Here is a 57,671-nt window from a genome sequence, read left to right as displayed (position 1 = left end):
TTTCAGTGATGGTCGTTTTACCCGCATCGGGGTGAGAAATAATCGCGAAGGTTCGACGTTTATCGACCTCTACAGAAATACCTGACATGTTAACCTTTACGTGAGATAAGCTAGATAATAAAAAAGGCGCAAATTATAGCGCCTTAGTGTCAAATTAGCTAGTGAACTACTGTTGTTTGCCTTTAGCGATCAAGTTCTTCATTCTAGCCAACTCAATGCGCGCATAACGGTGTTCGACAAAGTCATAAATATTGGTTGCCAGCACTAAACGATATAAGTTTGCCGCCTCTTGATAATCACCTTTTCTATCCGCTTGTTTTGCAATATAGAAATACGCTTCACATAATCGCTCAGCATATTCACGCGGGTTAGATAAGTTAACTTTTGCGGCAGCAAAGATTTGTTCCTTGGTTACTTTACCTAAATAGAAATCAACTAACTTAGTAGACCAAGCGTTATCGTTTAATTTGCTGCGTTGTGCATTTAACCGACTCGTTGCTTTTACCTCATCACTACCAACAGAGGTTAGATATAACCATAAGGCGCGATAACCGTCTGATGGATCTAAGTCGTAGAATGTTTGCATATCTTGAATGGCAAGTTCGTAGCGCTCACCATAAAACAAGGCAATACCACGATTTAAATAAGCATAATCGTAATTAGGCGATAACTCTAAGACCCCATCAAACGACTCATAAGCACTGTCAAAGTCACCTTCTTGGGTGTAATAAATACCAATAAAGTTATAAGCATCAGCCAAATTGGGTTGCAATTTAATAGCCTGTAAAAAATCAATCCGACCTAATAAACGCAGTCCAACACTGTCATAAATAACACCACGGTCATAATGGAATCTGGCACGCTGCTCGTCAGTCAATTCCATGGTGGCTAAAATTTCGTTGAGTTTGGCGAGTGTCACTTCTAATTTGTAATCAGGCATAACAGGTGAAACTTCAATATGTCCTGCACTTGTTCCTGATGATTGTGTTGCTGCACAACCTGACATCAAAATACTCGCGCCAAAGACTGCGACAGCTAACTTGGTGCTTATGCGGCTACCCAGTTTTAATTTCATTAATGAGACCTTATCAGGATGGGATACTTGTAAGCATCATAGCAATCTCATAGACCGAGGGCTATGATTGCAAGCGAAATATTTACCCAAAGAAACAAATAAAAAAGGAGAGCATATGCTCTCCTTTATCAACCTAAATTAGCGGCTAAAAATTATTCAGCAGCTTCTGGCTTGGTTTGTGCTTCTTTAATTGAAAGACGTACACGTCCTTGACGATCCACTTCCATCACTTTAACAGCAACTTCTTGGTTCATTTCAAGATGATCAGATACGTTAGCAACACGCTCTTCACTGATTTGTGAAATATGTACTAGCCCATCTTTACCAGGCAAGATGTTAACAAATGCACCGAAATCAACGATACGAATAACTTTACCATTGTAGATACGACCCACTTCAACTTCTGCAGTGATTTCTTCAATACGACGAATGGCTTCTTTCGTCGCCGCACCATCAGAAGAGGCAATTTTTACAGTACCATCATCATCAAGTTCAATCGTCGTGCCTGTTTCTTCGGTTAGAGCACGGATTGTCGCGCCACCTTTACCAATCACATCACGGATTTTTTCAGGGTTAATTTTAATAGAAGTAATACGTGGTGCATGGTCAGAAATGTCTTCACGAGCACCAGAGATTGCTTGGTCCATCACATTTAGAATATGAACACGTGCGCCATAAGCTTGTTGCAACGCAATATCCATAATCTCTTTAGTAATACCTTCAATCTTGATGTCCATTTGAAGTGCAGTAATACCATCACGAGTTCCTGCCACTTTAAAGTCCATATCACCTAAGTGATCTTCATCGCCTAAAATGTCAGACAGAACAACGAAATCATCGCCTTCTTTAACCAAGCCCATTGCGATACCCGCAACTGAAGACTTAATCGGTACACCCGCATCCATTAAGGCTAATGAGGTACCACAAACAGACGCCATTGAGCTTGAACCGTTTGATTCAGTGATTTCAGAAACCACACGAACACTGTACGGGAATTCTTCAGCCGTTGGCATAACGGCATTCATACCGCGCCAAGCTAACTTACCATGACCAATTTCACGACGTTTAGGTGAACCAACCATGCCAGTTTCACCAACAGAGTATGGCGGGAAGTTATAGTGAAGCATGAAACGATTTGTACGTTCGCCCATGATGCTGTCAATTTTTTGAGCATCACGTTCAGTACCTAAAGTACACGTCACTAATGCTTGAGTTTCACCACGAGTGAACAATGAACTACCGTGAGTACGTGGAAGTACACCCGCAAGGACATTAAGAGCGCGGATCATATCTGGTTCGCGACCATCGATACGTGGCTTGCCACTAATAATACGACCACGAACAACGTTTTTCTCAAGGCTACCAAGTAAGTTGTCTACTTCACGCGTATCAACTTCAGGGTTTTTCTCAATCAATGCTGCTTTTGCAGCCGCTTTTACTACGCCAACTTGTGCATAACGGTCTTGTTTAACTTCAATTTGGTATGCTTCTGTTAAGCCTGCTTCTGCAAGATCTTTAATTTGAGCAACCAAGTCTTGGTCTTGAACTGGTGCAGACCAATCCCAAGTAGGTTTCCCCGCTTCGGCTTTAAATTCAGCAATCGCGTTTACAACAACTTGTTGTTGATCATGACCATAAGTCACCGCACCTAACATCACTTCTTCCGGTAATGCTTTTGCTTCAGATTCAACCATAAGCACAGCACTTTCAGTACCGGCTACAACAAGGTTTAAATCACTTTCAGCAACTTGCTCAACTGAAGGGTTTAATAAGTACTCACCATTTAGGTAACCAACACGTGCAGCACCTAGTGGACCATTAAATGGAATACCAGAAATAGCAAGTGCAGCTGAAGTACCAATCATTGCAACGATGTCTGGTTCAATTTGTGGATCAACAGAAACCACAGTAATGATTACTTGAACTTCGTTTTTAAAACCGTTAGGGAATAAAGGACGAATTGGACGGTCGATTAAACGAGCAATTAGTGTTTCATCTTCAGAAGGACGGCCTTCACGTTTGAAGAAACCACCAGGGATTTTACCCGCAGCATAGGTTTTTTCTTGGTAGTTAACCGTTAATGGAAAAAAGTCACGGCTTAAATCAGCCACTTTTTTACCAACAACAGTGACTAGGACGGTTGTATCGCCCATGCTCGTTAGTACTGCAGCATCAGCTTGACGCGCGATGACACCTGTTTCTAAGGTGACAGTATGTTGACCATACTCAAAACTCTTTACAATAGGATTCACGTGACCCATTCCTTAATTTATTTACCTTTAAATTTCGCGCATAAGTATACTTCAAATGACCGCGATAGTTAACACAGTATTAAAATGACCTATAAAAATAATCATTTATTTAAATACTCACCTTTAGCTAATCAATAAAAGCCCTATTTTAACGCCCCGTCAGTCATCTTTGTGTTCAACCATACACAGAACAACACAGGGTAAATGTGAATTGTTGATGACAATTGTGATGGTTTTTACTAGAGTGGAGACTGTAAAATTAGTCATACTCAGCCCAATAACGTTTATTAAAATCAATTATTCTATAAGACTGATATAAAAAGAATTTATAATAAAACAACCAGTCTTAAAGACATGGATACTACGCATGAAATCAGGCTTTAAATCTCTTACTTGGAAACAAACTAAACTCGTCGTTTTTACTGCGCTTTTCTTTGCTATTGCCATTTTTTTAATCGAGATTGCACTGGTTGCAATCAATACCAAACAACAACTGACATCCTCTCAACAAGAACTACTTGATTCCGTTGAACAAACAACAACTAACGCGGTGTGGTCTTTAGACGATAAATTAGCCAAACAAACGCTACAAGGGATTATCAAAGTCGATAATATCGGCTCAGCGTTAATCACACTTGATGATGGGAGCTTATTTGTATCAGCCAGCAATAGACCCGTTATAAGTACTGACAGTTATCAGGCATTCAGCCAACGATTATTTGGAACATTAAAGCAAATTGAACGTCCATTATATCGTCCATTTTACTTCGAAGGCAGCCAAAAGCAGCAACTTATTGGTACCTTAACCGTTAATTACGACACGAAAAGACTCACTGCCCACTTAATAGACCAATTACAATTAGGTTTTATCGCCACTTTAGCGCGGGCGTTTTTATTAACGTTAGTATTAACCGTCGTTTTTCATCGTTTTCTTACTCAACCTATTGCCCACATTAGCGAAGCGATTGATAACATTGATACTGATTACCCTGACGAAAATTTACTTCCTATAGACAAAGGCCATCAAGATGATGAATTAGGTTTGGTTACCACTAAGTTTAACCAAATATTATGTCAATTTAGCCAAACCCAAACAAAGCTACGAAAGATGGCCACCCGTGACTCACTCACAGGCTTACCAAATAGAACGCTGCTACTGGAAACCTTAAATGTCACGATTCAACGTTCTCGGGTTCATCAACGTCATTTTACAATGTTATTTATTGATTTAGACCGATTTAAAAATGTAAATGATTCGCTTGGGCACGCTTTAGGTGATCAATTTCTTCGTAGAGTCGCCCACATTCTGGAACGTGTGGTTGCTGATAACGGCAGTGTATCGCGCTTAGGCGGTGATGAATTTGTTATTTTAGCTGATGATATTCACACGCCAGATCAGGCAGCAGAATTTGTTGAAACGTTGCTAAAGCAACTTAATGCACCAATGCACCTTAACGAACATACTATTCATCCAGCGGCCTCTATTGGTATTTCCATTTATCCTGAAGATGGAGAAAGTCCAGAAGATTTAATTCGTCATGCTGACATTGCCATGTACAACGCTAAAGCTGCGGGTTCAAACCAATGGGCATTTTTCAAACAACAAATGACGAAGTGGGCAAGTGAGCGTTTACAAATGGAAGCATCATTACATGACGCACTTAAAAAAGAACAATTTTTATTATATTTTCAACCTAAACTCGACTTAAAATCGGGTCATGTGATTGGCTGTGAAGCCCTAATTCGTTGGAAAAAAGATGGTCAATTAATTAGTCCTATCGCCTTTATTCCTGTCGCTGAGGACACCGGGATCATTATTCCTATAGGTCGTTGGGTCATAGAGCAAAGCTGTAAAGTGATTCGAGAATGGCAAAAGAAGTATAGTTTTGCATTACCGATTGCAGTAAATGTAGCCTCACAGCAATTTGCTGATGCCAGCTTGGTTCCGGATATCAAACAACTGGCATTACGTCATCAAGTGGCGCCTGAATTATTAGAAATTGAAATAACCGAAACCTCTTTAATGAATAACATCAATGACGCCATTATCAAGCTACAACACTTGAAAAATGCAGGCTTTGGTATCGCTGTTGACGATTTCGGAACCGGCTACTCGTCATTATCATATTTACGCCACTTACCCATTTCAACGGTCAAGATTGATCGTGCTTTTGTAAATGACTTACCTGAAGACGGAGCTATTGCATCTACTATTCTTATGCTAGGTCAGCAGTTAGATTTAGATATTGTGGCCGAAGGGATTGAAACGAAAGAACAACTTGAGTGGTTAAAACAACATAACTGCGCGATAGGCCAAGGTTTTTATTACAGTAAACCATTACCGCAGGCTGAATTTGAAGCTAAATATATGCAACCATTACCCCATATTGATCAACACATAATAAATGTGTAAAACGTACAGTCTAATAATAAAGTAAGGTGTTAGATAACCGACCTTTAGAGGGCGATAGGGACGCGGTAATAACGATAAAGTAAGGCGACAACTCGCAAGCAATGCTATTTGGCATAGTATGAATACCCACAATATATTATCACTGGCGGTTTCAGTTCATAAAACAGAGTAGTCGCTCAAAAAATCCAATAAAAAAGGAGGCGCAAGCCTCCTTTTTTACGGTTTTCCTACTCACCGTCGTGAGTAAGAAGTCGAATTAACGGCGTAAACCTAACTTTTGGATAAGAGCAGTATAACGTGCTACATCCGTACGCTTAAGGTAAGCAGTAAGCTTACGACGCGCACTAACCATACGTAATAGACCACGACGTGAGTGGTGATCATGGATGTGCTCTTTGAAGTGACCTTGAAGGTGGTTGATTTGAGCAGTTAACAAAGCAACTTGTACTTCAGTTGAACCAGTATCGTTCTCACCACGACCAAATTCAGCAACGATTTTAGCTTTTTGTTCATTACTTAGTGACATGAAAATCTCCAAAATATATAAATTAACCTTAGCCGATCACTAACTCAGCCAAAGCGGGCGCGCTATTCTAACCATAATGGCACGTAATCGCAATAAAAAGTCAGCCTAATATTCGATCAATGCCATGTCAATGTCGATTAATTAACTTCTTAATACAACCAGTCGCTTAGGGGCTAATAAACCAGCGTCATTCATTGAGCCTATACCAACAAATTGTTTGCGTTCACCGATGGTAATCCGCACTAATTCATCAGGTTTTAACCCAGGAGCTTGAATAAATTGACCTTGCATAACATATTCAAGCATCGCGTCAGGTAGATTAATCTCACCTAGATGACTTACTGCAGTATCCATAGGCAATAATAACGGGTCTAATAATTCACCAGCATCCATTTCTTGTTGATTAGCTTGTTCAACTAGCGCTTCAAGCTGAGCCAACGACACCATTTTTTCATAAGGATATTTAGCAACTTGGGTACGGCGTAACATACACACATGTGCGCCGCAGCCTAACATCTCACCTAAATCATCAACGATAGTGCGAATATAAGTCCCTTTAGAGCAGTGGATATCAAGTGTTAACTCATTACCTTCTAGACTTAAAAAATTAAGTTCATAAACGCTAATAGACCGCGCTTCACGAGGCACTTCAATGCCTTCACGAGCATACTTATACAAAGGTTGCCCTTGATACTTAAGCGCTGAAAACATAGACGGTACTTGCATGGTATCACCGCGAAAATGCTCAAGTGACTGCAATAATAATGCGTGACTAAACTCAACGGCGCGTGTTTGTACAACTTCACCGTCCGAATCGCTTGTGTCAGTACGTTCACCTAACTTAGCAATGACGGTATAGCGCTTATCTGAATCAAGAAGATGTTGTGAAAACTTTGTCGCTTCACCAAGGCACACTGGTAACATGCCTGTGGCTAATGGATCAAGCGCACCAGTATGGCCCGCTTTATTCGCGTTAAACATGCGCTTAACACGTTGTAGCGCATGATTAGAGCTCATGCCGGTATCTTTATCAAGCAACACGATACCATCGATAAAACGACCTTTTTGACGACGTGCCATTAATCTTGCTCCTTCGCGTCGTCTTGGTCTATTTCATCAGTGCGGCCACTGTCTTGTTGCTTTTGTTTATCATTGCTTATCACTTGGCTGACCAAGTTTGACATTTTCATACCTTCAACCAATGATGCATCGTACACAAAACGCAATTCAGGCATCACACGTAACTTCATGCGTCCTGCAATTAACGTGCGCACGTAAGGTGCAGCAACCGTTAATGCGTCAATTTTTTCCTGTACTAATGCTTCGTCTTCTTCAAAGAAAGTAACGAATACTTTGGCGTAGCTTAAGTCACGTGACACTTCAACATCATTTACTGTCACAAAACCCACGCGAGGATCTTTAATATCTCTTTGCAACACCATTGCAAGTTCTTGCTGAAGTTGCTGGGCGATTCGACGAGTTCGACTAAATTCTTTTGCCATAATTGTGCCCCACTTATATAGGTGATTATTAATCAAAAAGGGCGGCAAAAGCCGCCCTTTGGTATTGTTTCAGTATTAAAGTGTTCTTGCTACTTCAACCGTTTCAAAGACCTCAATTTGGTCTCCTACACGTACATCGTTATAGTTTTTAACACCGATACCACATTCCATGCCATTACGAACTTCGTTAGCATCATCTTTAAAGCGGCGTAATGACTCAAGCTCGCCTTCATAGATAACGACGTTATCACGTAATACACGAATTGGCGCGCTGCGTTTAACCACACCTTCAGTAACCATACAACCGGCAATTGCACCAATCTTAGGCGATTTAAATACATCACGAACTTCAGCAAGACCAATAATTTCTTGCTTGAATTCAGGAGCCAGCATACCGCCCATAGCAGACTTAACTTCATCAATTAAGTGGTAGATTACGCTGTAGTAGCGTAAATCAACACTTTCTGATTCAATTGTCTTACGTGCTTGAGCATCTGCACGTACGTTGAAACCAACCATGATGGCGTTAGATGCTGCAGCAAGTGTTGCATCAGTTTCAGTTAATCCACCTACACCGCTAGCAATGATGTTAACTTTAACTTCATCGGTAGACAGTTTATTCAATGAATCTGAAATAGCTTCAAGTGAACCTTGAACATCCGCTTTTAGTACAATATTCAACTCTTGTACTTCGCCTTCCGTCATATTAGCGAACATGTTCTCTAACTTAGACTTCTGCTGACGTGCAAGTTTCACATCACGGAATTTACCTTGGCGGTAAAGTGCGACTTCCCGAGCTTTACGTTCATCACGTACAACAGTCGCTTCATCACCTGCTGATGGCACACCAGAAAGACCTAAAATCTCAACTGGGATAGATGGGCCTGCTTCAGTAATTGATTTACCGTTCTCATCTTTCATCGCACGGACTTTACCGTACTCAAGACCACATAGAACAATATCGCCTTGCTTAAGTGTGCCTTCTTGAACAAGTACTGTAGCCACTGGGCCACGACCTTTGTCCAATTTAGATTCAACAACCACACCCGCAGCCATACCTTCACGAACCGCTTTAAGCTCAAGTACTTCAGACTCTAGAAGGATACCTTCTAGTAACTCATCAATACCCTCACCGCTTTTAGCTGAAACATGAACGAACATGTTATTTCCGCCCCAATCTTCTGACATGACACCATGTTGAGACAGTTCAGATTTAACGCGATCAGGATCGGCTTCTGGCTTATCGATTTTGTTAACTGCAACTATCAGTGGTACACCACCGGCTTTAGCATGTTGAATAGCTTCGATTGTTTGTGGCATAACACCATCGTCAGCAGCGACAACTAAAATAACAATATCGGTAGCTTGAGCACCACGAGCACGCATAGCGGTAAACGCGGCGTGACCTGGAGTATCTAAGAAAGTGATCATGCCATTGTCGGTTTGTACGTGGTATGCACCAATGTGCTGAGTAATACCGCCGGCCTCACCAGAAGCAACTTTAGCAGCACGGATGTAGTCAAGTAATGACGTTTTACCGTGGTCAACGTGACCCATAATAGTTACCACTGGCGCACGTGGCTCAACAGTTACGTCACCGTCACGGTCAGCAAGTACTTCATGCTCTAATTCATTTTCACGAGTAAGAACAACTTTGTGACCCATTTCTTCTGCGACAAGTTGTGCCGTTTCTTGATCTAGCACTTGGTTAATGGTGACCATCGTACCCATTTTCATCATTTGTTTGATGATTTCGGTCGCTTTAACAGCCATTAAATGTGCTAGTTCAGAAACTGTAACGGTTTCACCAATGCGAACATCACGAGTCACTGCTGCTGCAGGTTTGTTGAACCCGTGAGCCATAGATTCTGGTGCTGTGCTGCGATTACGTGAGTTTCTGTCACGATTGTCACGTCCACCTTTACCACCACGTTTCTTATTAGTGTTTTTGTTACGTGCACGACGTCCACGTTTTTCTTCAGCCATATCCGACTTATCTTCTGCAGCTCGCGCTTCTTTAGATGTCGTAATGTGGTGATCACCATTTTTTTCATTTTCAATACGCTGGCGTTCTTCTTCAGCCCAACGTTTTGAATTTTCTTCAGCAAGTTTACGCGCAGTTTCTGCGGCAAGCTCAGCTTCTTCTTGCTGTTTTTTCTTCAATGCTTCTTCTTGTGCTGCTTTGATGCGTTCTGCTTCAGCTTTTGCCGCTACAGATTCTTCATCTAACTCTTTAGGCTTAGCTTCAGTCACTTTAGCCGCTTTGGCTTTGGTATCAGCTTCTTTCTTTGCTTTAGCCTGTGCATCAGCTTTAGCTTTTTCTTCAGCTTTTACTTTTGCGTTAGCTGCATCAGCTTCTGCTTTCGCTTTTGCTGCAGCTTCTGATTCCGCTTTTTGCTTCGCTTCAGCTTCTGCTTGTTGTGCAAGCTCTGCTGGGTCACGTTTTACAAAAGTGCGCTTTTTACGTACTTCAACTTTAACGTCTTTCGATTGACCACCAGTACTTGCAACACTAAGTGTCGAAACTGTTTTGCGTTGTAAAGTCATCTTCGTTGGCACTGCGTCACCGCCGTGTTGCTTTTTAAGATGCTCAAGTAATTGCTGTTTTTCTTTTTCAGAAACAGAATCATTCTTTTTCTTGCTCACGCCTGCATCAGAAAATTGTTCAATAAGTCTTTCAACACTTTTGCCAACTTCTGCAGCTAATTTTTCTACGCTTGTATCTGCCATTCAATAAATCCCCCTGTTGATCGACTTATGCTTCTTCGCCAAACCAACAGATATTGCGGGCAGCCATGATTAGCTCACCAGCTTTTTCTTCTGTCAATTCTTCAATTTCAATTAAATCGTCGATACCTTGCTCAGCTAAGTCTTCTAAAGTCACAACACCTTTACTTGCAAAAACAAAGGCTAAATGTCTTTCTAATCCTTCTAATGCTAACAAATCATCACTCGGCGTAGCACCATCTAGCGCTTCTTCAGTTGCTAGTGCACGAGTTGAAATAGCTGCTTTAGCTCGCTCTCTTAAAGCTTCAACAATTCCTTCGTCGAAACCATCAATTTCTAATAACTCTGACTCTGGTACGTAAGCCACTTCTTCTAAAGAAGTAAATCCTTCGTCAACCAAGATTGAGGCAAAGTCTTCATCTACATCAAGTGAAGTGACAAACAGTTCAACTGTTTTAGCGCTTTCTGCTTGATGTTTTTTGTTCATATCTTCAACGGTCATTACGTTAAGTTCCCAACCAGAAAGTTGAGTCGCTAAACGTACATTTTGACCGTTACGCCCAATGGCTTGAGCAAGGCTGTCTGCTTCAACAGCAATATCCATTGAATGATGGTCTTCATCAACAATAATAGATGCAACATCTGCTGGTGCCATTGCGTTGATAACAAATTGCGCAGGATTATCGTCCCACATAATAATATCAACACGCTCACCGCCAAGCTCATTTGATACCGCTTGAACACGTGCACCACGCATACCAACACAAGCCCCCACAGGGTCAATGCGTCTGTCGTTAGATTTAACCGCAATTTTAGCACGCGCCCCTGGGTCACGAGCCGCCGAAACGATTTCAATCATTTCGTCTAAAATTTCAGGTACTTCAACACGGAATAACTCAACCAACATTTCAGGCTTACTACGAGTAAGGAAAAGTTGAGCGCCACGTGCTTCTGGACGAACAGAGTAAAGCAATGCTCGAACTCGATCGCCAGGACGGAACGATTCACGACTGATTAAGTCTTCTTTATAAAGAACACCGTCAGCATTGTTACCAAGATCGACTACAACACTGTCGCGAGTACTCTTTTTCACGACACCAGTAACAATCTCACCTTCTCGTTCAATAAATTGTTCAACAATTTGTGCACGTTCTGCTTCGCGCACTTTTTGTACGATAACTTGTTTTGCTGTTTGCGTAGTAATACGATCAAAGACAACTGATTCAATTTCATCTTCAATATATTCACCAAGTTGGATGCCTGGCGTGTCATATTCCGCAGCTTCTAACGTTATTTCAGCAAATGGATTTTCAAGTGGTTCACCGGTATCTTCCACTACCATCCAACGGCGGTATGTATCGTAATGACCAGATTTACGGTCGATAGAAACACGAACTTCAATGTCGCCTTCATATTTTTTCTTGGTCGCAGTTGCAAGTGCAATCTCTAACGCTTCAAAAATTTTCTCACGCGGTACAGCTTTTTCGTTAGAAACAGCTTCCGCGACTAACAGGATCTCTTTATTCATTTGGTCTTGCCTCGTTCTTCACCTGAACCATCAAAACTTAGCGATAATGTTGCCTTTGCGGACATTATCCAGCGCAACAATTAACTCTTTTCCATCAACCATAAATGACAACATTTGCCCATCTACAGCAGTTATTTTGCCTTTCAAATTGCGACTACCAGCAACTGGCATCGTCAACTGAACTTTGGCATCTTCTCCGATATAAGCTGCGTACTGCTTAGCAGTAAACAAAGGACGGTCAACCCCTGGAGAAGAAACTTCTAACGTATATTCTGTCGAGATAGGGTCTTCAACATCAAGAATGGCACTGACCTGGCGACTCGCCTCGGCACAATCCTCAATATTAATGCCATTCTCAGCATCAATGAAAACACGAATAACTGAATGCTTACCAGCTTGTACATATTCAATTCCCCAAAGGTCAAAACCAATGGCCTGAACAGGACCTGATAACATATCAACCAATTTAGATTCTAAAGTTGCCAAAAATGACCCCCAAAAAAACGAAAAAAGGGCTAAAAGCCCCTAAAACGATCCATTTCATGGATATTTAAAAGTCCAAATAACAAAAAACCCCGTAATCACGAGGCTATTTATTATAGAACCTGTATGTAATTAGTCATGTTATGACTAATTACAGGAGCTGGTTGCGGGAGCCGGATTTGAACCGACGACCTTCGGGTTATGAGCCCGACGAGCTACCAAACTGCTCCATCCCGCGTCAACTGGTGTAAGTATATTAACTTACGACTTACCTTGCAATGAATAAGTGTTTAATTCCTTAAAAACCTATTCAAGATTTGGTGCGGATGGTGGGACTTGAACCCACACGAGCATAGCTCACCACCCCCTCAAGATGGCGCGTCTACCAATTCCGCCACATCCGCATAAATCTTTTATGTAATAAATAAGGGCTTATTTATTACTTAACCATATACATGGTAACTATCTAGTCAGGAATCTCAGATTCTGACTTTGGTTGAGTCACTGGAGCTTGGTCAACGACCTGCTCAGCAGCAGAACCTAAATCATTCCATTGGTTATCTTGTTTAGCGTGGTTAGCACTGAGGTTACCAATAACCAAACTAAGCGTGAAGAAACCAATTGCAAGCACCGCGGTGCTACGGGTTAGGAAATTACCTGAACCACTTGAGCCAAACAATGTGCCAGAAGCACCAGCTCCGAAAGATGCGCCCATATCTGCGCCCTTTCCTTGTTGGATTAAAATCAAGCCGACTAAGCCGATTGCAACCAATAAATAAATTACTATTAGAACTTCGTACATATTTACGCGCTCATTGCTATGGTACATAAACTTAAAAACTCAGATGAGTTTAAGCTTGCACCGCCTATCAGTCCACCATCAACATCGGGTTGGGCAAAAATATCTGCCGCATTACTCGGTGTAACACTCCCACCGTATAAAATCCTAATGTTCTCTCCAATAAATGGAGACACTTCAGAGAGGCGATTACGAATAAACGCATGTACTTCTTGAGCCTGCTCTGGTGTAGCGCTTTTACCTGTCCCTACAGCCCATAAAGGTTCGTAAGCGATAATTGCGTTATCAAAAGCCATGGTACCGTTTTTTTCAATTACAATGTCTAACTCTTCAGCAATCACTTCAAAAGTGCGTCTTGCTTCACGAGCTGGACCAGATTCACCAACACATAAAATTGGTGTTAAACCATTTTTTTGGGCTGCAGCAAATTTCTCTGCCACTATGGTACTGGTTTCGCCGTACATCCGACGACGTTCTGAATGGCCGATAATAACATAACGACAACCAGAGTCTTTTAACATCTGACCTGATATTTCACCAGTATACGCGCCAAAATCATGTTGACTTAGGTTTTGCGCACCCATTCTAACAAGAGAACCATCTAAGGTTTTCTTATTATTCTCAAGTAGTTGTCTCACGCTTTCAAGATAAATTGAAGGCGGACATAAAACTACTTCAGCGGAATCATTTTGGAGTTTTGCAGCAAACTTCTTAAATAGTTCTTGCGCAAGTGGCGCATTACCATTCATTTTCCAGTTTCCTGCGACCATTGGACGTCTAAGTGCCATCACTGTCTCCTTTGAAAGCGGCGTGAATAATAGCGAACCGCTTGATAAGTTACAATAGATAAAGCACGAATAATTGATATAAGTTGTCGAAATGGCTATTTTTTACGCGTGATTGAGTCGTTATTAATTTAATTGTTAACTCACTGTTTTAATCCCCAATATAAACCCATTTAATTTGCTTAAGAATCAATCAAAGCATTTTGCTATTCCTTAATCTTAACACTTGAAAACTAGAATATAAAAGTGAGGCATAAGAGCGTTAACGCTAAGTATTTACGATATGATCCTGCCCATCTGAAGTTAAACTCGATTGATAAGTCACTTGTGGTAAGCGAGTGTATGGCCTTAGCAATTCACATAATGTGCACTGTTGACGACACATTGCCGCTAGCACAAGTAAACCTGTGACAATCCCATCGCCAGTTGTACCATGTTCCAAATGAACAATATGCCCAGATCGATCCCCACCTATTTGCCAATTGACACGTTTTAACTGTTCGATAATATGCTTACTCCCCGGTTGCGCCACCATAAAGGGAATATTTAATTGTTTTAATGCCAGAGCTAAACTCAGATTAGTGACTTGCGTGCTTACCACACCACCTTTCAAATCACCGCGTTTTAATGCATCTGCGGCTAGAATATAAAGAATTTCGTCCCCATTAATGACCTTACCATCAGCATTGACCAATAATATTCGATCGCCGTCTCCATCTAAGGCAATACCTAAGTCTGCATGTTCGGTTAACACCGTTTGACAGACTTTTTCCATAGCTAGAGTACCGACACCGTCATTAATATTGACACCATTTGGGCTTACTCCGACACAAATAACTTGAGCACCAAGTTGTTTAAATACATTAGGCGCTATGTGATAAGCCGCACCATGGGCACAGTCAACAACTATTTTTAATCCTTCTAAGGTATATTTTGCTGGGAAATGTCCTTTACAGTATTCAATATAACGACCTGCAGCATCGCTTATTCGATGTGCTTTACCAAGCTGTTTAGAGGAAACGCAGTGAAGTGGGGATGATAATAATTGTTCAATGTCATGCGCTAGTTCATCACTAAAATGCAGTCCATTGCCACAAAAAAAACGAATACCATTGTGATTAAAAGGTTGGTGAGATGCACTAATCACGATGCCTGCTTGAACGTTAAAAGTGCGAGTTAAATATACCACACCTGGCATAGGCATAGGCCCTACTAAATAGATATCTACACCTGCTGCTGATAAACCGGCCTCAAGTGCGGATTCGAATAGGTATCCAGATATGCGGGTATCTTTTCCAATTAATACCTTTTTTGCGCCTTGTTTAGCTAAAGCTATTCCGGTTGCCCAACCTAGGTTTAACGCAAGTTCAGGAGTCATTATTTGCCCCCCGACCTTGCCACGAATTCCATTTTGCTTAAAAAGTGATAGTCCTTTCACGTTTTAACACTCTCAATGATAGCCGATTAAATAATATTATAATGATGATTTATATACTTGCCATCGTTGCAGACATGACTCTTAATACATCACAGGTTTCTGCTACATCATGTACGCGTAAAATTTGCGCGCCTTGTTGAGCTGCAATTAATGCCCCAGCTAAACTGCCCGCTAAACGCTGTTCAACATCGCGCTCTAATAAATCGCCAATCATACTTTTACGTGATAGACCAATTAGTATTGGCAAGTGCAATTCATGAAAACGTGGCAGGCAAGCTAGTAATCGATAGTTATGCTCAATGGTTTTACCAAAACCAAAACCTGGATCTAAAATTATATTCTCTCTTTTAATTCCAGCGGCTTCACAAGCGACAATTCGCTGTTCAAAAAAATGAATAACATCATCAATAACATCAAGATATTGCGGTTCATCCTGCATGGTTTCAGGTGTACCTTGCATATGCATTAAGCATACAGGTACAGCTAGTTCTGCCAGTGTCTCTAATGCCCCATCAGTGCGTAATGCATTAACATCGTTAACCATGTGCGCACCTGCTTCTATCGCTTCACGCATCACTTCTGGTTTACTGGTATCAATAGAGATCCAAACCGCATGTTTTTTTGCAATATAGTGAACCATCGGGATCACGCGAGCTAGTTCATCTACAACTGAAACACTTGCCGCTCCGGGTCTTGTTGACTCTCCGCCAACATCAATAATAACAGCACCTTGCTCAACCATGTAATCAACATGCTGACAGGCTTTTTCAAACTCAGTAAATTGACCACCATCTGAAAAAGAATCAGGCGTGACATTGACAATTCCCATGATCTGCGGCGAGCTTAAGTCAAGCGTTTTATCTGAGCTGGTAATTTCAAACACAATAGTATTTCCAAATAATTAATAAGTATAATCCGTAGAAAAAATAAAACCCCTTACGGGGTTTTCAAAACGTTACTTAACAGGCGATTCATCAGGTTCATCTGCGGTTGGTTCCGCCTTCACCTCTTCTTCCTTATCGGCAGCTTTAGGTTTATTGCCGCTGCTATTGTCATCTGAAGAATCGTCAACTTGCCAATCAGCCGGTTGTCGTACTTCACGACGATTCATTAAGTCGTCAATTTGTTCTGAATCAATCGTTTCATACTTCATTAGCGCATCCTTCATTGAATGAAGAATGTCCATGTTGTCAGTCAAGAATTGATTGGCTCGGGCATAGTTACTATCGATTAAGTGTTTCACTTCTTGATCAATCATGCCTGCTGTTTCATCAGACATATTTTTAGATTTCGCCATACTGCGACCTAAAAACACTTCCCCCTCATCTTCTGCATAAAGAACAGGACCTAGTTTTTCTGAGAAGCCCCATTGCGTTACCATGTTACGCGCAATAGATGTTGCATACTTGATGTCTTGAGATGCCCCAGTAGAGACTTTCTCACCACCATAAATTAACTCTTCAGCTAAACGGCCGCCATAAGCCACTGAGATTTGGCTTTCAAGCTTACGTCGACTTTGGCTAATTGCATCAGCTTCAGGTAGGAAGAAAGTCACACCTAAAGCACGGCCGCGAGGAATAATTGTCACTTTATGAACAGGATCATGTTCTGGCACTAAACAACCCACAATAGCATGGCCAGCTTCATGATAAGCCGTCATTTCTTTTTCTTCCTCAGACATCACCATGGTACGGCGCTCTGCACCCATCATGATTTTATCTTTAGCACTTTCAAACTCTTCCATTCCCACTACGCGGCGATTACCACGAGCTGCGAATAAAGCCGCTTCGTTAACTAAGTTAGCCAAATCAGCACCAGAGAAGCCGGGAGTACCACGCGCGATAACACTGGCTTTTACACCGTCGCCTAATGGCACTTTTCGCATATGCACTTTCAGAATTTGTTCACGACCACGTACATCTGGTAGTCCAACAACCACTTGGCGATCAAAGCGACCTGGACGAAGCAATGCCGCATCTAATACGTCAGGTCTGTTGGTAGCAGCAATGACGATAACACCTTCATTACCTTCAAAACCGTCCATTTCAACGAGCATTTGGTTTAGTGTTTGTTCACGTTCATCATGACCCCCACCGACACCAGCACCACGTTGACGACCGACAGCATCGATTTCATCGATAAAGATGATACAAGGTGCTGATTTTTTAGCTTGCTCGAACATGTCACGCACGCGAGATGCACCCACACCAACAAACATTTCAACAAAATCGGAACCTGAAATGGTAAAGAACGGAACTTTTGCCTCGCCGGCAATCGCTTTTGCGATTAGGGTTTTACCCGTACCTGGTGGGCCCACAAGTAAAACACCTGTAGGAATACGACCACCGAGTTTTTGGAATCGGGTCGGTTCTTTTAAGTAATCGACTAATTCTTTAACGTCTTCTTTTGCTTCATCACAACCAGCAACGTCAACAAAAGTGGTTTTAATTTGATCTTCGCTCATTAACTTAGCTTTGCTTTTGCCAAAGGACATTGCACCTTTGCCACCGCCACCTTGCATTTGACGCATGAAGAATATCCACACACCAATAAGCAATAACATCGGGAACCAAGAAATAAAGATTTGAGTGAGAAAGCTTGATTCTTCAGCTTCCTGTCCTTTCATCGTAATCCCTTTACGGTCAAGATCATTGATTAAATCGCCGTCATACATTGGCATAATGGTGACAAATTTTTCGCCACTGCGCGTTGTGCCTTCAATTGTACGTTGGTCGCTTTTTACTTCAACCTTACTAATTTGGCCATTATCAACGCTTTTAAGGAAAGCGGAATAATCCATCTTCTGCGAATTTGCTGATGATGGGGAATACCCCTGAAAAACCGACATCAGCACAACGGCGATGACGACCCAGAGTATTAGATTTTTTGCCATATCACTCAATTTACTAGACCTCTTGAAGTCTCTAGACTTGTTAACATTAGACTACTACAACTTGTAACCAGTCGCCACTAAGTACACTTCTCTAGAGCGAGCCCTAGAAGAATCAGGTTTACGGGTTTTCACTACTTTAAATGCTTGCTTAACCGCTTTCATGTATTCATCAAATCCTTCGCCCTGAAATACTTTTACTGCAAAACAGCCATCAGGAGCAAGAACTTGGTGACACATATCAAGAGCTAATTCAACCAGATACATTGCACGAGGTTGATCAACTGCGCCAGAGCCACTCATGTTAGGTGCCATATCGGATAATACCACATCTACTTTATCTTCACCTACACGCTCTAATAAAGCATTGAGAACTTTTTCTTCGCGAAAATCGCCTTGTAAAAAGTCTACGCCAACAATTGGATCCATCGGTAAAATATCACAAGCGATTAACTTGCCTCGCTCACCTGCTAACTTAACAGCAACTTGCGACCAGCCACCGGGGGCGGCACCTAAATCAACAACGGTCATCCCGTGTTTTATTAGGTTATCTTTTTCTTGTATTTCTTCTAACTTAAATGCGGCACGAGAACGAAATCCCCGCTTTTGAGCCAGTTTGACATAATGATCATCAAAGTGCTCTTGCATCCACCGAGCTGAACTTGCTGTACGTTTTTTCGTTGCCATTTAAATTCCGTAACGATTTGGAGTTACATAAGCTGTATATAAGGGTAGAATAGCGGTTTTTCAACAGTAACCTATAAAAAGTTGGTATAAATGAACTTAACAACCAAACAAAAACAGCATTTAAAAGGATTGGCACACAATTTAAAGCCAGTTGTGCTGCTTGGTGCCAATGGATTAACTGAGGGTGTGCTGGCTGAAATTGATAGCGCACTTAGTCACCATGAACTGATTAAAGTTAAAGTTGCCTCTACCGATAGAGAACTTAAAAATGCCATCGTTGACGCCATTGTACGTGAGACTCAGTCAACGAAAGTACAGCTAATTGGTCATGTATTAATTATCTTCCGTCAGTCGGAAGAAATGAAGATTGCATTGCCCAAAGCAAAGTAAGCTTACATTGATACTGTATCCAATAAAAAACCACTGCTTAGCAGTGGTTTTTTATTATGTTGAACTAACAACTTTAAGCCAACCTTAAATGTAATCGACTTTTAAAATATCGTAATCGGTTAGGCCGCCAGGAGTGCTAATAGACACTTCATCACCTTCATTTTTGCCAATTAACCCTCGTGCAATTGGTGAATTTACCGAAATGAGATTCTGTTTAATATCCGCTTCATCATCACCTACAATGCGATAAGTCATTTCAGCGTCATTTTCAACATTAACAATAGTCACAGTCACACCAAAGATCACTCTGCCAGTGTTTTCCATTGCAGTCACATCGATAATTTGTGCGTTAGACAGTTTGCCTTCAATATCACGAATGCGTGCTTCACAAATACCTTGTTCTTCACGCGCTGCATGATATTCAGCATTTTCTTTCAAGTCACCTAACTCACGAGCCGATGCAATTGCTTCGGTGATTTTTGGGCGGCGGTCAAATTTCAGCATTTCTAATTCTTTACGCAGTTGATCCGCACCAACAATTGTCATAGGAACTTTATTCATAATTCTCTTTCGTCTCCTTTAAAACAAAAGCAGCCTCTATCGGCTCTCTTTAGCCAACAGGGAAATTTAATATGGGATAGGCTCATTCTATACAATGACAGCCGCAGATGCTATCCCGTATAGCTTGAACTGTATATGGGAGTGCTTACCAACTTAACAAAAACACGATTTACAATCGCTATGTAATAGCAAACGCGACCAATAGTGAAAGCCAATAGCAGCCAAACACGAAGTATTTACTTGGTTACATTTATACACAACGCACCTTTGTTAATCTCATGCCATTCAGCCAATAAAAAAGGCCGCGATTTGCGGCCTTTTTTGCCATTTACCGAGTTTAGTTAATGCGAGTATGTAATTCTTGCACTGAATTAACATTGCCACGGTCATCAGCTGAATGGGCTAAACAAGTCGCAAATGCAGCATTAAGTGTTGTAGTGTAATTCACTTTATAACGTAGTGCTCCACGGCGAATTTGGCGAGAGTCTTCAATCGCTTGACGGCCTTCGGTAGTATTAATGATGTAAGTGTATTCATCATTTTTAATACGGTCCAAAATGTGCGGGCGACCTTCGTGTACTTTGTTCACTAAACGTGGGTTAATGCCGGCTTCACCCAGTATCACAGCGGTACCATGAGTGGCATCAATTTCATAACCAAGATCAATTAACTGTGCGGCAAGTTCAGCAACGCGGGCTTTATCACTATTACGAACTGAAATTAACGCACGACCTGACTTAGGTACTTCAGATGTCGCGCCAAGTTGTGCTTTCGCGTAGGCCTCAGCAAATGTAGCGCCTACGCCCATCACTTCACCTGTTGAGCGCATTTCAGGGCCAAGCATTGGGTCAACACCAGGGAACTTGTTAAATGGCAATACCACTTCTTTAACTGAAAAATAAGGTGGGATCACTTCTTTAGTGAAGTTCTGTGATGTTAAGCTTTGTCCAGCCATAACACGCGCAGCAATTTTAGCTAATGGGATACCTGTCGCTTTAGACACAAACGGAACGGTACGAGCAGCGCGTGGGTTAACTTCAATCATATAGATTTCGTCATCTTTAACCGCAAACTGAACGTTCATCAAACCAATTACACGTAATTCCATTGCTAATTTAGCAACTTGTTCACGCATGCGGTTTTGTACGTCTTCGCTTAAGCTGTAAGGTGGCAATGAACAACCTGAGTCACCTGAGTGAACGCCTGCTTGTTCAATGTGCTCCATAATAGAACCCACAACCACAATTTTGCCATCACACACAGCATCAATATCGATTTCAATCGCATTATCTAAGAAGCGATCAAGCAATACTGGCGATGAATTAGATACGCTAACCGCTTCGTTAAAGTAACGACGTAAATCTTGTTCGTCATAAACGATTTCCATCGCGCGGCCACCAAGTACATATGATGGGCGAACAACTAACGGATAACCGATACGCTCAGCTGAAATAACCGCGCCTTCTACTGTCGTAACAGTATCATTTTCAGGTTGTTTCATTTCAAGACGTTGAATCGCTTGTTGGAAACGTTCTCTGTCTTCTGCGCGGTCAATAGAGTCTGGGCTAGTACCAATAATTGGTACGCCTGCGGCTTCTAGAGCGCGAGCAAGTTTAAGCGGAGTTTGACCACCGTATTGAACGATAACGCCTTTTGGCTTCTCAATACGTACAATCTCAAGTACGTCTTCAAACGTAACAGGTTCAAAGTATAAGCGGTCAGATGTGTCGTAATCTGTAGATACCGTTTCAGGGTTACAGTTAACCATAATGGTTTCGTAACCGTCTTCACGCAAGGCTAATGCTGCATGAACACAACAGTAATCGAATTCAATACCTTGACCAATACGGTTAGGGCCGCCACCAAGAATCATAATTTTGTCGCGCGTTGATGGCGCAGCTTCACATTCTTCTTCGTACGTTGAGTACATGTAAGCGGTATCAGTAGCAAATTCTGCAGCACAAGTATCAACACGCTTGTAAACAGGGTGCATACCATAGCTATCACGAATTTTACGTACTTCTGTTTCACTCACACCTAAGATTTGAGCTAAACGAGAATCGGCAAAACCTTGACGTTTAAGCTTAAGTAAGAACGCTTGGTTTAGACCAGACATTCCAACTTCTGAAACTTTAGCTTCTTGGGCAATTAAGTCTTCAATTTGGACTAAGAACCAGTGGTCAACGTTAGTCAGTTTGAAAATTTCATCACGACTAAGGCCCGCACGAAATGCATCAGCAATATACCAAATACGGTCAGCACCTGGTTCTTTCAATTCATGACGAATACGCTGCATACTTTCAGGAAGCGTAATGTCGATAACAGAATCAAAACCGTTACGACCCACTTCTAAACCACGTAATGCTTTTTGCAGTGACTCTTGGAAGGTACGGCCAATTGCCATTACCTCACCGACTGACTTCATTTGAGTCGTTAGGCGGTCATTAGCGCCAGCAAATTTCTCGAAGTTAAAGCGAGGTACTTTCGTTACCACATAATCAATAGCAGGTTCAAATGATGCCGGTGTGCGGCCACCCGTAATATCGTTACTTAGTTCATCTAAAGTGAAACCCACAGCCAGTTTGGCTGCGATTTTAGCAATCGGGAAACCCGTTGCTTTAGATGCTAACGCTGATGAACGAGATACGCGCGGGTTCATCTCGATGATAACCATACGGCCAGTATTTGGACAAATACCAAACTGAACGTTAGAACCACCGGTTTCAACACCAATTTCACGCAGTACTGCTAAAGATGCGTTACGCATTAATTGGTATTCTTTATCTGTTAATGTTTGTGCCGGCGCTACGGTAATAGAGTCACCGGTGTGCACACCCATTGCATCGAAGTTCTCGATAGCACATACGATAATACAGTTATCGTTGCGGTCACGAACCACTTCCATTTCATACTCTTTCCAACCAATTAGCGATTCATCAATCAATAATTCGCTCGTTGGTGAAAGCTCAAGACCTTGAGAACAAATGTCTTCAAACTCTTCTTTGTTATAGGCAATACCGCCGCCGCTGCCACCCATGGTGAAAGAAGGACGAATAATACATGGGAAGCCAACTTGGTCTAATACCGCGTGTGCTTCTTCCATTGAATGCGCAATACCAGCACGAGGACATTCAAGTCCAATGGATTTCATTGCAGTATCAAAGCGACTCCGGTCTTCAGCTTTATCAATCGCGTCAGCTGTTGCACCAATCATCTCAACGTTAAATTCTTTCAGTACCCCTTCAGCTTCAAGTTGAAGTGCACAGTTAAGCGCTGTCTGACCACCCATGGTAGGCAAAATCGCATCCGGCTTTTCCTTGGCGATAATGTTACGAACCACTTCCCAATGAATAGGCTCGATATATGTCGCATCGGCCATTTCAGGGTCAGTCATAATGGTTGCAGGATTAGAGTTAACAAGGATAACTCGATAACCTTCTTCACGTAGTGCTTTACATGCTTGTGCGCCTGAATAGTCAAACTCACATGCTTGACCAATGACAATTGGTCCAGCACCTAGGATAAGAATACTTTTAATATCGGTACGTTTTGGCATTGCTTCTATCTTCTCCTGGTGACTACTTAGTGCTTTGACGGTATTGCTCAATTAGTTCGATGAAATGATCGAATAATGGTGCAGCATCATTGGGGCCTGGGCTTGCTTCTGGGTGACCTTGGAAGCTAAATGCAGGTTTATCCGTTAAATGAATACCTTGCAATGAACCATCAAATAACGACTTATGGGTAACTCTAATATTGGCTGGCAATGTTTCTTCATCAGCAGCAAAACCGTGGTTTTGACTCGTGATCATGACATTGCCTTGCTCAATATTACTCACTGGATGGTTCGCACCATGATGACCAAACTTCATCTTCAAGGTTTTAGCCCCTGAAGCAAGTGCGAGTAACTGGTGACCTAGACAAATACCAAATACTGGAATATTCGTTTTTAAAATCTCTTGAATGGCTGTAATCGCGTAATCACATGGTTCTGGATCGCCAGGACCATTTGATAAGAAAATCCCATCAGGGTTCATCGCTAAAACTTCAGCAGCTGTAGTTTGCGCAGGTACCACTGTTACGTCACAACCACGGTCAACCAACATACGTAAAATATTGCGCTTAACGCCGTAATCAAACGCGACAACTTTAAATTTAAGCTCAGTTTCTGGAGTGTCAGAAGGTAAACCACCCACTAACTTCCAGCTACCTGAACGCCAAAAGTAAGTTTTGTCGGTAGTGACTTCTTTTGCTAAGTCCATGCCTTTAAGACCAGGGAAAGCTTTAGCTGCAGCAAGGGCTTTATCTTGGTCAATGTCACCCACCATGATACAACCTGCTTGTGCGCCTTTTTCACGAAGAATGCGGGTCAACTTGCGGGTGTCAATATCAGCTATACCGACGATATTATTGGCTATAAGATATTCACTTAAGCCTTGCTGGTTACGGAAGTTACTCGCGATTAGTGGTAAATCTCGAATAATTAAACCACAAGCATGAACTGCTGTTGATTCAACGTCTTCAGTATTGGTTCCTGTATTACCGATATGCGGGTAAGTAAGGGTTACCATTTGGCGAGAATAGGAAGGATCCGTTAAAATCTCTTGGTAACCTGTCATTGAAGTATTAAATACCACTTCACCAACAGATGTTCCTTGTGCACCGATTGCTGTGCCAGAGAATACGGTTCCATCTTCGAGTACGAGTAAGGCAGACTGTGTCAACGCGACCTCCAAATAGAGCCAAGTCACTTAATTAAAAGTATTTCATAAGAGTAAGATGCCATTTATCAAAGACGAATTTTTGACAAATTCGGGCGATCTTATAGTGTTTTTTCAAATACGTCTAGAGTAAAAAACAGTATTTAGTTTCCAAAAAAAACCACCAATAAATGGTGGTTTTTATAAATTATTTAAGACCCAAAACTTGCTGCATATCATATAGTCCGACATCTTGTATATTTAACCAGCAAGCGGCCCGCATAGCCCCATTAGCAAAGGTCATCCGACTCGACGCTTTATGGGTAATTTCTAGGCGCTCGCCAATATCGGCAAACAACGCTGTGTGCTCACCAACAATGTCACCTGCACGTACTGTGGCAAAACCAATCGTGTCACGTTTGCGTTCGCTCGTAATTCCTTCGCGGCCATAAACGGCGCATTCATTTAGATCACGGCCTAATGTTTCGGCAATGACTTCACCCATTTTTAATGCGGTACCTGAAGGTGCATCTTTTTTATGGCGATGATGTCCTTCTAAAATTTCAATATCAGTGTAATGCCCCATCACTTCAGATGTCAGTTCAAGCAGCTTCCACATTAAGTTGACCCCAACAGACATGTTAGGGGCCATGACTATTGCGATATGTTGAGCGTCGGCTTCTATTTGCTGTTTTTGTTCTAAGGTGAATCCGGTGGTGCCGATAACAATCGACTTTTTATGCTCAACACACCATTTAACATGCGCAAGAGATGCCTCTGGTGAGGTAAAATCAACTAACACATCAAAGTCATTTGCAACTTGTTCTAATGTATCAACGATAGTGACATTCATTGACCCGACACCGGCTAGTTCGCCAGCATCAACACCAATAAGCGTCGATCCACCGCGTTCTATTGCTGCGCCAAGGTAAATATCATCATGATGTTTAGCAGATTCAATTAAGGTGCGCCCCATACGGCCGCTCGCTCCAACAACAGCAATCTTTACAATAGTTGTCATGTGTTCCTCTTCGATTAATCTATCTGTACTAAACAAGTTATCTGATACAAAAACGCCTAAGCAAGCTTAGGCGTTTTGATGACATTAAAGAATGTCTAATAATTCAACTTCAAACACTAACGTTGAATAAGGTGGGATAGATGCACCAGCACCACGCTCACCGTAAGCTAAGTGCTGTGGCACATATAGCTTAACTTTAGTGCCAACAGGCATAAGTTGAAGTGCTTCAGTCCAACCAGCAATGACACCAGAAACTGGGAATTCAGCAGGTTGACCACGCGTCACTGAACTATCGAATACTTCACCATTGATGAATGTACCGTGGTAGTGAGCACGAATAGTTGATTCTAACGTTGGTTTTTCACCTTCGCCTTGTGCTAAAACTTCATATTGCAGACCTGATTCAGTCACAATAATTTCTTCACGTTTTGCATTTTCAGCAAGGAATGCTTCACCTTCTGCTGATGCTTCAGCAGCTTGAGCTTCTTGAACTTCTTGTAAGCGACGGCTAATTTCAGTGAAAGCAACCTGTAGGTCTTCCATTGAAACTTGACTTTCTTTACCTAAGAATGCGTCAGCTAGACCAGCTTGAACAGCAGGAATATCAATCCCTTCAAAAGGGTTTGCAGCTAATTGTTCGCCCATTTGACGACCAACACCGTAACTTGCTTGCTGTTCCATAGTGCTGAATGTATCAGACATATTTTCTACTCTCATTCATCGATTAAAAATTCGCACGGAGTTTATCATAAAAACAACACGATTGTTGCCTCATTAGATAGCATTTATCTATTTATTTTTTTAAATATTACAATCACTAAAAGATGACTTTTTCATGGCTGTAAAAATCAGCTTGATAGACAACACGCTCGGTGAATTTCATTGCAACAATAACACCTTAATCAGCCAATATTTTACACCTTCAGACAACTATACGTCATTGACTAAGGTCGCTTTTTATTAGTGTTTATGATTAAGCTTATTTGCGTCTAGGTGCGCGTTTAACAAAGGCTTTGTTGCTATTTTTATTTGCGGTACGTCGATTAGCCTGTTTATCTCTTACCGGTCTTTTACTGTCATTATTACGCGGTTGATCTGTTACTGGAAATGCAACCAATGATTGTGTCACTAACGGTTGCTGGGTTAACTGGACAATCGTGTTAAGTTGTAATAACTCTTGATGGCACACTAATGATATCGCATCCCCACACTTCCCCGCCCTTGCTGTACGTCCTATTCGATGAATATAAACGGCGGCTTGTAAGGGCAGTTCAAAATTAACTACCACAGGTAATGCATCAATGTGAATCCCCCTAGCCAACACATCGGTTGCAATTAATACGGTAATTTTGCCACTTTTGAAATCACTTAGCATTTGTGAACGCTTAACTTGTTCTTTATCGCCATGTAAGGCGGCAGTAGCAATACCTGCTTTTGATAATTTTTTACACACCGAATCAGCATCCGCTTTGGCATTCACAAACACCAATACTTGTTGCCAAGCGTATTGTTTAATTAAGTGTTTTAATGCATTAACCTTACAGCCTTTATTCACGTGATAAATCGTCTGTTTGATATCACCCACCACCTTATTAAGTTTGTTCGCTTCGATTCTAATGGCAGTATTGGCCAATACTGAGGTAGCTAAATGCGTGAGTTTCTCAGGCATGGTGGCGGAAAACAAACACGTTTGTCTTGCTGGCATAAAGGTAAGCAAGGCTGTTATATCCTCAACAAAGCCCCTATCTAACAAGCGGTCGGCTTCATCAAGCACTAACATGTTAAGTTGCTCAAAATTAACCTCACCTTGCTGTGCTAAAGCCAGTAACCGCCCTGGCGTGGCAACAATAATGGGGGCGGGTTCTGTTAAACGTGACACTTGTTGTTCAATGTTTTCACCGCCACTTAATTGCTCAACCTTTAAATTCAGTGCTTGGCCAATTGAGGTGATATGGGTTGTCACTTGTAGGGCAAGCTCACGCGTGGGCACAATTATCACGGCAACAATAGCAGCCTTCACCTCTAGCATGGCGAGTTGTCGCTGCATGACCTTATGCAATATAGGCAATACAAAAGCGAGGGTTTTGCCACTGCCTGTTTGTGCCAAAGCAAGTAAATCCTCACCCTTTAAAATAACCGGGATAGCTTGTTGTTGAATGATTGTCGGGGTCACAATTGATGCGGGCAGTTGCAGCAAAAGTTGAGAGTGAAGTGACATATTTGAAAATGACATGTGCCTTGACCTATCTACAATGAGAAATAATGAAAGACGCGATGGTAAGTGAGTTAATTTCAGCGTGCGTGACCAACTAAAATCAGCAACAAAAAAGGCTGCTTACTTAATGTAATCAGCCTTTCCTCTATTAGCGCTTAGCTCAGACGCTATTGAGTCACATTTAGCTATTTAAGTCTTGGAAAAACTTTTTAACGCCATCAAAAAAACCATCAGCTTTTGGGCTGTGTTTTTTTGATTTTCCGGTTAATGTGCCTTCAAACTCACGCAGTAACTCTTTTTGTTTTTCATTCAAGTTAACCGGTGTTTCCATAACAACTTTACACAGCAGATCACCTACAGCGTGGCTACGAACAGACTTAACGCCTTTACCACGTAGACGGAACATGCGTCCAGTTTGAGTTTCTGCAGGGATTTTTAAGTTAACTTTGCCATCAAGTGTTGGCACTTCAATCTCACCGCCTAATGCGGCTTTACTAAATGAAATGGGCACTTCGCAATATAGGTTATTACCGTCACGAGTAAAGATATGGTGTTCACGCACAGTGACTTGAACATACAAGTCGCCCGCTGGTGCGCCAAACTCACCAGCCTCACCTTCACCAGATAAACGAATGCGATCGCCAGTATCAACACCCGCTGGAATTTTAACGTTAAGGGTTTTGCTTTTTTCAACGCGCCCTTCACCGTGACATTTATTACATGGATCTTTGATGATTTTGCCGCGACCGTGACAGGTTGGACAAGCTTGTTGCACCGCAAAGAAACCTTGGCGCATTTGCACCTGACCTTGACCATGACAAGTACCACATGTGGTTGCTGAAGTACCTTTTTTAGCGCCACTACCATCACAAACATCACAACTGGCTAGGGTTGGAATACGTAATTCTTTACTTAAACCGCGAACAGCTTCTTCAAGAGACAACTCAAGGTTATAACGTAAGTCTGAGCCACGGGCGGCTTGACGTTGACCGCCACCACGACGTCCACCACCAAAAATGTCACCAAAAACATCACCAAAGATGTCACCAAAGTCGCCTTGACCGCCGCCACCGCCACCACGGTTAGGATCGACACCGGCATGACCAAATTGATCATAAGCTGCTTTTTTATCGCCGTCGGTTAAAATTTCGTAAGCTTCTTTAGCTTCTTTAAATTTAACTTCCGCCTCTTTATCACCCGGATTACGATCCGGATGAAACTTCATGGCTAGACGCTTATAGGCTTTTTTGATTTCACGTTCTGAAGCATCACGTCCGACACCTAGAACTTCGTAGTAATCACGCTTTGACATAGTTATATATTTCTCGAAGAATCTTAAAGCTTAACTTGTACAAACGGGCGTTTGAGGTATACCTCAACGCCCGATTAATGAATAACTAACTAATATTGTTAATTATTTTTTGTCGTCTTTCACTTCTTCAAACTCAGCATCAACCACATCATCAGCAGGTTTTTCTGCACCAGCATCTTGTGCTTGCGCGCCTTCTCCACCTTGTTGTGCTTGAGCTTTAGCTTGAGCGATTTCCATTAATTTAGCCGACGCTTCCATTAATGCTTGAGTCGCTTTATCAATGGCTTCTTTGTCGTTACCTTTCGTTGCGGTTTCAACCTCAGTCATTGCGGCTTCAATTTTCTCTTTTTCCTCTGCAGGCAATGCATCACCGGCTTCTTCGATTTGTTTCTTAGTTGCGTGAACCATGCCATCTGCTTGGTTACGCGCAGTGACTAACTCTTCGAATTTAGCATCTTCGTCAGCATTGGCTTCAGCATCACGTACCATTTGCTCTACTTCTTCGTCGCTCAGACCTGAGTTAGCTTTAATAGTAATGTTTTGTGCTTTACCTGTTTTCTTGTCTGTTGCAGAAACATTCAAGATACCGTCAGCATCGATGTCAAAAGACACTTCAATTTGTGGCATGCCGCGTGGTGCAGGCTCAATACCTTCTAGGTTAAATTGACCTAAAGATTTGTTGTAGCTTGCTTGCTTACGCTCACCTTGAAGTACGTGAATAGTTACCGCACTTTGGTTGTCGTCAGCCGTTGAGAACGTTTGTGATGCTTTAGTCGGGATAGTGGTGTTCTTCTCGATAAGTTTAGTCATCACGCTACCCATGGTTTCAATACCAAAAGATAGTGGTGTTACGTCTAACAATAATACATCTTTAACGTCGCCAGAAAGTACGCCCGCTTGAATTGCTGCGCCAACGGCTACGGCTTCATCAGGGTTAACGTCTTTACGAGGCTCTTTACCAAAGAATGCAGTGACTTCTGCTTGCACTTTAGGCATACGAGTTTGACCACCAACAAGAATCACTTCGTTGATATCTGAAACAGAAAGGTCAGCATCCGCTAGTGCCACTTTTAATGGCTCTAAAGAACGAGTAATTAGGTCTTCAACTAAAGATTCTAACTTAGCACGAGTGATTTTAACGACTAAATGCTTAGGACCGGTTGCATCAGCTGTGATGTACGGTAAGTTAACTTCAGTTTGTGTGGTGCTTGAAAGTTCGATTTTTGCTTTTTCAGCCGCTTCTTTCAAACGTTGCATTGCTAAAGGATCTTGACGTAAGTCTAAACCTTGCTCTTTTTTGAATTCGTCTGCTAAGTAGTTAATCAAACGGTTATCGAAATCTTCACCACCTAAGTGAGTGTCGCCGTTAGTCGCAAGTACTTCAAATGTTTGGTCGCCATCGTTGCTATCAATTTCAATGATAGAGATATCGAAAGTACCACCACCTAAGTCGTATACTGCAACAACGTTTTCACCTTGTTTTTTGTCGATACCATAAGCAAGAGCAGCAGCAGTTGGTTCGTTGATGATACGTTTAACATCAAGACCAGCAATACGACCTGCATCCTTAGTTGCTTGACGTTGTGAGTCATTGAAGTAAGCAGGAACGGTAATAACGGCTTCAGTAACTTCTTCACCTAAGAAATCTTCAGCAGTCTTTTTCATCTTTTTCAAGATTTCAGCAGAAACTTGTGGTGGCGCCATTTTTTGGCCACGTTGCTCAACCCATGCATCCCCATTGTCAGCACCAATGATTTTGAATGGCATAATATCTACATCACGTTGAACTTCGTCATCTTTAAAACGACGACCAATTAAACGTTTAATAGCAAAGAATGTATTCGTTGGGTTAGTCACCGCCTGACGTTTTGCAGGTTGACCAACAATTGTTTCATCATCGGTATAAGCAATAATTGAAGGAGTTGTACGCTCACCTTCAGCGTTTTCAATTACGCGTGGCGTGTCGCCATCTAAGACTGCCAAACAAGAGTTTGTTGTGCCTAAATCGATACCAATAATTTTACCCATGGGGTCCTCCGAAATGACGCTTTGCGTCTAAAAATCTGTTATTTACTTGTCGATAGAAGGTGTAAGCAGACATGTTTTCTGGCTTAAATGTTCATCCTTCATATCGTCCTTAACTCCTATATTGGGACAGCAAATACTTTTACAAGGGGAAAATTAAAAATTTTTGGTAATAATTGATGGATTTTGCTCTCAATGCTGTATTGCACCAGTTTAATCGTTTATTTAGAATACAAAATTGAATACTGTATACAATGTTAAGAGGTATTAAGTGTCGTCTAATCAACAGGCTTACGTGCTGGCATTGCTGGCCATTTTATTGTGGTCAACTGTTGCCACCGCTTTCAAAATAGCCCTGAGTTTTTATACACCCATGCAATTAGTGTTAGTGGCGACCACGACTTCTATTTTGGCATTAAGTGTCATTCTTATTTGGCAAGCAAAGCTGTCACTGATAAAAGCGCAATTTATTGCACGCCCAGGATTTTACTTATTAACTGGCTTGCTCAACCCATTATGCTATTACCTTGTGTTATTTAAGGCTTACGAACAACTGCCAGCACAACAGGCGTTAGCGCTCAATTACACCTGGGCTATTCTATTACCCTTATTAGCCGCACCGGTGTTAAAGCATCAGTTAAGAGCCACCGATATTTTAGCGGCTTTAGTGGCTTATGCCGGGGTATTTGTGATTGCTACACAAGGCCAATTAGCCCAATTTAGTTTTGCCAATACGCTAGGAATTGCATTCGCCTTATTAAGCACCGTCATTTGGTGTAGCTATTGGATAATTAATACTAAGGATAAAGGTGATCCCGTTATTAGTTTGACGATAAGTTTTGTGGTCAGTTGGCCTCTAATCTTGTCACTGACATTAACCACGCAAACCTTACCCAGTTTTAGTGTTGATGCCTTATTTGCAGGGATTTATGTGGGGCTATTTGAAATGGGGATCAGTTTTGTGTTGTGGTTAATGGCACTTAAACATACCAACAAGACCTCAAACATCAGTACATTAGCATTTTTAACGCCGGTAATTTCAATTGGTTTTATCGCCGTCATCCTTAATGAGCAGATTCAAACCACCACTTATTACGGCTTATGTTTAATTGTAACGGGCTTGTTCATTCAGCAGTTATTGCCAACGTTTTTAACTAAACGCACTCCTAAGCTCGCGTAAAATTAACATTTTTACACTTTTAGATTATTGATAATTGTGCAATGTAGCACTATAAAAATAATCATAAGCGAAGTAAGGAGACTGAGCATGGGCATGCTGAGATGGAATTTAAAGGAAAAAACCGAGCGTAAAACGCGGATTATCACCTTATTATGTGTTGGGCTTATCTTATTATCAGAGCTGTTTTTTGGTGATAACTCAACCCTATATGCCGCAATGTATTTAAGCTTATTTGCTGTGTTTGCAATGACCATTACTGACAATATTCAGCGACGTTATTTCACTTCTGTAATGGAATACGCCCAAGCATTTAGGTTGGTGTCGTTATTGCTATCACTGGCTTTTTTAGTGATTTGGATACTGACTTCATTACAGCGCTACCACCTGTATGATTAAATGTGTTTTCATTTTTAAATCAACTTATTACCTGCCACACATTAATAACAAAAGCAGTATTCAGTTAAATCAATTCGAGTAAATGATATGGTTAATTGAACAAAAAGGTAGATCATTTTTGATCCACCTTTGTCTATTTATCACTGTATCAACTCAATACTAACTGGCTACCTACGATTAACCTCGGCTAGTGTAGTCACCCCACGCCAACCATTTATAAGTGGTTAGAGCCTCAAGAGCCATTGGACCTCGGGCATGTAACTTTTGAGTACTAACAGCCACTTCAGCGCCTAAACCAAATTGCGAACCATCAGTAAAACGCGTGCTGGCATTAACATACACAGCAGCGGAGTCGACTTGATTAACAAATTCTGCAGCGCATTGAATATTGTCGGTTAAAATGGCTTCTGAATGCCCAGTTGAGAATTGGCGAATATGTTCAATCGCCATATCCATATCAGGGACAACTTTAATGCCTAACGTCAGTGACAACCACTCGGTTGCGTAAGATTTATCGTCGGCAAGAGTGACATCAAATGCAGCTAATATTTGTTGAGTGTTGTCGCAACCCACTATTTTTACTTGTTGTGACGCTAATTTTTTCGCCAGTTCAGGTAAGTATTGAGCAGCAATGTCTTGATGGATTAGCAAGGTATCTAATGCATTGCATACCGTTGGACGTTGCACTTTTGCATTAATAATGACATCGGTTGAGCGAGACAAATCTGCAGCGCTATCTAGGTATAAATGACAAATACCAATGCCACCTAAAATGACCGGAATGGTTGCTTGTTCAGAGCAAAGACGCTGCAAATTTTGCCCGCCGCGTGGGATAATCATATCAACATATTGATCTAACTTAAGGAGTTCGGTAACCAAAGTCCGATCTGGTGAGGTTATCAACTGCACGGCATCGGCGGGTAACTCTTGGCTAACAAGCGCGGCGCGGATCACTTCACTTAATGCTTTATTTGAATGCAGCGTTTCTTTACCACCACGTAAAATAACCGCATTACCGGTTTTTAATGCCAGTACAGCAATGTCTACCGTGACATTGGGGCGCGCTTCGTAAATTACCCCAACAACCCCAAGAGGTACACTGCGCTGCGTTAAACGCAGCCCATTATCAAGTACTTGGCTAGCAGACTCTTTGCCTACAGGGTCAGCTAATTGAATGACATTTTGAATGTCATCGATAATGCCTTGTAAGCGCGACTCATCTAGCAGTAAGCGGTCAATTAACGCCTCACTTAACCCGTTGGTTTTTGCTGCGCTAATATCTTGATTATTGGCGGCTAAAATAGGTTTAATATTGTCACTAAGCTGCTGACTTATGGCTTGCAGCAAGGTCGATTTTTGCTGCGCGGTTAACGTTGCTAATATAAAACTGGCCGCTTTAGCTTGTTGACCCATTTGTACCAAATTCACGTTGGTTGTATTTGACATAAGTGCTTCCTTAATTGGTATTGAATACAACCATATCGTTACGGTGAATAACGGCATCACCATAGTTATAGCCGAGTAATATCTCAATTTGATTTGAGTGTTTTGAGGCGATAGTCCTTAGTGCAGCAGCGCTGTATCGTGTCATGCCTTTGCTGATTTGCTGGCCAAAACGGTTAACGATATCAATAGTCGCGCCGCGGCTAAAGTTGCCCTCGACACTAATAATGCCTTTAGATAGTAAGCTACTACCTTGATGCGTAACGGCTTTTTCTGCGCCTTTATCAACAACCACGTGTCCTTGAGAACTCGGCCCAGCCAAAATCCATTGTTTACGATTTTCTAGCGGATTTTCTAGCGCACTAAAGAACGTACCTACCGTCTCTTTTGCCGCCACCTTTAACAATACGTCTTTGAGTTGCCCTGAAGCGATAATCACATCAACCCCTGCGCGACGAGCAATATCCGCCGCTTCCAACTTAGTCGCCATTCCTCCTGTACCTAAACCAGAAACAGCGCCACCAGCTAAACGGCGTAAACTGTCATCAATATTAACCACTTCAGTGATCAATTTAGCCTCGGGGTTATTTCTTGGATCGGCGTCAAACAACCCAATTTGGTCGGTGAGCAATATCAATAAATCAGCATCACATAGTAATGCAGCCCTTGCCGACAAGTTATCGTTATCACCAACTTTGATTTCATTGGTCGCGACGGCATCATTTTCATTAATGATAGGAATAATGTTGTTTTCAAGCAGGACATTTAACGTATCGCGCGCGTTTAAGTATCGCTCTCTATCTTGTAAATCTGCACGGGTTAATAATAACTGTCCAACTTGTAAGCCATACAGATTAAATAAATTAGACCATGCAAGAATAAGCTGACTTTGACCAACCGCGGCAAGGAGTTGCTTGTTAGCCATCGTATTGGGGAAACTGGGGAAATTTAAGTGTTCACGACCTGCAGCAATGGCGCCAGAGGTACATAACACCACCTCAATGCCTTGCTTCATTAACAAGGCAACTTGCCTTGCAATTTCGACCATATGGCCTTTATCTAACTGCTGACTGCCAGAAGTTAATACACTTGTTCCTAATTTAACAACAACACGACGGTAATTCATCACACCTACTCAAAAACTAATTGGAATATTTTTATACCCAATTCATTCGTTAATTGATAGCGATTAAACGTCATCTTGAATATATTTAGTCGTTATTTTACCGTATCGAATAAATGAAGGGTTATGCATTGCATAACCCTTCATTTAAGCGTGTATTAGTTACGCCAATAAATAAGTCATTAACTGTAGGTAAACTTAATCACAAACAAAGCAGCAATAACAATCACGCCAGTGTTTAAGTCTTTAAAACGTCCAGTTAGCAGTTTAATGACGGCATATGAGATAAACCCAAAGCCAATAGCATTAGCAATAGAGAACGTTAATGGCATTAACAAACACGTTACCGCCACTGGCGCAGCTTCAGTAATGTCTTCCCAGTCAATATTAACCAGCCCTGACATCATTAAAATAGCCACATAAAACAGTGTCCCCGCCGTTGCATATGCGGGCACCATATGGGCAAGTGGTGAAAAGAATAAACACACAATAAATAGTACACCCACAACAACGGCGGTTAACCCGGTTCGACCACCGACACTCACACCAGCGGCGCTTTCTACATAACTGGTCGTGGTCGAGGTACCTAATGCAGCACCGGCAATGGTTGCCATACTGTCTGCGGTTAATGCTCGTTTTGCTCTTGGTAAACGGCCTTTCTCATCTAAAAATCCTCCTCGCTGAGCAACCGCTATCAAGGTGCCTGAGGTATCAAATAAATCAACAAATAAGAATGCAAACACCACAGAAATCATACTGATTTCCAGGACCCCAGATAGGTCCATTTTCATAAATGTAGGTGCTATTGAAGGCGGCGCTGACACAATACCGGTGTATTGCACATCACCAAAAATCAACCCCAGCACGGTGACAATCAAGATGCTGGCAATCACTGCTGATTTCATTCCACGATAAACCATGGCGATAATTAAGAAAAAGCCCAACGCACCCATTAATGCAGGAAACGCGGTAATATCGCCCATTGTCACTAACGTTGCAGGACTTGCCACCACAATGCCTGCACTTTTAAGGCCAATTAGCGCGAGGAACAAACCAATACCGGCCCCAATACCAAAGCGCAACGACATGGGAATCGAGTTCACTACCCACTCGCGAATATTGACTAATGAAAGAATTAAAAAACACACACCAGACATAAAGACAGCGCCTAATGCCGTTTCCCAGCTATACCCCATTTCACCGACGACGGTGTAAGTGAAAAAAGCATTCAAGCCCATTCCTGGTGCCAAGGCAATCGGATAGTTGGCAATGAGCCCCATAATGAAACAACCCACCGCGGCGGCTAAGCAGGTAGCAACAAACACCGCACCATGATCCATTCCGGCATCGGCAAGCATCATCGGATTAACAAAAATAATGTAAGCCATGGTTAAGAATGTGGTTATACCGGCGATGACTTCTTGCTTCAATGTTGTTTGATTTTGTTTTAGTTTAAATAGTTTTTCTAACATGGAACCTTGTTCCTTGAGGTGGGTTAGTGGTTTTTATCAATAGACTTGAATATACAATTGTCCTTATTTTGGAACAGTCGCGTTAAACAACACGTTTACCCAAGCATATTTCGCGGCAAATTATAGAGATATAAACAAGGGATAGCTATCCATTTAAGCATCAATAAGTTAACAATAATGACAAAAACAATCCCATTGTAGAGAGTTTGTGATATGGCTAAAAAAAGCAAAAAAAAACCTACTTAAAATAAGTAGGTTGACTGCTTTGTAACGCTATGTTTGGGGGAACATAAGTTTGCATTACAATGTGATGTAACAACAATAGTTGCTGTTTTATCAAAGTCTACACGTCTTTCGACGTCAAAAGGTACATAGATGATGAATAAACAGTTAAGTAAACCTATTTACTTCAAAGGGTAAAAACCCAGATACAACATGCTTACACTGAGCTACAATTTCTGCCAAAACGTATTCTGGTTATGTTAATACGTCATGATAAATCGTCTTAAAAAGTGACACTAACTGAATCAATATTGATGCAGTTGTCTAGAGCACACCTTTCATTTTTGAGCCAACTTAGCGCTCAAATTCTTGGGGCTAATGATCGACCCAAGTAAACTTTCATGCTGGCAACTCAACCTCAGATGAATTTATTATACGAAATAGTAATAAAATTACAAACATTTTTATACAAAACCTTCAATCGAGGTGAAAGTGTAATATAAAAACACATTTTGTTGTTTATAGTCGTTTTACACAATGACAGCGTATTAGTGATGACATGACAATTTATTCGCTTAAATTAAGCTTAGGGAACTGATGTTTAGAACCTATTTTAAGCCTGAGGTAAATAGTTATAAAAATAGATAAAACCCAACAATGAAAAACCCAAAAATGGGCATTGAATGAAACACTCACACAATGCCCCACCTCGACATTAACGACAAATGTATTGAAACAATGTCACTAACGGGTTAGCTGTCGGTTTACCGTAAAGCGGGTCGCCTTCTGTTGCGCTGCCAGCGATATCAACATGGGTAAATGCTAAGGGCGTTGACGATTGCAAACCATGGCAATCTAACCCTGCAGCTTTAATTAAAAATGCTGCCGGATATTGATGCCCACGAGTGGTCACTGAAGACGGACCGTTATTAGATGAAATCACATCAGCAGCGCCGTTTCTATCGGCAATCTTGTCAAAGTCATCAGGTCGTAAACTCGACACTTCTAGCGGTTCCCCCCATAAAGTGCCAATTTGTTCAAGGTGATTAGCCAATTGCTGCTGCTTGGCTACTGAGTTTTCAACCAAGGCACTATATCCCCCATAACAACGCACTACATGCCCTGTTAGGGTTGCAACACTATATAATTGCGGCGGCTTTGATTGCTTGCCATTAATGGAAGTGGCCTGGCCTTTTAGGTGAGATAACAAATCGGCCAATACCAAGCGGCCTTCGGCATCAGTATTACCAATACGTACTCTAACGCCAGCATGGCTAGTAATAATTTCATCAGTAACAAATGCATCGCTACCAATACTGTTTCTTACTAACCCAAGCTCAGCGACCACTCTAACTCCTTTAGGTTGGGTGATTGATAATGCCTTCATTAATCCCGCAACAGCCGCAGCGCCGCCTTTATCGCGGCTCATACCAGCCATGCCACCAGCTACTTTTATATCTGCGCCGCCAGTGTCATAAACCACGCCTTTACCGGCAAAGAAGTAACTTTGTTCAATGTCTCCCTCCCCCACATACTCAAGCTTAATGACCCGAGGATGGTGTCGCGCAACATCAAATGAACTTCGCCCGACGGCGCTCAACAAAGGATAATCATTAAGTAATGTGGCTTTATCCACCACCACTTGGCAATTAACTACCGTGTCTTTAAATGCCGTCTCACAATAATTGGCAAACGCAATGGCGCTCATTCGCTCTGGTTCTGTGCCACATAAATCGCGTGCAAACGATTGCCCAACAGTTAACGCATTCACCTTAGCGCTTAGGGTTGTATCAGATAACAACCCAATACAGGTAAAAGCCGGCGTTAAGCCATTAGCTTCTCGTGTTTCTAGTGGTTGCCAAATAGATTGACCACAAGCAATGGCTGCGACTTGTTTGGCAAATTCAAAGCGACCTGTTTCAGCAGCGCATACAATCAGCAGGGGTTGTTTTGCCCCTGCTTGTTGGGCAGTTTCTATCGCAGTGCGCGCGGCTTTAGCATATTGACGAACATCGACATAATCATCGTTAAGTTGCTGCACAGGAGAAATAATCAGCCTGCCGCCAGCAAGACCAGGGGCAAACAGCAAGGTTGTTGATTGCCCCACACGCTGATCAATGCCTGCAGCGTGTGATGCAAGCATATTAATTTCATCATATGGGATATCCGCTAAACGGGGAGTGACCACAACCACAGCATCCCATCCTGAACCTTCAAAAATAGCATCAACTTGGCTGACATCTTTTATTGGGCTATGAAACATATTCATTCCTTTTACTACGTTAATTATCCACCATAAAGGGTGAAGTTATATTTACAAAAAATGCGAACTAAACCAATGCCAATTAATGACATTTACCTAATAGAAAAACCAGCTTTTAGGATAAATATGCTAAAGTGCGCTCACACACATCCACTGATTAAACCTTTGAGGGCCTTATCGTGACTGCATTAAATCAATTATATCCTCAGCCTCTTTGGCAATGGTTCGAACAAATTTGCGCCATACCACATCCATCAAAATTTGAACAAGCACTGTCGCAACATATTCAAGACTGGGCGGCCGCACAAGGCTTAAACGTTGTTGAAGACAAAGTGGGTAACCTCATTATTAAAAAACCGGCCACTGCAGGTATGGAAAATTGCCAAGGCGTTGTGTTACAAGCGCATATTGATATGGTGCCGCAAAAAAATGCCGATAAAGAGCATGACTTTGAAACCGACCCAATTGAAGCTTATGTTGATGGGGAATGGGTAAAAGCGAAAGGCACCACATTAGGCGCAGACAATGGCATTGGCATGGCGTCTGCACTGGCTGTTTTAGCCAGCACTGATATTAAACATGGTCCATTAGAAGTGCTATTAACTATTGATGAAGAAGCGGGCATGACGGGCGCTTTTGGCTTAGAAGCAGGCATGCTTGAGGGCGATATTTTAATTAATACCGACTCAGAGCAAGAGGGTGAGATTTACATGGGTTGCGCTGGCGGCGTTGACGGCCAAATTTCAGTACCGATGTCTTGGCAAGCACCAGAGCAAAGCAACGCCAGTTTCCGCTTAACCTTGTCAGGTTTAAAAGGTGGCCACTCTGGGGTAAACATTCACCTTGGACGCGGTAATGCCAACAAGCTACTCGCTAGGTTCTTATTTGAATATGCGGATGATTTAGCAATTGAATTAGTTGAGTTCTCTGGTGGTTCATTACGTAATGCCATTCCGCGCGAAGCCAACATTGTTATCATGTTACCAACTGAAAACGTGGCTAGCCTTAATAACGCATTAGATGCATTCCAAGCAATCGTGCGCAGTGAATTATCTATTGCCGATCCTGACATGCTACTAACTTTAGAAACGCTGGCAACACCTGCTAAAGTGATGAGCGAAACAGCACAAAACACCCTTATCGATTTGCTTCATGCTTGCCCAAATGGTGTCACTCGCATGAGTGATGAAGTAGAAGGCGTTACCGAAACATCGTTAAATGTGGGCGTAATTAGCACACACGAAGAAGAAGTTAACGTCCTTTGTTTAATTCGCTCATTGATTGACTCTGGGCGTAAAGAAATTGAAGGCCGTTTGACTTCTTTAGCCAATTTAAGCAATGCAGGTGTTGAGTTTAGCGGTGCATACCCAGGTTGGAAGCCAGATAATAGCTCGCCAGTAATGGAAATTGTGCGTGCGACATACAATGATATCTATAAAAAAGACCCAACAATCATGGTTATCCATGCAGGTCTTGAATGTGGCCTATTTAAAGAGCCTTACCCATTAATGGACATGGTTTCAATTGGTCCAACCATTCGTTTCCCGCATAGTCCAGATGAAAAAGTGAATGTCACTACGGTAGGTCAATACTGGGAATTATTACTGGCTGTACTCGCTAATATTCCTCCTAAAGCGGCGTAACAGCGGTAAGAATTTTAAATAGATAAACAGCAATCGAGTCAATAGATTGCAGATAAAAAGGTTGCTTGGGCAACCTTTTTTTATGCCAATGAATTTATAGTCCGCGTTAAATTCAAGCGACAACTTAGCACCAATGATTATGGCTTATGGCTTATGGCTTATGGCTTATGGCTTATGGCTTATGGCTACTCAATAATAACCAAGCTGTCACTCATATCAGTATTCTTCAATCTTCAATCTTCAATCTTCAATCTTCAATCTTCAATCTTCAATCTTCAATCTTCAATCTTCAATCTTCAATCTTCAATCTTCAATCTTCAATCTTCAAAGTTTAAGCGAGAAACATTCATCTATAAGGGTAAATTTAATTGGGTAACATGTGCTTGTTCATCAGCGGGCTCTTTTTCATCAGCTAACCCAACGCTGACCCCCAATAAGCGAATACCTCGACCATTTGCTCGTTGAATCGCATCAGTGAGTAATTTCGAAAATAAGTTCACCGACAACTCATCACTGCGATGCTCCATAGTGGTTTGTTTAAAATCATTAAATTTAATTTTAACCACTTGTTTATAGAGTTGTCTGTCTTTAGCGCTGCGCTGCATTCTTGCTGATAACTCTTGAATAAGTTGCGGCATCACTTGTTGGCACTGCGCTAATGTATAGATATCTTTAGCTAATGTTGTTTCAACTCCAACCGATTTACGTACTCTATGTGGGCTTATTTCACGGTCATCTCGTCCATGTGCGCGCTCTATTAACACTTGACCAAATTTTCCAAACTGTCTAATTAACTGTTCCGCAGGATACTGCTGTACATCTTTACAATGAGTTAAACCAATATCGAGTAGTTTTTTGGCCGTCACCTTGCCCACACCGGGGATTTTCTTCAGCGCTAACGGCTTCACAAAGTCTGCAATTTCATCTGGGCGGATAATATATTGACCGTTAGGTTTATTTAAATCAGAAGCTATTTTGGCTAAAAATTTAATTGGTGCCACACCTGCCGATGCCGTTAAACCCGTTTGTTCAAATATTTGCTGGCGAATGGCTTGTGCCATTAATGTTGCACTGCCTTGGCAATGCTCACTGTCGGTGACATCAAGATAAGCTTCATCTAGTGATAATGGTTCAATAAGCGCTGTATATTGTTCGAAGATGGCGCGGATTTGCTGCGAAATTTGCTTGTATACTGACATTCGCCCAGGGACTAAAACTAAGTCAGGACATAGTATTAATGCCTGATGGCTCGACATCGCAGAATGCACCCCAAACTTACGTGCTTCATAATTACAAGTGCTAATCACCCCACGGCTATCACTGCGTCCCCCCACCGCCATAGGCTTACCACGTAAATGAGGAAAGTCACGCATTTCTACAGCTGCAAAGTAACAATCCATGTCAATATGAATGATTTTTCGCATAACTACATTTGAGCTAACAAGCGATATAACGATAAGATGACACTATAATACTGTATGAATAAACAGTATGCAAACACAAGGGGGAGGTAATATATCTAGCCACTTGATTAATAATCATTTTTACTATTTTTTTACTGAGTACATTGGTGATATTGAAATATCAGCCTAATTCAAAATCAGTTACATTTTGTATAACTATATTGTGAAATTGTTGAGCTGGACGACATTTAATTCAACTTCATCACTCTAAAATAACAAAACTTATAATAATACAATTTAGGGTAACCTAATGAAAAAGCTAGGTTTTAAGGCAAGTCTTTTGTCGGCCATGACTGTGTTACTGATCCTGTCATTATTAATAACTGGGTTAGTTACCCACTATCAACTAAAGTCTCAAATTGAGAATAGCCTAATACAAGATATCCACAGCGCCATTGAATTAAAAGCATTAGATATTAAAGCCTCATTTGATCAAACCAGTGAAACCGTTAGCCAGTTGGCTAATTTATATCGTCAACACGATGCCAGCGATGACCCTGTCGCGATGGCCAAGTATGCAGCCAAACTAGGCGGCGTCAGTAAGGTCATTATTGGTTTTGATGATGGCTCATCATATGTATCAAAGCCTTCGGCGTCTTTCCCAAATGGGGTGGGTTTACTCGATAAATATGATCCGCGCACTCGTCCTTGGTATCAAGCCGGGAAACGCAATAGCGGCATTTCATTAAGTGATGTCTTTTTTACCCGTTCTAATGGCATCCCCATGCTTGGCATCATGCACCCAATTGATGGCGGTATTATTATGGCCGATCTTCGTTTTGAAGATTTACGCCAGCAACTAGACAAAATCAATGTCATTGAAGGTGCAAGCGGCTTTATTATTGATAAACAAGGGTTGGTATTAGCGTCAAACTCACCTTATATACAAGCCAAGCAAAATATTAATGATGTCAAACCACTTCGTGACAATTTCCAAACCCATGTAGGTAAAGAAAGTAGCGTTGATAAGATTGTATTAAACGGCAGTAGCAACATTATTGCTACAGAACGCATTCCGCTTATTGGCCAACATGAATGGTACTTTATGGTCACCGTGGATGAGTCTATCGCCATGGCACCATTATTTACCGCAACATTAAAGTTGGTCTTAATTGTCTCGTTGGTGTTACTAGGTTCAATTATTACCATGTTGGTGCTATTAAATAAGCTGTATAACCCAATTATAGAGTTAAGAAACTTGGTGACTGAATTATCACAAGGTAATGGCGACCTTACTCGCCGCCTTAACGTTAACTGCGACGATGACATTGGTAAAATTGCCAATGGGATTAATTTATTTATTAGCCAACTCCAACAAATGATGTTGAAAATAAACCATGCAACGGTGACATTATCCTCAGGTATGACTAAGCTGCAGCAATATAGTGATAATAGTCAGAATATTTTAGCATCACACACCAGCGAAACAACCCAAATTGTCACCGCTATTGAAGAGTTATCAAATACTGCTGAAGTGGTTGAAGACAATACTAATTGTGCGGCGCAGCATACACTTAAAGCACATAAAATTGGTGAGCATTCATTAACGACAATTGAATCAACACAAAAACGTATACAAGCCTTAGCGGCGCAAATTAATCAAACCGCTAACACCGTTGAAAATATGAATAATGAAACCAACAGTATTCAGTCAATTGTTGATGTCATTGGCAGCATTGCAGAGCAAACAAATTTGCTAGCACTAAATGCATCCATTGAAGCTGCACGTGCCGGTGAACAAGGTCGTGGTTTTGCCGTAGTGGCTGATGAAGTCAGAGCACTTGCTAGTCGCACCCAAGCAAGCACCAGTGAAATAGAAGTCGCACTGACAAAACTGAAAACAGAAGCAACTAGCGTAGTGTCATCAATTCATATCACTGAAAAAGCGTGTGATGAAACAGTAGAAACCGTTGAAAGCACTTCAGCAAGCTTGCTTGAAATGAGTGCTACCATGGAGCAAATTAACCAGCTCAACTCACAAATTTCTACTTCCTCGACTGAACAAAACCAAGTAATCCAAGCCATAAATAAAAATATCCATCAGATACATCATATGGTGGAAACCTTAAATACTGAAGGTAATCAGCAACGCAATGAAACCAATAGTATTGCCGATATTAATGACAATTTATCTCAGTTGATTGGGCAATTTAAACTGTAATGAGCTAATACAAATGAGCTAAAGTTTAGCCAAGTACATTAATAAATAGTTTAGCCAACAAGTCCCCAGCTGGCGGTGATTGATTTTATAAATCAACCATCGCTTTTTTTGGGGGTGTATATTCATCTCGTAAAAAATATCCAGTAGGTAAACCTACTGGCTATGTTAAAAGGGCTCCGAGCCCGTGTAGCGGCTAGTGTAAATTACATCTGTTTTTGCAAGTAGTTTTGTAGACCAACGCGGTCAATTAACCGTAATTGCTTTTCTAACCAGTACATATGGTCAGACTCAGTATCATCTAACAATACTTCAAGAATTTCACGTGTTTGATAATCGCCTTTAACTTCACACAAGGCAATGACTTTACGTAAGTGCTCAGCAACTTGGTATTCGTAATTTAGGTCGTTTTCAAGCATCTCTTTCACATCTTTACCAATATTCAATGCTTCACGGCTTGCGACATCTGGCGTACCTTCTAAAAATAAGATCCGTTGTACCAATTTAGCCGCATGGAGCTTTTCATCGTCTGACTCATGCAAAATACGAGTATACAGTTCGTTTAAGCCCCAATCCTCATACATATGAGCATGTACAAAATATTGGTCCATAGCGGAAAGCTCGCCTGTAAGCAAAGCGTTAAGTGCGTCGATAACCTCTGGATGACCTTTCATAATCTTTGTCCTTTACGTTACATTTGAGATTGAAGATAATTTTGCAGTCCCATTTTTTGAATAAGCTCTTGTTGAGACTCAATCCAATCAATATGCTCTTCTTCATCTTCAAGTAATTGTTCAAGTAAATCGCGGCTAATATAATCACGCTCAGTTTCACATAACTTAATCACTTCACGTAACAGGGTAACCTGCTCTGTTACTGCTTCCATATCGCACTCAAGCATCTCTTGGCAATGCTCACCAATACGTACCTTATCGAGCTGTTGTAAGTTAGGTAGCCCTTCAAGGAACAACACACGCTCGATTAACTTATCGGCGTGCTTCATGTCTTGAATCGATTTTTTATATTCTTTGTTGTTGAGCTTTTCTAATCCCCAATGATTAAACATACGGGCATGAAGAAAGTATTGATTAATCGCGGTTAACTCAAAGGTTAATACGCGATTCAATTGACTAATGACGCTTCGATGGCCTTTCATAATGATGTCCCTATTGAATCAACTTGATCTAGATCAATTTAATTAAGCATACCTCAAAGTTACATAAGTGTAAATTTTTTCTTAAAATACAGTGACTTGCAATTAGCAATCGTTATCATTTGAATTAACATTTACGATTTTTTATACAAGGATAATAAAAAAGCCTTCAAAATGAAGGCTCTCTTATTATGACAATGTAACAACTTTAAATAATTCGGTTCTGTTCAAGCTTTGCTTTACGCTCTTCTTCTGCCATTCGGCGTTTACGTTTATCGCATGGGTCGTCACAATCACAGGCTTTTTCAATCCCTAAAACCCCAAGACCACCACAACTACCTTCAACCGCTTTCTTTTTAATTAAATACCCAACTGACATCATTAAAAAGAACAGCATTAAAATAACAAATGCAGCAATGAATGTACTCATAATAAACTCCATGTTAAGGCTTATCTAAACTTTGGTATTGTTTAAACGCGTCGCTGTAATACATTTTGTAACCGTCTTGCGTTTTTTCTATTAGCATTACGGCTAAATGATGCTTATTAGCTAATGCTAATGATGCTTTGGCACCTAATACCATCATTGCAGTCGCATAACCATCTGCGGTCATACTGCTTTTATGTAACACCGTCGCTGAGGCTAATGTATGCTTAATCGGGTAACCCGTTCTTGGGTCGATAATATGAGAAAAACGTTCGCCATCCTCCTCAAAATAATTTCTATAATCGCCTGATGTCGCCATCGACATCGTACCCGGCTCTATCACTTGCTGAATGCTTTGCCCTGCTGAATCAGGCTTTTCTATCGCCACACGCCATGGTTGGTTATCAGGTTTATTGCCTTTAACACTGATCTCACCGCCCACTTCAACCAAATAACCGCTGACACGATATTTATTTAGAACGGCAGCAACTTTATCAACGCCAAAACCTTTCGCAATAGACGATAAATCGACATAGAGGTTTGGATTATTTTTGATGAGATGATCGTTTTTTATTGATATGCCATCAATGCCCATTTTAGATTTAGCAAGGCTGATACTGCTTGGGCTTGGTATTTCAGTCGGTTTTTTGGTTGGTCCAAATCCCCATAAATTAATCAGCGGGCCGAGGGTAATATCTAACGCACCGCCGGTTTCGTCATATAAACGAAAACCTTCTTTAAGCACTTTAATAGTGTCGGGCGACACCCTCAGGCTTTGCGGCGTGTTCATTCTATTAAATTTCGACAGTTCAGAGTTTTTCCGATAAGTCGACATTTGGTTATTAACACGTTCAAGGGTCGTGTCGATTTCAGCTTGCAATAGTTGTGGATCAGGTAACGATGAATTACGAACCACTTTAATATGATAAGTGGTGCCCATTGTTTTACCTGACAACGACAACACCGGCTCAGGTTGAGCACATGCCGTGACAAATACAACCAATATCAGTAGCGATAACAACTTGGTTAAATGTTTAATCATTGCTTTTTCACAGTTAATTTAAAAATAAAAAAATTGCAGCTTGTTAAACATTGACGATCATTGTCAAACAAGTCTGCAATTCCATTTTGCCTTACTCATGATGGGCTAACTAACTATTAACCACCAAAGTCATCAAGTAAGATATTTTCATCTTCCACACCCAAATCTTTTAGCATGCCAATGACAGCTGCATTCATCATTGGAGGGCCACACATGTAAAATTCACAATCTTCAGGTGCATCGTGGTCACGTAAGTAGTTTTCATATAACACGTTATGAATAAACCCGGTGTAACCATCCCAATTATCTTCTTCTTGCGGATCAGATAATGCAACATGCCAATCGAAATTCTCATTGGTTTGCGCTAAGCCGTCAAAATCTTCTACATAGAACATTTCACGCTTAGAACGTGCACCGTACCAGAAGCTCATCTTACGTTTAGAGTTAAGGCGTTTAAGTTGGTCGAAGATGTGTGAGCGCATTGGCGCCATACCCGCACCACCTCCAACAAACACCATTTCAGCATCAGTTTCTTTTGCAAAGAACTCACCAAATGGGCCTGAAATCGTCACTTTATCACCTTCTTTAAGGCTCCAAATATACGATGACATTTTACCACATGGCAGGCTTAAATTACGTGGCGGTGGCGTAGCAATACGCACGTTCAACATAATAATACCAAATTCTTCTGGGTAGTTAGCCATTGAATAAGCACGGATAGTTTCATCGTCAACTTTAGATTCAAGGTTAAAGAAGCCAAAGTGCTCCCAGTCGCCACGGTACTCAGCTGGTACATCAAAGTCGGCATATTTCACATGATGCGCAGGCGCTTCAATCTGAATATAACCACCTGCACGAAACGGGACGGTTTCACCATCAGGAATTTGTAGTTTAAGTTCTTTAATGAAAGTCGCTTTGTTATCGTTTGAGATAACTTCACACTCCCATTTTTTGATGCCAAAAATCTCTTCATCAAGCTCAATTTCCATGTCACTTTTGACATTGACCTGACATGATAAACGACACCCCTGACGCGCCTCACCTTTACTAATATGGTCAAGTTCAGTTGGTAGAATATCTCCACCACCTGATTTAATGTTCACGCGACACTGGCCACATGAACCACCGCCACCACATGCACTTGAAACGAAAATACCATTGTTAGCTAATGCGCCAAGCAATTTGCCGCCAGCAGCTGTTTTAATTGCTTTATCTGCGTCACCGTTAATACCAATATTGATATCACCGCTTGCCACCAGTTTTGATTTAGCGAATAAAATCACTAATACCAATACTAAGACAATCGCAGTAAACATACTCACACCTAGATAAACATCTATTGGAGTAGATTCAAGAATACCCATTCACTTATCCTTAAAGGTTCAAATTAATGCATCTCGGTGCGGTCTTATAAAGACACACCTGAGAACGACATGAAACCTAGTGCCATTAAACCGGCAGTCACAAAGGTAATACCCAAGCCACGTAATCCATCTGGTACGTCAGAATATTTCATCTTCTCACGTATGCCAGCAAGCAATACCAATGCAAGTGCCCAACCAATACCAGAGCCGATACCAAAGACCACACTTTCACCTAGGCTGTAATCACGCTCAACCATGAACGACACCGCACCAAAAATGGCACAGTTAACGGTGATAAGCGGTAAGAAAATACCCAATGCGTTATACAAAGGTGGGAAATACTTATCTAAAGTCATTTCCAATATTTGTACTAACGCTGCAATCACACCAATGAAAGTAATAAACTTCAAGAAACTCAAGTCAGCTTCAGGAATGCCCGCCCAGGCCAAAGCACCCGGAGCTAAAAAGCTCTGGTAAATGATTTGGTTAGTTGGTACTGAAATCGCTAATACCACGATAACCGCAACACCTAAGCCCATAGACGTTTTCACCTTCTTAGACACCGCTAAGAAAGTACACATACCTAAGAAGAATGACAGGGCCATGTTTTCGATAAAAACAGAGCGAATTAATAAACTAATATAATGTTCCATTTCGCTTACCCTTTTGCTTCTACTTGTTCAGGCTTATAAACACGGATCATCCAGATTAATCCACCAATTAAGAAAAAGGCACTTGGTGGAAGCAGTAATAATCCGTTTGGTTGATACCAACCGCCATCTGCAACACGTGCCATTATTTCAACACCAAATAATGAACCGTTACCAAATAACTCGCGCACAAAACCAACCGATAATAAAATCGCGCCGTAACCTAAACCGTTACCAATACCGTCGTAAAAACTAAGCATTGGCGGGGTTTTCATCGCATACGCTTCAGCACGTCCCATTACAATACAGTTAGTAATGATAAGACCGACGAAGACAGATAGCTGCTTAGCAACATCATAGGCATACGCTTGCAGCACTTGATCAACCACAATCACTAATGACGCAATAATGGTCATTTGGACAATGATACGAACACTGCTAGGAATGTGATTACGAATCAGCGAGATAAACAAGTTAGAACATGCTGTTACCGCCGTCAGCGCAATAGTCATTACCAATGCAGTTTCCATTTTACTGGTGACGGCTAATGCACTACACACACCCAAAATTTGCAGGGCAATTGGGTTGTTATTAATAATTGGTCCTGTGAGAACCTGCTTAACGCCTTTAGCTTCAGACATTAGCTCAACCCTCCATTGCGTGCTTTCTCAATAAACTTGGCAAAGCCTTCTTCACCTAACCAAAACTCCAACGAGTTTTGAACACCATTACCCGTTAGCGTTGCCCCAGACAATGCATCTACACCGTACTGTGAATTGGCTATCGTCGGTATTTTAGTGACTTTAATGGCTAATTCGCCTTGCTCGTTATAAAGCTTTTTACCGGTCCATTTCGCAATCCATTGAGGATTTTGAACTTCACCACCTAAACCCGGTGTTTCACCTGAGCCGGTAAAGTCGTAATACACTAAAGAGCGAATGGTATTAAGGTCAGCTTCAACAGCTAAGAAGGCAAACATGGTTGACCAAAGGCCATAACCTTTAACGGGAATAATGACGGTTTTTAATTGCTGGTTTTCATCGCGCACTAAATAAATAACGCCATAATTAGCAACACGCTTGACTGAAGCGATGTCATTAACAGGGATAAACGATGTCGCTGAAGTACGTGCTGCTTTTTCAACATCAAACGTATTACCATCAACATCATTAACCCAATCACCTGTTTTAAGGTCAACGACTTTTGCTTCAACATGTTTATTGTATTGCTCAATAATGTCAGCTTTAGCCACTTTGCCTTTACGGGTATCAATTAACCCTGCGGCTTCTAGAATATACTTCTGTTTATCTAACAACTTGTTCTCTAGCTGCGTTGGCTTTAATAATACTGCCGCAGTAGACACGAGCATTGAACAGATAAAACATAAGCCGATAACGACAAACAGTGTTTTACCGAAAGATTCTTTGTTACTAGCCACGTGCAATCCTCCGCTTAATGTTCGCTTGAACCACAAAATGGTCAAATAGCGGTGCAAATAAGTTAGCGAATAAAATTGCTAACATCATACCTTCTGGGAATGCTGGGTTAACCACGCGAATGAACACCGCCATCGCACCGATTAAGAAACCGTAAACCCATTTCGCTTGATTGGTAAAGGAAGCAGACACTGGGTCTGTTGCCATAAACATCATCCCGAATGCAAAGCCACCTAACACTAAGTGCCAATGGAACGGCATCGCAAACATTGGGTTAGTGTCACTGCCAATAGCATTTAACAAGAATGAAACGGCCACCATGCCTGCAAGTACACCACCGACGATTCGCCATGAAGCAATACGTGTATACAAAATGACTAAACCACCAAGCAAAATAGCAAAGGTAGACACTTCACCAACAGAACCTGGAATAAAGCCCATAAAGGCATCCATCCAACTTGCAGTTTGGTAATCAAATGTGCCTTGTGCAGCTTGGCTTAACGCCGTTGCACCAGAGAAACCATCTGCAACCACCCAAGTGGTGTCACCTGACATGCTTAGCGGGTAAGCAAAGAACAAAAATGCTCGACCAGCTAATGCAGGGTTAAGGAAGTTTCGGCCTGTGCCACCAAAGATTTCTTTGGCAACAACCACACCGAATGTAATCCCTAACGCCACCATCCACAGTGGAATTGTTGCAGGCAATGTCAGCGCAAACAGCACTGAGGTAACAAAGAAACCTTCGTTAACTTCATGGCCGCGTACAGAGGCAAATAACACTTCCCAAAAACCACCGACAGCAAATGTCACCAGATATATGGGTAAGAAGAAACACGCCCCATAGAACATCAATCCGGCAACGCCAGTGTCAGCACTTAGCTGCGCACCGAGCAGTTCAAATAAACCAACTTGCCAAACATCAGGAGTACCAAAACCGGCTGCCAGTGCAATTTGCGCTTGCAAGCCAACGTTGTACATACCAAAGAACATCGCAGGGAAAGTACATGCCCAAACGGTGATCATCATCCGTTTTAAATCCAAGTTGTCACGAACATGGGTTGCCCCTTTGTTCACTTTGCCCGGAGTGTAAAATACCGTGGCTGCAGCTTCATACAGTGCGTACCACTTTTCGTATTTACCGCCTTTTTCGAATTGCGGTTCAATACGTTCGATAAAATCTTTCAAGCTCATTAGCCTTCCCTCTCGATCGTATCTAAACAGTCGCGTAAATATGACCCGTAGTCATACTTACCAGGACACACGAAAGTACATAATGCTAAATCTTCTTCATCAAGTTCTAATGCGCCTAATTGCACAGCGCCATCGTAATCACCTGACACTAAATCACGTAATAACATGGTCGGAAGAATGTCTAGAGGCATTACTCTTTCATAGTTACCAATAGGCACCATTGCACGGTCAGAACCACCGGTACTTGTTGTCATGTTAAATAGACGCGAAGTACTTAAATGGCCTAAAAATGCACGGCTAATTGAGAATTTTTGTGCGCCAGGCATCGCCCAACCAAAGAGTTCCTTCTCAGTACCTTCTTCAAGTAAACACACTTGATTATGGTAACGACCGAGGAAAGCATGAGGTCCAACAGCTTGTCGACCACTTAACACTGTGCCTGAAATAGTACGAACAACGCCGTCTTTAATTTCATTATCAGTCAGTTCAGTTAAGCTTGCGCCAAGTTGCGTTCTCACTAAGCGAGGTTGCTTCGCTTGTGGCCCAGTGATTGCCACGACTCGGTTAGTATTGATTTCACCTTGAGTAAATAACTGCCCAAATGCGATGACATCTTGATAACCAATATGCCAAACCGTACGGTTAGCAGATGCCGGTAACAAGTGATGAATATGCGTTCCAACAAGTCCAGCAGGATGAATGCCTGCAAACTCTTGTACCTGTGCATTGCCTGACGGAATGTCGGCTCCTGCAGCTTTACATAGAAATACATTGCCTTGGGTTAACCGTGAAAGCACGGTCAAACCATTAGCAAAATCATCTTTTTGTTCTGCGATAATAATGGCGGGGTCAGCAGCAAGCGGTTGAGTGTCAATTGCTGTGACAAAGATACCGGCCGGTATTGAGTCAATTGCAGGGACTTTACTAAATGGACGGGTACGTAATGCTGTCCATAAACCTGATTCAATCAGGTTATCTCGAACAACTTGCGCATCAAGAGAGTGTAACGTTTCAGCACCATATTGAGTAAAAGAAAGACCATCATCTCCCTCTACTTCAATAACAACAGATTGAAGTACCCTTTTGGCACCTCGGTTAATTTCTTTAATAGTACCACTGGCTAAAGCCGTATATTTAACGCCTAGATTCTTTTTATCTTCAAAAAGAACTTGGCCTTTTTGTACTTTATCGCCCACTTTTATCTTCATTGTAGGACGTAAGCCAATATACTCTTCACCCAAAGTAGCTACGTGTTTAATGGCTGGGCCATTATGGATAACTTGCTCTGGTCTGCCTGTAATCGGCAGTTCCAATCCTTTCTTATTTGTAATCATATCCACAAGCACTACGTTTGAAGGAAAGACAATGCGCCACGTTCCGCAACAAGAACAATGCGCTAACAAACAATGTGTTAACAACAAAACCGCTCTTGAGCTAGCGCAGATTTAACACAAAAATGCGATCTTAATCACGCTGGTCGCGCGCATTCTACCCCAAATAAGTGACCACCGCCACGAAAATCATATGTATTTTCAAACTAATAAGGTGTTTTCACCATTAACATTTCATTTCGTAACGATTAGGTTCATCCATCGAAAAAGATCGACTCACTCTTCCATGTTGCCCCCAATATAACACTAATTTTAAAAGAAAAAATTCCACAAAGAACAATAAACAACCTATTAGCACCCACTAAAAAAGCTCTCACTAAATTAAGCGAGAGCCCTAACAAAATTAAAACACTAAATGTTAACGGTTTGAGTTAAAAATACCCTTCATAACCTAACACGGCTTTTTGTTCTCCTTGGCTGATAACCCCTAGGCGCGTACTTTGTGCAATTAAATCTTGATCAAGTACATTCTCTACCCGCAGGTAAACTTGATGCTGAGGATTAATTTGATAAGTGCTCGCAACATTCAACTTCCATTGTGATTCAATTGAATAATTTTCACCGTTGTCGAGCTGATACCCCAATTGTGATTGGTATAAAGCCTGCGCCATTAATGCAAAACTTCCCACCTTAACGCCACTACTGATGAATGCTTGATGTTCTGGTACCCACGGCAGCTGACAATCGCTCGCACTGCAATTAGCATCGTCTAATTGTGCTTGTGCATAAAGGTAGTTAGCTTTAATTGGCATCTCAAAATGGTCAAATTGGGCGGTATAAGCAAACGAAACATCACCACCAACGACTTGAACGTTAGCAATATTGTCTTCAATACTGCGTTGGGTAAAGTCACACACTACGCCCCACATGCAACTAAGATGTTGGTTATCATAGTCATGAAAATACACACTTAACCCCATTGCTAAACGGTCACTTTGGTATTGAGCATTTACCTCATATTGCATCGCTTGTTGCGCTTTTTGCTCAGCGTTACCTGCCGATGCTGCAGTCCACGCTTTTTTAGCTAACATAGCCGCTGACCAGTTATCACTATGATATTCAACACCAATTGAAGGTAACCAAGCGTCATTGGTAAAATCAACATCAGCAATATCAACCGTGGTATTTTTATTTTCACGGCTAACATCTACGGTCTCATAAGCCAGACCGAGTCGTATTTGCCATTGCCCGTAATTAAGTTCACCGTCAACGGCAGTTAATAGCGCTGTTGCATCATCAGTGTATTCAACCAACTCAGGTTCGCTACTATTTGAAGTCAGACTTAAATCTTGGCCATAAATCCAATCTTGACTGCCAATGCGCATTTCAGCTTTATCATGATGATAGCGAGCTCGGTAATTAACCCGATGTGGACCATATTGACTCACGGCTTCTGACTGCACACCAAAACCATCAAAGTCATTATTTTGGCTAAGTCCAGTTAACGATAAGTCAGAGGCGGCTGAGGTTTCAAACTGTGCCAACATTGCTAATAAAGTGGGGTCAATTTCAACGCCATCAACAAATTGCATTTGCAAGGTGTTTTGCGAGTAGGTTTGATAGTAAAAGTCAGTATTAACCACCGACAGCCCCACAAGTCTCACTTGGTGTGCAATGGCATATCGAATACGTTTATTTGATTCATTATCATGTTGGGATACTTGATATTGCTTGTTCGGGGTTAACTCAAAGTCATCTTGTGTCAGCCCAAGTAACCCGCCGTCAGTGTCTTTATCTTCATATTGAAAACTAAACTCAGTCGTTTGCGGGTTTTTAGCACCAGGTAAACTGTCTGCTGAAATTTTAAATAAAATATCTGTTTGTTTATGCTCTGAATCAAAGCCCTTATTTAAACCGACATCGTCTGCAGCCATTTGATAATCAACGCCAAATAGCATCCGATACGGTTTTGAGTCACTACTGACTAACACACCGGCATTAACCTCACCTTGCTGTCCCGCTTCAAGATTTAATTCAGTCAAGCTATGTTGTGGACTGTAAGTCGCACTTTGATAATTAATCACCCCGAAGCTGCCTTCGCCGCCAACACCTACCTCAGTGTATTTTTCAACGCTGAGATGATCTTGAAAGAATAAATTGGGTGCGAGCGTTAAATTGCCTGAATAGGGGGCTGGAGAATAAAAAATTCGGTCTTGCATAACAGCAACACCGTTTACTGCACCACGGTTAACCAAAGTGTTAGGGTGATAATTTGCAGCAGGCAACACGACAACCCCACCTTGAGCTGCGCCGGTCTCGCTATCGCGATAATGATATGCCCCAAGGTCTTTCTCAATATTAACCTGATTAATTGCACTCATAGTTGATGTGTCATTAGCCACAACTGACGGGCAATGAAGCAATGCCAATAATGACGAAGCAATAAAGGTTAAACTAAACGAGCGACTAGACATGATAATCTCCATATAATTGTCTTAACGCAAATAGCTTATTTGCTATTTTTATTAGTTGATTCTATTGCAAAATTGTTAATTCAACAAACATAACCATCACTTATCCGTTAGTCATGGCGGTGTTTGCTTAGCCTTAATGTTGCTGGACTTTAGCTAACGATAAACTCAAATTCGTTTATTTAAGGCGTAAAAAAAGCGGCTAATGCCGCTTTGTTGTTCTTTACGCAGTCATTTAATGACTTAAAGTGTTTTCAGCACATCTTCACTAAGCGTAAGTTCATCGTTGTGATTCACGTGAATACCCGCAGCAATAATACTACGAGCAATGTCCTGTGCCTGAACTAATGAATGCATTTCAAACGTGCCACATTGGTATTCATTTAGCTCGGGAATAGCTTCTTGTGTTGCTACATTTAAGACATCTTCCATTGACGCCAACCAGGCTTGAGCAACTTGGTTTTCAGGCGGTGTACCAATTAAGCTCATGTAAAAGCCAGTGCGACATCCCATCGGTGAAATATCAATAATTTCAACGTTAGCGCCATTAAGGTGCTCACGCATAAAGCCGGCAAACAAATGCTCTAGTGTATGAATACCCCGTTCACTCAAAATATCTTTATTAGGAATACAAAAACGTAAGTCAAACACAGTAATATCATCACCTTTTGGTGTACTCATGTGTTTAGCCACACGGACTGCCGGCGCACTCATCCGAGTGTGATCTACGGTAAAGCTATCAAGTAACGGCATTCAACCCTCCAAAAATTCTCTTTCAAACCTGTTTTATCTAGCATATGAGCATACCATTAATTGGTATCATCCACAGTGAAACTATTTCTAGTTCATTGGTGTTTGCAGAGCATATCTTACCCAACCTTTTGTGTTAGCAGAATATGCATATATCGTATCGAAAACACCAACACAGCTAAAACCTCAGCGCAAAAATGACATACGACTTGAAACAAAAAACCTCACTTTTGTGAGGTTTTTTAATGTCTTTAGCCTTTACAATTTGGCGAACGCGGCACATCGTCAACACCTTGCCACTCTTGTTGTGTGTAGGTATTGATTGATAATGCATGCACGCCATTAGCTAATTCTTGCGCTAATGCACCGTTAACAGCTCGATGGCGTGCGATAAGGCGTTGCCCATCAAATTGGTCACTAACAATCACCACTTTAAAATGCGTTTCTGAATTAGGTGGTACGTGATGACGGTCACTTTCATTAATCACTTCAATGCGTTGAGGTGAAAATGCTTCATTTAATTTATCAGTAATTATTTGCTTAACTGACATAGCTTACTCTTATTCTTTGTTTTAAGAATGGGCAGATTAAAACTTTCAATCTGAAATATCAAACGAAGCTGCGTAGTTGATGCTAAAAAAGTGTGACTAACACCTATCTTTAGTTAGTTTTATTTTAAATAAAAATGCGGTTTTATATGCCTAAAGGTAAAATTAACTCTTGCCTTATTCACTTTTAAACGCTTGGGTAAAGCATGTTGCCATTGTTGTTGCATTAAAGGCGGCATCACCAGTACATCTCCCTGTGAAAGCAGGTACTTAAATGATTGTTTATGTACTTTATGGCGAATAACAAAATCCCGCGAAGCACCAATTGACAGTGACACAATGGCAGACGATGCAACAATTTCAGGCTCATTATCACTGTGCCACCCCATACATTCTTTACCATCGGCGTAGTGATTTACTAATACCGCGTTAATGTTAGGCTCAAAAGCCATAAATTGCTGCGCCACTTGACGTAATACCGGTGGCCACATGCGCGGTGAAATTAACGTATTTGAGTATTTATAATCACAACCTGCCTCACCAAACCAAACCTGAGTACGCGGAATAAGATGGCGCTTACCATAAACTTGCACTGCAATTCGCGCTAACGGGTAAC

General features: G+C 41.5%; 48 protein-coding genes and 2 tRNA genes (2 of these 50 cut by a window edge). 6 read left to right on the top strand and 44 right to left on the bottom strand.

Annotated features, from left to right (window positions below):
* The 3 genes from prfC to pnp form a co-directional block, all read right to left on the bottom strand.
* A protein-coding gene (gene prfC, locus G3R48_RS00515; RefSeq protein ID WP_153661286.1) for a peptide chain release factor 3 crosses the window boundary here: on the bottom strand, positions 1-88 show its start. Its footprint begins 1,496 nt before the window's first position; the window shows 88 of its 1,584 coding nt (coding positions 1-88); the start codon lies at positions 86-88; the stop codon falls past the left edge of the window.
* A 78-nt stretch (positions 89-166) separates the two neighbouring features.
* Complete coding sequence (nlpI, locus tag G3R48_RS00510; protein ID WP_380714129.1) at positions 167-1,063, bottom strand: lipoprotein NlpI; 897 nt, start codon at positions 1,061-1,063, stop codon at positions 167-169.
* Between the two features lie 164 nt (positions 1,064-1,227).
* Positions 1,228-3,327 (bottom strand): polyribonucleotide nucleotidyltransferase, encoded by a 2,100-nt coding sequence (pnp, locus tag G3R48_RS00505; RefSeq protein ID WP_212593161.1) that lies wholly within the window; start codon positions 3,325-3,327, stop codon positions 1,228-1,230.
* A 367-nt stretch (positions 3,328-3,694) separates the two neighbouring features.
* Here pnp and G3R48_RS00500 point away from each other — a divergent pair, with 367 nt between their 5' ends.
* Positions 3,695-5,740 carry an EAL domain-containing protein gene (locus tag G3R48_RS00500; RefSeq protein WP_153661292.1) on the top strand — a complete coding sequence of 682 codons (2,046 nt, stop codon included), beginning with the start codon at positions 3,695-3,697 and terminating at the stop codon, positions 5,738-5,740.
* Between the two features lie 256 nt (positions 5,741-5,996).
* On the opposite strand, the gene rpsO is transcribed toward G3R48_RS00500, so the two are convergent.
* From rpsO to rlmE, 14 genes are all read right to left on the bottom strand, one after another.
* Positions 5,997-6,266, bottom strand: a complete 270-nt coding sequence (rpsO, locus tag G3R48_RS00495; RefSeq protein ID WP_153661294.1) for a 30S ribosomal protein S15 — start codon at positions 6,264-6,266, stop codon at positions 5,997-5,999.
* 141 nt (positions 6,267-6,407) lie between these two features.
* Positions 6,408-7,346, bottom strand: a complete 939-nt coding sequence (truB, locus tag G3R48_RS00490; RefSeq protein WP_153661296.1) for a tRNA pseudouridine(55) synthase TruB — start codon at positions 7,344-7,346, stop codon at positions 6,408-6,410.
* Positions 7,346-7,768: a 30S ribosome-binding factor RbfA gene (gene rbfA, locus G3R48_RS00485; protein WP_153661298.1), complete on the bottom strand. Its 423-nt coding sequence runs from the start codon at positions 7,766-7,768 to the stop codon at positions 7,346-7,348. Before rbfA ends, truB begins: the two co-directional genes overlap by 1 nt.
* Before the next feature lie 75 nt (positions 7,769-7,843).
* A complete protein-coding gene (infB, locus tag G3R48_RS00480; RefSeq protein WP_153661300.1) occupies positions 7,844-10,498 on the bottom strand; it encodes a translation initiation factor IF-2 in 2,655 nt (884 codons plus the stop codon).
* Between the two features lie 25 nt (positions 10,499-10,523).
* Positions 10,524-12,023, bottom strand: a complete 1,500-nt coding sequence (gene nusA, locus G3R48_RS00475; RefSeq protein ID WP_153661302.1) for a transcription termination factor NusA — start codon at positions 12,021-12,023, stop codon at positions 10,524-10,526.
* Positions 12,024-12,053: 30 nt separating this feature from the next.
* Positions 12,054-12,509, bottom strand: coding sequence for a ribosome maturation factor RimP (gene rimP, locus G3R48_RS00470; protein ID WP_153661304.1), 456 nt, complete (start codon positions 12,507-12,509; stop codon positions 12,054-12,056).
* Positions 12,510-12,667: 158 nt separating this feature from the next.
* Positions 12,668-12,744 (bottom strand) — tRNA-Met (locus G3R48_RS00465).
* A gap of 80 nt (positions 12,745-12,824) precedes the next feature.
* Positions 12,825-12,910: transfer RNA gene (locus G3R48_RS00460), tRNA-Leu, on the bottom strand.
* A gap of 62 nt (positions 12,911-12,972) precedes the next feature.
* Positions 12,973-13,308: a preprotein translocase subunit SecG gene (gene secG, locus G3R48_RS00455; protein ID WP_153661306.1), complete on the bottom strand. Its 336-nt coding sequence runs from the start codon at positions 13,306-13,308 to the stop codon at positions 12,973-12,975.
* Between the two features lie 2 nt (positions 13,309-13,310).
* Positions 13,311-14,093 (bottom strand): triose-phosphate isomerase, encoded by a 783-nt coding sequence (tpiA, locus tag G3R48_RS00450; protein ID WP_153661308.1) that lies wholly within the window; start codon positions 14,091-14,093, stop codon positions 13,311-13,313.
* Positions 14,094-14,358: 265 nt separating this feature from the next.
* Complete coding sequence (glmM, locus tag G3R48_RS00445; RefSeq protein WP_380713921.1) at positions 14,359-15,528, bottom strand: phosphoglucosamine mutase; 1,170 nt, start codon at positions 15,526-15,528, stop codon at positions 14,359-14,361.
* A 49-nt stretch (positions 15,529-15,577) separates the two neighbouring features.
* Positions 15,578-16,357 carry a dihydropteroate synthase gene (folP, locus tag G3R48_RS00440; protein ID WP_153662101.1) on the bottom strand — a complete coding sequence of 260 codons (780 nt, stop codon included), beginning with the start codon at positions 16,355-16,357 and terminating at the stop codon, positions 15,578-15,580.
* 126 nt (positions 16,358-16,483) lie between these two features.
* Positions 16,484-18,430 carry an ATP-dependent zinc metalloprotease FtsH gene (gene ftsH / locus G3R48_RS00435; protein ID WP_153661312.1) on the bottom strand — a complete coding sequence of 649 codons (1,947 nt, stop codon included), beginning with the start codon at positions 18,428-18,430 and terminating at the stop codon, positions 16,484-16,486.
* A 45-nt stretch (positions 18,431-18,475) separates the two neighbouring features.
* A complete protein-coding gene (gene rlmE, locus G3R48_RS00430; RefSeq protein ID WP_153661313.1) occupies positions 18,476-19,105 on the bottom strand; it encodes a 23S rRNA (uridine(2552)-2'-O)-methyltransferase RlmE in 630 nt (209 codons plus the stop codon).
* A 90-nt stretch (positions 19,106-19,195) separates the two neighbouring features.
* On the opposite strand from rlmE, the gene yhbY reads away from it, so the two are divergent.
* Complete coding sequence (yhbY, locus tag G3R48_RS00425; protein ID WP_153661315.1) at positions 19,196-19,495, top strand: ribosome assembly RNA-binding protein YhbY; 300 nt, start codon at positions 19,196-19,198, stop codon at positions 19,493-19,495.
* A gap of 84 nt (positions 19,496-19,579) precedes the next feature.
* Here yhbY and greA read toward each other — a convergent pair whose 3' ends face one another.
* From greA to dnaK, 8 genes are all read right to left on the bottom strand, one after another.
* Complete coding sequence (gene greA / locus G3R48_RS00420) at positions 19,580-20,056, bottom strand: transcription elongation factor GreA (RefSeq protein WP_153661317.1); 477 nt, start codon at positions 20,054-20,056, stop codon at positions 19,580-19,582.
* 337 nt (positions 20,057-20,393) lie between these two features.
* Positions 20,394-23,612, bottom strand: coding sequence for a carbamoyl-phosphate synthase large subunit (gene carB / locus G3R48_RS00415; RefSeq protein ID WP_153661319.1), 3,219 nt, complete (start codon positions 23,610-23,612; stop codon positions 20,394-20,396).
* A gap of 22 nt (positions 23,613-23,634) precedes the next feature.
* Positions 23,635-24,792 (bottom strand): glutamine-hydrolyzing carbamoyl-phosphate synthase small subunit, encoded by a 1,158-nt coding sequence (carA, locus tag G3R48_RS00410; protein ID WP_153661321.1) that lies wholly within the window; start codon positions 24,790-24,792, stop codon positions 23,635-23,637.
* Positions 24,793-24,964: 172 nt separating this feature from the next.
* Positions 24,965-25,777, bottom strand: coding sequence for a 4-hydroxy-tetrahydrodipicolinate reductase (gene dapB, locus G3R48_RS00405; protein WP_153661323.1), 813 nt, complete (start codon positions 25,775-25,777; stop codon positions 24,965-24,967).
* Between the two features lie 84 nt (positions 25,778-25,861).
* Complete coding sequence (bamJ, locus tag G3R48_RS00400) at positions 25,862-26,479, bottom strand: BamJ family beta-barrel-assembly machinery protein (RefSeq protein ID WP_153661325.1); 618 nt, start codon at positions 26,477-26,479, stop codon at positions 25,862-25,864.
* Between the two features lie 277 nt (positions 26,480-26,756).
* Positions 26,757-28,010, bottom strand: a complete 1,254-nt coding sequence (locus tag G3R48_RS00395) for a DEAD/DEAH box helicase (RefSeq protein WP_153661327.1) — start codon at positions 28,008-28,010, stop codon at positions 26,757-26,759.
* 163 nt (positions 28,011-28,173) lie between these two features.
* Positions 28,174-29,304 (bottom strand): molecular chaperone DnaJ, encoded by a 1,131-nt coding sequence (gene dnaJ / locus G3R48_RS00390; protein WP_153661329.1) that lies wholly within the window; start codon positions 29,302-29,304, stop codon positions 28,174-28,176.
* Between the two features lie 102 nt (positions 29,305-29,406).
* Positions 29,407-31,332: a molecular chaperone DnaK gene (gene dnaK, locus G3R48_RS00385; RefSeq protein WP_153661331.1), complete on the bottom strand. Its 1,926-nt coding sequence runs from the start codon at positions 31,330-31,332 to the stop codon at positions 29,407-29,409.
* Positions 31,333-31,600: 268 nt separating this feature from the next.
* Here dnaK and G3R48_RS00380 point away from each other — a divergent pair, with 268 nt between their 5' ends.
* Positions 31,601-32,509, top strand: a complete 909-nt coding sequence (locus tag G3R48_RS00380; protein WP_212593159.1) for a DMT family transporter — start codon at positions 31,601-31,603, stop codon at positions 32,507-32,509.
* An 87-nt stretch (positions 32,510-32,596) separates the two neighbouring features.
* Entirely contained in the window at positions 32,597-32,905 is a 309-nt protein-coding gene (locus tag G3R48_RS00375; RefSeq protein ID WP_153661333.1) for a hypothetical protein, read from the top strand.
* A 177-nt stretch (positions 32,906-33,082) separates the two neighbouring features.
* Here the strand turns inward: G3R48_RS00375 and G3R48_RS00370 are convergent, their stop codons facing one another.
* The 4 genes from G3R48_RS00370 to G3R48_RS00355 all read right to left on the bottom strand — a co-directional run bounded on the left by G3R48_RS00370 (position 33,083) and on the right by G3R48_RS00355 (position 39,428).
* On the bottom strand, positions 33,083-34,351 hold the full coding sequence (locus tag G3R48_RS00370; RefSeq protein WP_153661335.1) for a glutamate-5-semialdehyde dehydrogenase: 1,269 nt from the start codon (positions 34,349-34,351) through the stop codon (positions 33,083-33,085).
* 10 nt (positions 34,352-34,361) lie between these two features.
* On the bottom strand, positions 34,362-35,474 hold the full coding sequence (gene proB, locus G3R48_RS00365; RefSeq protein ID WP_153661337.1) for a glutamate 5-kinase: 1,113 nt from the start codon (positions 35,472-35,474) through the stop codon (positions 34,362-34,364).
* A 179-nt stretch (positions 35,475-35,653) separates the two neighbouring features.
* Positions 35,654-36,943: an NCS2 family permease gene (locus G3R48_RS00360; RefSeq protein ID WP_153661339.1), complete on the bottom strand. Its 1,290-nt coding sequence runs from the start codon at positions 36,941-36,943 to the stop codon at positions 35,654-35,656.
* Between the two features lie 937 nt (positions 36,944-37,880).
* Positions 37,881-39,428 (bottom strand): M17 family metallopeptidase, encoded by a 1,548-nt coding sequence (locus G3R48_RS00355; protein WP_153661341.1) that lies wholly within the window; start codon positions 39,426-39,428, stop codon positions 37,881-37,883.
* 179 nt (positions 39,429-39,607) lie between these two features.
* Here G3R48_RS00355 and G3R48_RS00350 point away from each other — a divergent pair, with 179 nt between their 5' ends.
* Positions 39,608-41,071, top strand: coding sequence for an aminoacyl-histidine dipeptidase (locus G3R48_RS00350; RefSeq protein ID WP_212593158.1), 1,464 nt, complete (start codon positions 39,608-39,610; stop codon positions 41,069-41,071).
* 350 nt (positions 41,072-41,421) lie between these two features.
* Here G3R48_RS00350 and dinB read toward each other — a convergent pair whose 3' ends face one another.
* Positions 41,422-42,495, bottom strand: a complete 1,074-nt coding sequence (gene dinB, locus G3R48_RS00345; protein WP_153661343.1) for a DNA polymerase IV — start codon at positions 42,493-42,495, stop codon at positions 41,422-41,424.
* 289 nt (positions 42,496-42,784) lie between these two features.
* Between dinB and G3R48_RS00340 the strand changes: the two genes are divergently transcribed.
* On the top strand, positions 42,785-44,695 hold the full coding sequence (locus G3R48_RS00340) for a methyl-accepting chemotaxis protein (protein WP_153661345.1): 1,911 nt from the start codon (positions 42,785-42,787) through the stop codon (positions 44,693-44,695).
* A 203-nt stretch (positions 44,696-44,898) separates the two neighbouring features.
* Here the strand turns inward: G3R48_RS00340 and bfr (G3R48_RS00335) are convergent, their stop codons facing one another.
* The 14 genes from bfr (G3R48_RS00335) to G3R48_RS00270 form a co-directional block, all read right to left on the bottom strand.
* Positions 44,899-45,366, bottom strand: coding sequence for a bacterioferritin (bfr, locus tag G3R48_RS00335; protein ID WP_153661347.1), 468 nt, complete (start codon positions 45,364-45,366; stop codon positions 44,899-44,901).
* 17 nt (positions 45,367-45,383) lie between these two features.
* Positions 45,384-45,848, bottom strand: coding sequence for a bacterioferritin (gene bfr / locus G3R48_RS00330; RefSeq protein WP_153661349.1), 465 nt, complete (start codon positions 45,846-45,848; stop codon positions 45,384-45,386).
* Between the two features lie 205 nt (positions 45,849-46,053).
* A complete protein-coding gene (gene nqrM / locus G3R48_RS00325; protein ID WP_153661351.1) occupies positions 46,054-46,275 on the bottom strand; it encodes a (Na+)-NQR maturation NqrM in 222 nt (73 codons plus the stop codon).
* Between the two features lie 13 nt (positions 46,276-46,288).
* On the bottom strand, positions 46,289-47,314 hold the full coding sequence (locus G3R48_RS00320) for an FAD:protein FMN transferase (protein WP_153661353.1): 1,026 nt from the start codon (positions 47,312-47,314) through the stop codon (positions 46,289-46,291).
* 116 nt (positions 47,315-47,430) lie between these two features.
* Positions 47,431-48,678, bottom strand: a complete 1,248-nt coding sequence (nqrF, locus tag G3R48_RS00315; RefSeq protein ID WP_153661355.1) for an NADH:ubiquinone reductase (Na(+)-transporting) subunit F — start codon at positions 48,676-48,678, stop codon at positions 47,431-47,433.
* A gap of 44 nt (positions 48,679-48,722) precedes the next feature.
* Positions 48,723-49,331 carry an NADH:ubiquinone reductase (Na(+)-transporting) subunit E gene (gene nqrE / locus G3R48_RS00310; protein ID WP_153661357.1) on the bottom strand — a complete coding sequence of 203 codons (609 nt, stop codon included), beginning with the start codon at positions 49,329-49,331 and terminating at the stop codon, positions 48,723-48,725.
* A 5-nt stretch (positions 49,332-49,336) separates the two neighbouring features.
* Positions 49,337-49,969, bottom strand: coding sequence for an NADH:ubiquinone reductase (Na(+)-transporting) subunit D (locus G3R48_RS00305; protein WP_153661359.1), 633 nt, complete (start codon positions 49,967-49,969; stop codon positions 49,337-49,339).
* The gene (locus tag G3R48_RS00300) at positions 49,969-50,766 is read right to left on the bottom strand and encodes a Na(+)-translocating NADH-quinone reductase subunit C (RefSeq protein WP_212593157.1); all 798 of its coding nucleotides are present in this window, start codon (positions 50,764-50,766) and stop codon (positions 49,969-49,971) included. The genes G3R48_RS00305 and G3R48_RS00300 overlap by 1 nt, the downstream gene beginning before the upstream one ends.
* Positions 50,759-51,955: an NADH:ubiquinone reductase (Na(+)-transporting) subunit B gene (locus tag G3R48_RS00295; RefSeq protein ID WP_153661363.1), complete on the bottom strand. Its 1,197-nt coding sequence runs from the start codon at positions 51,953-51,955 to the stop codon at positions 50,759-50,761. The genes G3R48_RS00300 and G3R48_RS00295 overlap by 8 nt, the downstream gene beginning before the upstream one ends.
* The gene (locus tag G3R48_RS00290; RefSeq protein WP_153662105.1) at positions 51,955-53,289 is read right to left on the bottom strand and encodes a Na(+)-translocating NADH-quinone reductase subunit A; all 1,335 of its coding nucleotides are present in this window, start codon (positions 53,287-53,289) and stop codon (positions 51,955-51,957) included. Before G3R48_RS00290 ends, G3R48_RS00295 begins: the two co-directional genes overlap by 1 nt.
* A 428-nt stretch (positions 53,290-53,717) precedes the next feature.
* The gene (locus tag G3R48_RS00285) at positions 53,718-55,760 is read right to left on the bottom strand and encodes a TonB-dependent receptor (RefSeq protein ID WP_194823830.1); all 2,043 of its coding nucleotides are present in this window, start codon (positions 55,758-55,760) and stop codon (positions 53,718-53,720) included.
* A 240-nt stretch (positions 55,761-56,000) separates the two neighbouring features.
* Entirely contained in the window at positions 56,001-56,510 is a 510-nt protein-coding gene (gene luxS / locus G3R48_RS00280) for an S-ribosylhomocysteine lyase (protein WP_153661367.1), read from the bottom strand.
* A gap of 248 nt (positions 56,511-56,758) precedes the next feature.
* Positions 56,759-57,058: a BolA family protein gene (locus G3R48_RS00275; protein ID WP_153661369.1), complete on the bottom strand. Its 300-nt coding sequence runs from the start codon at positions 57,056-57,058 to the stop codon at positions 56,759-56,761.
* Between the two features lie 119 nt (positions 57,059-57,177).
* Positions 57,178-57,671 carry the 3' portion of an alpha-ketoglutarate-dependent dioxygenase AlkB family protein gene (locus G3R48_RS00270; RefSeq protein ID WP_153661371.1) on the bottom strand. 85 nt of this gene lie beyond the right edge of the window, so the window shows 494 of its 579 coding nt (coding positions 86-579); its start codon lies off the right edge, out of view; it ends in the stop codon at positions 57,178-57,180.

The organism is Shewanella intestini, assembly GCF_018221465.1.
GTDB classification, from domain to species: Bacteria; Pseudomonadota; Gammaproteobacteria; order Enterobacterales; family Shewanellaceae; genus Shewanella; species Shewanella intestini.
Note: the sequence above shows the minus strand (reverse complement) of the source record. Positions and strands in the feature narration are given on the sequence as shown.

Excerpts from the sequence above, each read along its gene's own strand:
- yhbY (WP_153661315.1), top strand. The coding sequence starts at position 19,196 with ATGAACTTAACAACCAAACAAAAACAGCATTTAAAAGGATTGGCACAC.
- bfr (WP_153661349.1), bottom strand. The coding sequence starts at position 45,848 with ATGAAAGGCCATCGAAGCGTCATTAGTCAATTGAATCGCGTATTAACC.
- G3R48_RS00500 (WP_153661292.1), top strand. The coding sequence starts at position 3,695 with ATGAAATCAGGCTTTAAATCTCTTACTTGGAAACAAACTAAACTCGTC.
- dnaJ (WP_153661329.1), bottom strand. The coding sequence starts at position 29,304 with ATGTCAAAGCGTGATTACTACGAAGTTCTAGGTGTCGGACGTGATGCT.
- G3R48_RS00370 (WP_153661335.1), bottom strand. The coding sequence starts at position 34,351 with ATGTCAAATACAACCAACGTGAATTTGGTACAAATGGGTCAACAAGCT.
- rpsO (WP_153661294.1), bottom strand. The coding sequence starts at position 6,266 with ATGTCACTAAGTAATGAACAAAAAGCTAAAATCGTTGCTGAATTTGGT.
- luxS (WP_153661367.1), bottom strand. The coding sequence starts at position 56,510 with ATGCCGTTACTTGATAGCTTTACCGTAGATCACACTCGGATGAGTGCG.
- bfr (WP_153661347.1), bottom strand. The coding sequence starts at position 45,366 with ATGAAAGGTCATCCAGAGGTTATCGACGCACTTAACGCTTTGCTTACA.
- G3R48_RS00375 (WP_153661333.1), top strand. The coding sequence starts at position 32,597 with ATGGGCATGCTGAGATGGAATTTAAAGGAAAAAACCGAGCGTAAAACG.
- carB (WP_153661319.1), bottom strand. The coding sequence starts at position 23,612 with ATGCCAAAACGTACCGATATTAAAAGTATTCTTATCCTAGGTGCTGGA.
- dapB (WP_153661323.1), bottom strand. The coding sequence starts at position 25,777 with ATGACAACTATTGTAAAGATTGCTGTTGTTGGAGCGAGCGGCCGTATG.
- bamJ (WP_153661325.1), bottom strand. The coding sequence starts at position 26,479 with ATGTCTGATACATTCAGCACTATGGAACAGCAAGCAAGTTACGGTGTT.
- nusA (WP_153661302.1), bottom strand. The coding sequence starts at position 12,023 with ATGAATAAAGAGATCCTGTTAGTCGCGGAAGCTGTTTCTAACGAAAAA.
- G3R48_RS00295 (WP_153661363.1), bottom strand. The coding sequence starts at position 51,955 with ATGAGCTTGAAAGATTTTATCGAACGTATTGAACCGCAATTCGAAAAA.
- nqrE (WP_153661357.1), bottom strand. The coding sequence starts at position 49,331 with ATGGAACATTATATTAGTTTATTAATTCGCTCTGTTTTTATCGAAAAC.
- truB (WP_153661296.1), bottom strand. The coding sequence starts at position 7,346 with ATGGCACGTCGTCAAAAAGGTCGTTTTATCGATGGTATCGTGTTGCTT.
- infB (WP_153661300.1), bottom strand. The coding sequence starts at position 10,498 with ATGGCAGATACAAGCGTAGAAAAATTAGCTGCAGAAGTTGGCAAAAGT.
- G3R48_RS00285 (WP_194823830.1), bottom strand. The coding sequence starts at position 55,760 with ATGTCTAGTCGCTCGTTTAGTTTAACCTTTATTGCTTCGTCATTATTG.
- G3R48_RS00340 (WP_153661345.1), top strand. The coding sequence starts at position 42,785 with ATGAAAAAGCTAGGTTTTAAGGCAAGTCTTTTGTCGGCCATGACTGTG.
- dnaK (WP_153661331.1), bottom strand. The coding sequence starts at position 31,332 with ATGGGTAAAATTATTGGTATCGATTTAGGCACAACAAACTCTTGTTTG.
- nqrM (WP_153661351.1), bottom strand. The coding sequence starts at position 46,275 with ATGAGTACATTCATTGCTGCATTTGTTATTTTAATGCTGTTCTTTTTA.
- G3R48_RS00320 (WP_153661353.1), bottom strand. The coding sequence starts at position 47,314 with ATGATTAAACATTTAACCAAGTTGTTATCGCTACTGATATTGGTTGTA.
- G3R48_RS00275 (WP_153661369.1), bottom strand. The coding sequence starts at position 57,058 with ATGTCAGTTAAGCAAATAATTACTGATAAATTAAATGAAGCATTTTCA.
- G3R48_RS00355 (WP_153661341.1), bottom strand. The coding sequence starts at position 39,428 with ATGTTTCATAGCCCAATAAAAGATGTCAGCCAAGTTGATGCTATTTTT.
- proB (WP_153661337.1), bottom strand. The coding sequence starts at position 35,474 with ATGAATTACCGTCGTGTTGTTGTTAAATTAGGAACAAGTGTATTAACT.
- greA (WP_153661317.1), bottom strand. The coding sequence starts at position 20,056 with ATGAATAAAGTTCCTATGACAATTGTTGGTGCGGATCAACTGCGTAAA.
- dinB (WP_153661343.1), bottom strand. The coding sequence starts at position 42,495 with ATGCGAAAAATCATTCATATTGACATGGATTGTTACTTTGCAGCTGTA.
- G3R48_RS00395 (WP_153661327.1), bottom strand. The coding sequence starts at position 28,010 with ATGTCATTTTCAAATATGTCACTTCACTCTCAACTTTTGCTGCAACTG.
- rlmE (WP_153661313.1), bottom strand. The coding sequence starts at position 19,105 with ATGGCAACGAAAAAACGTACAGCAAGTTCAGCTCGGTGGATGCAAGAG.
- folP (WP_153662101.1), bottom strand. The coding sequence starts at position 16,357 with ATGGGAATTGTCAATGTCACGCCTGATTCTTTTTCAGATGGTGGTCAA.
- secG (WP_153661306.1), bottom strand. The coding sequence starts at position 13,308 with ATGTACGAAGTTCTAATAGTAATTTATTTATTGGTTGCAATCGGCTTA.
- G3R48_RS00360 (WP_153661339.1), bottom strand. The coding sequence starts at position 36,943 with ATGTTAGAAAAACTATTTAAACTAAAACAAAATCAAACAACATTGAAG.
- nqrF (WP_153661355.1), bottom strand. The coding sequence starts at position 48,678 with ATGGGTATTCTTGAATCTACTCCAATAGATGTTTATCTAGGTGTGAGT.
- G3R48_RS00305 (WP_153661359.1), bottom strand. The coding sequence starts at position 49,969 with ATGTCTGAAGCTAAAGGCGTTAAGCAGGTTCTCACAGGACCAATTATT.
- rbfA (WP_153661298.1), bottom strand. The coding sequence starts at position 7,768 with ATGGCAAAAGAATTTAGTCGAACTCGTCGAATCGCCCAGCAACTTCAG.
- G3R48_RS00290 (WP_153662105.1), bottom strand. The coding sequence starts at position 53,289 with ATGATTACAAATAAGAAAGGATTGGAACTGCCGATTACAGGCAGACCA.
- tpiA (WP_153661308.1), bottom strand. The coding sequence starts at position 14,093 with ATGGCACTTAGACGTCCAATGGTCGCAGGAAACTGGAAAATGAATGGT.